We start from the raw sequence: 45,428 nt of genomic DNA on the forward strand, positions 1-45,428 counted from the left end.
GGGCTCGGAGATGTGTATAAGAGACAGGGTCGATCGGGGCCGGGACCGGGGCGATGGCGGGCGGGCTGGCCGGGGGCATCGGGACGGCCAGCGTCGTCCTCCCCGACGGCACCACGGTGGCCGCCCTGGCCGTGGTCAACCCCGTGGGCTCCGTCCTTGACCCCGCCGACGGCACCCTGGCCGGCGCCAGATACGGCCTCCCCGGCGAGTTCGGCCGTCTTCACCCCCCAACCCCCCACGAGGTCAAAGCCTGGAACCCGCAGAAGGCACCCTCCTTCAACACCACCATCGGCGTGGTCGCGACCGACCGCACCCTCACCAAGGCCCAGTGCGGCAAGCTGGCCGCGGTGGCCCACGACGGCCTGGCCAGGGCGATCAGACCGGCCCACACCATGACCGACGGCGACACGATCTTCGCCCTGGCCACCTGCGCCACCGCCGCCCCCGCCCACGACGCGTTCCAGGACGTCCTGGCGGCAGGGGCGGACGTGTTCAGCCGCGCCATCGCGCACGCCGTCCTCGCCGCGACCGGCCGGGAGGGCGCGCCCGCGTACCTCGACGTGTTCCCGAGCGCCACAGGGGGAGATACATGACCATCGACACCGCATGGCCGGCCGGCCTGCCCATCGGGAACGGCTGGGTGGAAACCGATCAGACCTCGGACATCACCTTCCCGTACGACGGCTCCCTCGTCGCCACGGCCCCCCTGGGAACGCCCGCCCACGCCGCGCGAGCCGTCGACGCGGCGCTCGCCGCCGCCCCCGCCATGGCCGCGCTGCCCTCGCACGCCCGCCGCGCCGCCCTCATGAAGGCCTGCGACGCCCTCGCCGCGAACCGCGACGAGTTCGAGCGCCTGCTCGTCCTGGAGACCGGCAAGCCACTGGTGGACTGCAAGGTGGAGGTGGCCAGGACGCTCATCACGCTTGCCACGGCCGCCGAGGAGGTGGCCAGGCTGCACGGCGAGACCGTGCCGCTCGACCTGCTGCCCTCGGGGGAGGGCCTGATCGGGTTCTGGACCCGACGCCCCATCGGCGTCGTCGTCGGCATCACGGGCTTCAACTACCCGCTGCTCCTCGCCGCCCACAAGATCGCGCCCGCCGTGGCGGCCGGCTGCCCCGTGATCGTCAAGCCCGCCCCCGCCACCCCGCTGGCCACGCTCTGGCTGGTACACCTCCTCCGCTCCGCCGGCGTCCTTCCCGGCGCGGCCGTGCAGCTCGTCACCGGAGACGTCGAGGTCGGCCGGACCCTGGTGGAGGACCGGCGGATCGGCGCGGTCTCGTTCACCGGCTCGGCCGCCGCCGGCCACGCCATCGCCCGCGGCGCCGCCCCCACCAAGGTGCTGCTGGAGCTCGGGTCGAACGCCGCGCTCATCGTGGCGGCCGACGCCGACCTGGAGGCCGCCGCGGACGCGGTCGTGCGCGGCGGCTACTACGCCTCGGGCCAGGCGTGCATCTCGGTGCAGCGGGTCCTGGTCGAGGAGCCGGTACGCGAGCAGTTCCTGTCCCTGCTGGCCGACCGCGTCAAGACCGTCGCCGTCGGCGACCCCCGCCTGCCGGCCACCCGCGTGGCCCCGCTGATCGACGCGGCCGCCACGGACCGCGTACTGGAGTGGATCGCCGCCTCCGGGGCCGAGCCGGTCACGGGCGGGCACCGCGACGGCCGGGCCATCGCGCCGACCGTGCTCGCCGGCGTCCCCGACGGGGCCGCCGCCTGGGACGAGGAGATCTTCGGCCCTGTCGTGTGCGTGCGCCCGGTGCCCGACCTGGACGCCGCCTTCGCCGCGGTCAACGAGTCCCGGTACGGCCTGCACGCGGCGGTGTTCACCCGGTCGCTGGCCACGGCGTTCGCGGCGATCGAGCGGATCGAGGCCGGGGGTGTGGTGGTCAACGACGTGCCGGGGTTCCGGGCGGACAACATGCCGTACGGCGGCGTCAAGGATTCCGGGATCGGGCGCGAAGGGCCGCGCTTCGCGATCGAGGAGCTGACGGTCACCAAGATGGCGATCATCCGCCCGTAAGGCTCACAGGTTTTCGAAGGCATCCCTAGTGTTACGTAGGTATACTTCTGTGCATGGAGTTGCTGCGGTTGTCCAAGGCGGCGAAGCGTCTGGGGGTGCGCCCGATGACGTTTCGCCAGTGGGCGATCGACGGCAAGATACCGTTCTGCTGGGTGGGGCGTGAACGCCGGTTCTCCTCGGTCGATGTGGAGAACTTCAAGCGCGGTGATGCGGCTTCGCGGTCCCGGCGGGAGGTGCTGTACGTGCGGGTGTCCGGCTCGTCGGGGCAGGGGCGGCTGCTGGCCGAGACCGGACGGTGTCCGCAGGACCGCGCCGCATGAGCCGCAAGGTCGCGCTGGCCGACGGCCAGAGCGCCCGCACCGCGACCGCCCGCGCGCTGCTGCGCGGCGGGGTGGAGGAGAAGACCGGCGAGGCGCTGTCAGCGCGGGCCGTGGCCGAGCGGGTGGGCTGGGGTGCGGACCTGGCCGCTGGGATGGTTGCCGATCTGCTCGCCGGGCATTGGACTGCCGCAGATGTGGCGGTGCTGGCCGCGGGGGTGGACGGTGTGGGCCGCCGGTTGCCGTCGAAGGCGTGGATGGCGCTGCGCAGGCTGGGCTGGGACGTGTCCGCCCCGGCGGGGGTGAAGGTCAATGACCGGGTCGTGCGGATGGTTCAGGAGCAGGCCGGGCGGTTGTTGCGGTCGGCGCAGCACCGTGCCGAGCTGACCGCCGGGGTCCTCAAAACCTGGCCCGCCGACCCAGCCAAGCGCACGGCGGCCGAGTGGGACGCGGTGCGTGAGGCGATCCCCGACGGCCGGTCCCTGCCTGGCAGCGTGATCAAGGCGCGGACCCGGCACATCACCGCCTTCGTGTCCACGCATGGGCGGCTGCCGGTGGATGTGTTCGAGTTGGAGGACGCGCCGCGGGCGGCGCGGATGCTGGTGCTGGCCGCGGTGGATCGGCAGCAGGCGACCCTGGAACGCGCCGAGGACAACCCCGCCAGGGTGTTGCTCCGGCTGCAGTTGCCCACCCGCCCGGATCCGCGCTCGTATGCCGACTGGCAGTGGGTGGCCTGCCCGCTCGCCCTGCCGTCCACCGTGCCCGCCGATGCGGTGCTGCACCTGCCCACGCTGCGCCCGAAGGACGGGAAGGTGTACGCCGACCTGTCGTTCTCCCACGCCGTCCCCCAAGCCGAGCGGACCGGGCACACTGTGGCGCTGGGGGTGGACTGGGGGCTGAACACCCTGCTCAGTGCGGGCGCCGTGCGCCGTCACGGCGACCAGAGCATCACCGCGCTGGGGGCCGGTGCCCAGTTCCGGGCCGCCGGGGTGATGGCCCGCCAGCACCGGCTGCGTCGCCAGGGCGAACGCCTGCACGCCAAGACCGACGCCTACGAGCACCTCGTCGGTGAGGACGAGGATCACCGCCTGGTCGCCAAGCACGCCGTGCTGAAGGCTGAGCGTCAGTGTGTGGCCGATCGGCGCACGGGCCTGAACGACGCGCTGGCCTGGTCGGCCGCCCGGTGGGCCGTGGATCAGGCCATCGCCGCTCGCTCGACGGTGATCTATGTGGAGGATCTGCGGTCGATGGAGGCCAAGGGCATGGGCCGCACCCTGGGTACCCGCCTGTCCCAGGCCGTGCGCGGACAGATCGTCGACAACATGCGGCACCTGGCCGCCGAGGTCGGTATCGCGGTGGTCACCGTCCCCGCGCGCAACACCTCCAAGCACTGCCCGCAATGCCTGGTCCCGTTGCGGCACTGCAAGGCCCCTGACCGGCCCACCACACCCGGGTGGAAGTGGGCGATCTGCCCCAACCCCGGCTGCGGCTGGCAGGGCGATCGCGACCACGGCGCCTGGCGCCGCATCGCCGCCCGCGGCCTCACCCACCAGGACAAGACCATCGTTGCCGACCGCGCCAGCGGCCACATGGCCATCCCCCGCGTCATCGATAAGCTCGAAGCCGACGCGGTCGTCAGGCCGGCCACACTCACGACCACACCCGAGGCTCGCCGGGCCGACCGGTCCAAGACCGGCCCCACCCGGCATCGCACGACCTCACGCTCCGTGCCTAGGCGACGCGGAGCACCCTCCACCCCCGGCCCCCACAGGCCGGCGGGTCAGCGTCCGGAGGGACACGCTCACACGGACCGCAGGCTGCCCCGCGCGGCCCGCCGGTACCAGGGCGTGCGCACAACCAATGTGCACACGATCAGCTCAAGCACACCCACCACCCGCCGGCACCGGCCGCGAGGGGCGGCACTGGGCGCGGGCTTCCACATGCATGCCCACGCCACCCCACCACGGTGGGAAACACATCCCCAGTCCGAAACCATAACCGGACTAAGGATCGCTTAGCTGATCAGAGACGCTCCTGACAGGTCCTTGCCTTTCGGCGGCGCATCCAGCAGACCGCGGCGGAAAGCTCTTTCCCGAAGGGCTTTCCGCCGCGGTCGTTCAGTATTGATGGATCGCTACTTCTTGAAGGCGTCCTTCACCTTCTCCTTTGCTTGCCTGAGATTGGCTTTGGCCTTCTCTGCCTTCCCCTTGGCCTGCAGAGACTCATCATCGGTGACGTCCCCGACACGCTCCTTGGCCATGCCTTTGATCTCCTCGGCCTTTCCCTTGGCCTTGTCCTTCCGAGCCATATCGGCCTCCCCCCTTGCGGCGCATTGTCCGAGATCCAGGAATCGAGAAATTCCACTGCCCGAACAACAGGGGATTACGCGCTTCTCCTTCACAGGGCGTTTCGGCCGCGGGGAACCCGCCGCCCGCACGCCGTGAGGCGCACGTCCACCAGTGCGAGGCGGTCGTGGAGAGGATTTGGTCCGACCTTTTTGTCAATTATGTGTTTGTTTGAACAGTTTGGGGGGTAGTGCGACCACTTCTCCTCGCACGGCACCCGCTCACGGCGGGCGGTCGAGGCGAGGTGGGAGAGCGAGGAGCACTGATCATGAAAGACAGCACCCGCGTGGCACTGGCCGTCGCCGACACGAGCAGGCAGGAGGAGTACGCGGAAGAGCCGCACCTGGCCGGAAGGGACCGGAGGTGAGGACACCGTCATGGGAGCCGTCAGCGTCGAATCGATCGACATCGGGGCACCGGCGCGCGTCGTCTACGACGAGTGGACTTTCCGGGCTTCATGAAGAAGGTCGAGACCGTGGAGCAGGTGCCCGGCCACCGGATCATCTGGCGGTCCGCGGGCGGCAAGGTCCGCGTCGACGGCGCCGCGACGTTTCACGAGCTCGCGCCCGATCTCGGCTGAGCGGCCGTGACGGACAGCGGCGGAAGCCCACTCTTGAAGGGCTTCCGCCGCTGTCATCGGCGTTGACCGAGTTTCTACTTCTTGAAAACGCCCTTCACCTTCTCCGTTGCCTGCTTGAGGTTGGCCTTGACCTTTTCTACCTTCCCCTTGGCCTGCAGAGACTTGTCGCCGGTGATGTCCCCGACACGCTCCTTGGCCTTGCCCGTGGCCTTGTCCTTCCGGGTCATATCGCCCTCCCACCGCGCGACACATGGTCTGTATGAACACTCTGGTTCGATGCCCGCAGTTGCGCCTTCTTGTGCGGACACGTGCGCACGGTTTTCCGTTATCCAGGAATCGATAAATTCCCACTGCCCGAATAGCCAGCGGATACACGCCTCTCGTTCACGGGGCACCTCGGCCGCCGGGACCCGCCACCAATGCGCCGTGATGTGCGCGGCCAGCGGCAGCTTGCGCCAGATGTCCCCGACGGTGACCAGGTCGTCCAGGCCGGTGTGCGCCACGAAGATCACGTCGGCTGCGAGCGGTTCGACCTGTCTCCGTCCGATCTCAACATCGACCTGGGACCGCTCGGCCCGCTCCTTCCCCGGGAGTGACCGCCTGTCCCTGCTCGTGACTGCCCTTTCTCGACCGGCGGCCGCGACCCGTGCCGGGCCGCGGCCGCCGGGGGCACGCCGCTACTGCTCGTCGCGGAACCTGCCCGCTGCGATCTCGGCGAGGTGTCCGCGATGCGCCTGCCGCAGGTAAGCCCTGTCCTGCCTGGAGGCGTGCAGCAGCGTGCCGGACTCCGCGATGGAGGCCGTCACGGGGGCGGCCACCGTCTGGGCCTGCGCCTGCGCTGCCGGGGCTATGGTCAATGCCAGCACGGCCGCGAGACTCGCGGGTGCTAATTTCCGTGCTGTACCCATGGTTGGGTCCCTCCTTCCGTGGATGGACCCGTGCCTGCTGCCCTATTCCGGCAGGGATATTCACCTCAATTGGGCGGGTCGAAACGGCCGTCCACGGCGGTCCAGCCGCCGTCCACGTACAGCACGGACCCGGTCACGAAGCTCGCCGCGTCGCTGGCCAGGTAGACCACCGCCCCGGCCATCTCCTCGGCCGCCGCCCACCGGCCGAGGGCGCTCTTGGTGGCGTACGCGGCGTACCAGTCCGGATGATCTTTGATCTGCTGGGTCAGCGGTGTCTCCACCACGCCGGGCGCGATGGCGTTCACCCGCACCCCGTGCGGTCCGAACTCGGCCGCGGCCGTCCGCAGCAACTGCACCAGCCCGGCCTTGGTGGCCGAGTAGACGCTCTGCCCCGGCTCGGTGACGGACGCCCGGATCGACGCGAACCCGATGATCGACCCGCGCCCCCGCGCCACCATCCCCGCTCCGAACGCTCGTACCATGTCGAACGAGGCCCGCAGGTTCAGCCGGACCACCCGGTCGAACTCCTCGCCGGAGTAGTCGAGCAGCCGCTTGCGCACATTCGTGGCGGCGGTGAACACCAGCACGTCGGCCGGCTCCTCGTCGGCGACCTCGCGCACGGCCTCGGCATCGAGCACGTCGAGCAGCCGTGCGGTGCCGCCGCACCCGGCGGCGGTCTTCTTCGCCGAGGCCAGGTCCAGGTCGGCGCACACCACTGAGGCCCCGTGAGCGGCCATGGCCAGCGCCGCCTCTCTGCCTATCCCGCTCCCGGCCCCGATCACCACGGCCCGTCGCCCGTCCAGGCGGAACAGCGCGTCATATCCCATGTGAGGCAGACTAGCGACTGGTCTGACCAGTGCACCAGGTGCCCCTCGCCGGAATGTCGGTGGCCGCTGGCAGGATGGCCCGCATGCCGAACATCGCCGCACACTGGGACGCCGCCGCCGACTCCTTCGACGAGGAGCCCGATCATGGGCTACGCGACCCCGGGGTCCGGGCCGCCTGGGCCGGCCGGCTGGCCGCGTGGCTGCCGGAGGGACCGCTCGACGTGCTCGACCTGGGGTGCGGCACGGGGTCGCTGTCGCTGCTGCTGGCCGAGCGCGGGCATCGGGTCGCGGGGGTGGATCTGGCGCCCCGGATGGTGGCACGGGCGCGGGCCAAGCTGGCGGGCACGGGCGCGGTCGTGCTGGTCGGAGATGCCGCGCGGCCGCCCGTCGGTGCGCGGCGGTTCGATGTGGTGCTGGCCCGGCACCTGCTGTGGACCATTTCCGAGCCGGAGGCGGCGCTGGCCCACTGGGCGGCGCTGCTGCGGCCAGGTGGGCGGCTCGTCCTCGTGGAGGGGCGCTGGGACGCGTCCACCGAGGGGAGCGGGGACCTGCCGTGGGACGGCGGCGTGCGCGCGGACGACCTGGTGGCGGCGCTGCGGCCGATCGTCGCGGACCTGCGCGTCGACCCGCTCACCGACCCGGCGCTGTGGGGCAGGGAGATCGACGACGAACGCTACGCCGTGGTGGCGCTCACGTAGCCCGCCGTGACCGTGACGCGGGGGCCGTCACGGTGGTGCGGGCTCACGTGCGGCGGGCGGCCTCCCAGCCGGCCCGCAGCAGCTCGTACTCCACGTCGCCCTGGTCGGAGCCCTCGATGGGGTGGGGCCAGTCCTCGAAGAAGGTCCGTACGAACCTTAGCCCGCACTTCTCCATGACCCGCCGCGAGCCGGCGTTCACCGTCATCGTCCGGGCGAACACCGCGAATCGAGACCGTTCAGGGAGCGGGGTTCGAGACCGGGTCGGCGGCCGGGCCGGGCAATCCGTGGCCGCCTTCCCCCGAGGGGTCTGGCCGGTGCAATGTGGGGGAGGAACCTCAAAGTTGCCCAAGCCCAGCGGAGAGGAGCACATCATGCACGCGAACGTCGGTGACACCTTGCTCGTACACGGTCACGTCGTCGGCCAGAGCGACCGCAAGGCCGTGATCGTCGAGGTCCGGGGCGCGGACGGCGCGCCGCCCTTCCTCGTCCGGTACGACGACGAGCATGAGCAGCTCGTCTTCCCCGGTCCCGACGCGGTGGTCGTGCCGGCCGGCGACGAGCCCGGATGACGCGCGGACGGGTCGGCGAGGCGGCGCAGGGCCTCGCCGGCGCCGCGCCCCGACCCGGCCGCGACCTGGTTGCCGTCCCGGTCGCGGGCGATGGCGACGACGAGCCCTCCGGCGGGGTCGCGCCGGCTCACGGGTGTTGACGCTGGCGGGCATCGTTTCTTAAACTCATCATGTAATGAATTCTGTGGTGAGGGGCGATCCCATGCGCAAGACACCCGCAGCCGTCGCCAGCGCCGTCTTCTTCGCCGTCGCGCCGGGCACCGTCGCCGTCCTCCTGCCGTATTTGATCAGCGGCTGGCGGATGCGCGACCCCTTCCCGGACCCGGTCATGATCCCGCTCAAGGCGCTGGGCGCGATCCTGGTGCTCGGCGGGCTCGCCGTGCTGGTCAACGCGTTCGTCAGGTTCGTCGTCGAGGGGCTCGGCACGCCGATGCCGGTCGCGCCGCCCGACCGGCTGGTGGTCGGCGGCTTCTACCGGTACGTCCGCAACCCCATGTACGTCGCGATCTTCGCCGCCGTCATCGGGCAGGCCATGATCTTCGGGGATCCGTGGCTGCTGGTCTACGTCGCCGTCATGGCGATCCCCGTCTACTCGTTCGTGCACTGGTACGAGGAGCCGCACCTGCACAAGAGGTTCGGCGCCGACTACGACGACTACCGCGCCCACGTGCCGGGCTGGTGGCCGCGCCTGCGCCCGTACCACCCGTGAGGGCCACCATCACCCCGGAGGTTGGAGTTCCACGTCCGGAGCGGTTTGACTATCAGTGAGGAACTATGGTCGTCTCGTGACCATTGTTTCTGATGGGATGAATTAGACCGGTCCGGGGGAGAACGTTTCATGCCGCACGCCCTCTTGCGCGTGCTCGCTTCGATGTCCATCGCAAGCACCGTCCTGGTGGCCGCGCCGTCCGTCGCGCAAGCCCAGGTCCAGGTGCGGGCACAGGCGGAGACCGCGGCGGCCGTCAAGGTCCGGCCCGTGCCCGCCGTCGAGGAGCCGCCGGCCGCCGTGGTGACCGTCCCCACGCAGCCGTCGCTCGCGCTACGGCCCGCCGGCGACGAGCGGGTCGGTCCAGGTGAGCCCGAGGTGACCACGCCCGCCGGACCCGGGCTGGTCAACGAGATCATCGCCGATGCCGCCCGCGTCCAGGAGGAGCAGGGCCTGGGCAGGCAGGTGCCCGACGCCAGGAAAGTCCTGCCGGACACGAGCCAGGCCGAGCCGCTGACGCTGACGAAGCCGCTGGCCGCGGTCGGCAAGGTGTTCGACGAGCTCGGGAAGGCCGTGCCGGGGATCATGTACCGGCTGTGCGTGGAGAGCGCCGAGATGTCGGTGTCCTGCTCGATCCGGCAGCCCGTCGGCGTGCCCGTGGCCGCCGACGTCACCGGCGACGGCTCCCCCGACCTGGCCGCCGACCTGGTGCCCGCCGCCATGCCCGGGGAGGGCGCGGCCGGGCTCCGCTTCGCCGTCAAGCGCCTGGCGAAGGAGAACGTCAAGGCGCAGGTCTGGGCCGAGTACGACAACAAGGTGGCGGTCGGGTTCGACGGGTTGCGGCGCGGCTCTTCGCTGTCGGCCTACGACGAGGGAACGTTCACCGTGGACCTGGCGGGCAAGCAGGTCAAGGCCGAGATCGAGCGCACGGAGCCGGGCGCGTCGGTGGCCATGGTGGCGGGGCTGATCGGGCGCAGCGCGGTGAGCCTGCGCCAGACACCGGCCACCGAGAAGCTCACCGTGAACGCCTCCCTCGACCTCGACTCTCCCGCGCTCGACGTCACCGCCTCGGCCCCCGCCAAGCTGGAGGCGCTGGCCGTGACCGGACGCCAGTTCACCCAGGCCGTGCTCGACCGGATGCCCACCCGCGCCAAGGTGCGGCTGTCGGGCGGCGACATCCGCTTCGCCAGCCCGTCCTCCATCGCCCGCGCCGAGGTGCACCACTACACCTACCGCGACGGGCGGCTGGCCAGGGTGCTGAGCGCCGAGCTGCGGAAGGTGCCGCCGACCCTCACCGCCGAGTACGGCGCCGCGAACGGCAAGCAGACCCTGGAGATCAACGCGGGCCGCCCCCGCGCCGGCGCCGCCGAACTGGTCTTCTTCGACCGCGCCGCGGCCAAGACGGTGCTGCGGGCCGAGCTGAGCGACCTGCCCGCCCAGGTACGCCTGGTCAACGACCTGGCCGAGCACCGCGTCACGCACAAGACCAGCTCGCCCATCGGCAGGTTCGCGGTGGTGCTCCAGCGCAACGAGGGCGCCATCTCGAGCCCGCGCGGCGGCCACGTCACCATGATCAAGGATGGCGCCGCGGTCGGGGTGTCGGGGCTGCTGACGGGGCTGTCCGGGTTCGACGTCACGTACGGGGCCGTGCCGCGGGCACACCTGGAGGTGGACTCCAGCGGCCGGTCGTTCCTGGGCGCGGCCAGCATCGACGGCACCCACGTGGCCAGGCTGGAGATCTCGAACACGCCCTCCACCGTGGACGTCACGCTCGACCCGGCCGCGAGGAAGGCCACCTACCAGGCCAGCGGGGTGATCGACAAGCTGCGGGCCGCGTACGCGAACGTCAAGTCGGGACCCACGATCGACGGGACCGTCCTCGGCGTGCGCGACGACGTCAAGGCGTCGTGGGAGCTGGGCGAGCGTACGACCGTCAAGGTCGACACGTCCTCCAAGATCAAGCAAATCCAGATTTATGCCAATAAAGCGCACGTGACCTCCACCGGGGCCGGCACCCCTGGACCCGCGGGCGCCGCCGGTGGACCCGCCGGAACCGCGGCCACCGGAGCCGGCCCTACAGGGACTCCGGGAACGGGGAGTGCCGGCACCGGGGCTGGGAGCGCTGGGACGGCGGGGACCGCCGTGGCATCCGGTGACGACGTGCGGGCGACCGTCGAAGGGGTGCGCAAGCGCGTCGAGCTGGTCGCCGACACCAAGGCCCAGACGCTCACTTGGACCGCGGACACCCCGGTCGCCAAGGTCTCGGCGCTGGCCAGGGCCAGGATCGGCAACCGGTACGCCAGGGCCGCCGCCGAGGTGACCGGGGTGCCGGCCCGCTTCGACGCCTCGTGGACCCCCGCGTCGTACCGCTTCCGCGGCCTGTCCGGCCCCGTCGGCTCGGCCGCGCTCGCGTTCACCAACCACGACGGTGCCAAGTCGCCCACGAGACCTCACCTGGCGGCGCACTACGACCAGGCGTCGGGCGACCTGGACGCCAGCGTGCTGGTCAAGGGGCTGTCGCAGGTCGAGTTCAGCCCGGCGGCGCAGGGGTTCACCGCCGACTTCCGCTCGGCCAGGCAGACCCTCGCCGTCGACGCCGACGTCACCCAGGGAGACCTGCGCTTCGGCCTGATCGGCACCCTCGGCCCCGTGCCCGGCCGCCTCGCGGTCTCCGCCGCCGACGGCAAGCTCACGTACTCGGGCTCGCGCCTGGACGTGCGCGCCCGCGCCTGGCTCGGCAAGACGGCGGCGCTGAAGCAGATGCGCGCCGCCCCCGCCGTGCCGGGCGGCGTGTCGCTGGTGGACGGCGGGTGCGCGGCCGGATCGCCGGGCTGCGCCCAAGGGCCCTTCTGCACGCCCGATCGCGGCTGCTTCGGCCTGCAGGGCTATCTCGACGTGACCGGGCTGCCCGATCAAGTGTCGGTGGACCTGGCGGGCAAGACGTTCGCGTTCTCGGGGTTCAGCCCGCGTCGCCGCAGCCTCGGCGTGTACCTCGCCAGCAGCGTCCTCTCACCGGTGCCCATCAAGGCCAGGGCCACCCTGACCGGCCTCCCGTCCAAGATCACCAGCATGTCGCTGGGGCCGTTCGGCGTCGGGCAGGGGAACGCCGTCCAGGCCGGATACCGCATCGAGCCCGCCGCCACGCTCGGCGCGCTCGACGTGCGGGTCGAGGCCGGGGGCCTGCGCGGCCACGTGGCGATCAATCCGGTGCCCGCCGCGGTGTCCGTCCAGGGCACGTACGGCGCCCAGACCCGCATCCGCGTGTCGAACTCCGCCGCCGTCAAACGCCTCACCGCCAAGGTGACGCTGGCCGGCAAGGGCACGGGCGAGCTGCTGTTCGGGGACGTGCCCGCCGTGTTCGGGGTGGACGCCGACGCCTCGGCCGCCGGGCTCGGCGTGCCCGCCGTCACGTACAAGGCGGAGGGCGGCGCCAGCACCCTCGACGGATACCTCGGCGTGGAGCGCGGCCTGGTGGATCCGCAGAGCCGGCTCGGCGACGTGGCGTTCTCGGTCAAGGATCTCGCGGCCGACACCACCATCCGGCTCAACCCCGACCAGTCGCTCGACCTCGTCTCCAAGCCGGTCCCCACGGGCCGCATCGCGCTGCGCGGCGGGTTCAAGGTGGACCCCATGGCGCGGCAGAGCCTCGCCGTGAGCAAGGAGGTCCCGTACACGACCGGGTTCCTCACCTACCATCTCGGCGGGAGCTTCGGGCTCGGGGCCAGCTCGGTCGAGGACGTCGCGCTGTCCGTGCGGCGCGTGTCGTGGCTGCGCGTCCGCCCGGGCAAGGTCCCCTTCGGGCTGAAGGCGCCCCCGGCGCTCGGGTTCGTCGCGCCCGGCTTCGAGGGGAACTACGACCGCCTGAACATCGCCGCCAAAGGCGTGGACCTGCGGCCCGACGTCTCCCTGGACGTCAAGCTGAGCAGGGAGGTCGGCGACGACCTCTTCCACGAGTCGGTACGGCTCGGCCCCACCACCTCGCTCGCGCTGCGCCGCTACGACCAGCGGATGCGGCGGATCGGGGCCAAACAGGAGGTCAAGGCGGCCGGGATCAGCCTGGCCTGCGTGACCGTCGACGCCAAGCCGGGGTTCGCGGCGGGCGGCACCAACGCGATCACGTTGCGCGGCGCCGACGGGCCGCAGATGATCTCCCTGCTGGATCCGGGCGGGCAAGTGCCCGACTACGCGGTGGACCTGCTGACGCAGTTCATGAGCCCGTTCCCTGGGGCGGACTGGAAGGTGGCGAGCACCAAGGCCGGCTCCTGCACCACCGCCCGCCCGTCCCCGCACCCGCAGGCCAAGTCCTGAGGGGTTAGTGCCGCCCTGGGGCGGTGCGCCCGCCTCTGAGGCGGTACGTGCCGCTCCCTGCGCGGGGGTGCCCGCGTCCGGGGCGGTGTGTCCTGGCGTGGGCGGCTCAGGGAAGCGATCGGCCCAGGCGCAGCCGGACGCGGTCGCCGTGCCTGGCGGCCTCGCGTACGGTCCATACGCGCTCATCGATGACCGTGCCGCGGGCCGTCATGTACCCGCCCAGCCGGAGCACCGGCCTGCCCGTGTCGTCGCTCAGCAGCTTCGCCCGCGACTCCGAGTCGTCGCCGAAGAGCACGAGGAAGTCGTCGGTGTCCGCCGGGGCGTCCAGGACCAGGCCGGGATGGAGATGGGAGTAGGGCACCTCGATGACGTAGTGGCTCACGTGATCATCCCTACCCAGGCGAGGCGCCTTCACCGGTCGAGGCGGAAGGCGGGACGGGATAGCGCTTTCCGACATGATGGGGTGAAATATCACCATCCCACTGCTACAGGTTGGAGAATCCGTGCCACTGTTCGACTTGCCGCTCGAGAAACTGCGCAGCTACCTCCCCGACCGCGACGAGCCCGCCGACTTCGACGGCTTCTGGTCCCGCACCCTGGCCGAGGCCAGGGAGTTCGACCTGGCCGCCGAGTACGTCCCGTACGACCTGCCCTTCGCCACCGTGGACGTGTACGACGTCTCCTTCGCCGGCTGGGGCGGGCACCGGATCAACGGCTGGTTCCTGGTGCCGCGCGGCGTGGAGGGGCCGGTGCCGTGCGTGATGCACTACATCGGCTACAGCGGCGGGCGCGGGTTCCCCAAGGACCACCTGATGTGGCCGGCGGCCGGTTACGCGGTGTTCGTGATGGAGACGCGCGGCCACGGCGGCGTCAACGCCCACAGCCCCGGCACCACGGGCGACCCGCACGGCAGCGCCAATCCGCAGGCGCCGGGCATGATGACGCGCGGCATCCTGGACCCGGAGGACTACTACTACCGGCGCGTCTTCACCGACGCCGTCAGGGCCGTGGACGCCGCGATCGAGCACCCGGCGGTCGACGCGAGCCGTATCGTCGTCTCCGGCGGCAGCCAGGGCGGCGGCATCGCCCAGGCCACGGCCGCCCTGCACCCGTCGGTCAAGGCGGCGCTCGTCGACGTGCCGTTCCTGACGCACTTCCGGCGCGCGGTCGAGATCACCGGGCGCGACCCGTATCAGGAGCTGGTCCGTTTCCTGGCCACCCGCAGGGACAGCGCCGACCAGGTGTTCCGCACGCTGTCGTACTTCGACGGCATGAACTTCGCGGCCCGCGGCCGGGTGCCCGCGTTGTACTCGGTCGCGCTGATGGACGACGTGTGCCCGCCGTCCACGGTGTTCGCCGCCTACAACCACTGGCAGGGCCCCAAGGAGATCACGGTGTGGCCCTGGAACAACCACGAGGGCGGCGGCGGCTTCCAGTCCGAGGAGCAGCTGCGCTACCTGCACAAGCAGCTCGCGGACGGCTGAAGGACGGCCCCCGCCGCGACCTGGCCGGTCGCGGCGGGGCGCCCGTCAGGCCGTCTGCTCGGTGACCAGGAACGACACGCTTCCCTGATCATCGGCTCCGGCGTCGAGAGACTTGTCTTCAAGGACGGTGGCAGCCACCGGATCAAGGTAGACCCGCGCCCCCTCGGCCTCCACGATCGCATCGGCCGGCTCTGGTGCGGTGGCCAGCGAAAGGGTGAGCGAAGACGCGCCCTCGCCCTGAGACGAGATGCGAATCCCGCTCTGGGCAGGCTCGGGCGCGGACGCGGTCAGATCGCGAATCGCCTGGGCTGCGTTGGCGGTCAGGGTGAGCACTACGGCTCCTCCTCACGTTCGACGTTCAGGAGTTGCCTGCCCTTCCCCCTGATTACCCGCTCAACCCTTCTTGGGTGTTTCTTTACCAAGAATTCCCGGGACACGCCGTACCGGGCCCGCGTGTTCCGTATGCCGTGGACAATGGGGGTCATGGACTTCGCGACGCAGAGGGAAGCCATGGTGGCGCTGCTCCGGGAGCGCCAGGAAGTCAGCGAGCCCGTGGCGGCGGCGCTGCGGGCGGTTCCGCGTCACCTGTTCCTGCCCGGCATCGATCCCGGGGACGCCTATCGCGACGAGCCCATCGTGACCAAACGCGATGAGGCCGGCCGGCCGATCAGCTCGTCGTCGCAGCCCGCCATCATGGCCACCATGCTCGACCAGCTCGGCGTGGCGCCGGGGCACCGGGTGCTGGAGATCGGCGCGGGCACCGGCTACAACGCGGCGCTGCTCGCCCGCCTCGCCGGTCCGGACGGGCTCGTGGTGAGCGTCGACATCGACGACGAGCTCGTCGCCCGGGCCAGGGAGCACCTGGCGGCGGCGGGGGAGTCCGGGGCGGAGGTGGTGTGCGCTGACGGGGCGCAGGGCTACCCCGCGCGGGCCCCCTATGATCGCCTGATCGCCACGGTCGGCGTATGGGACCTGGCTCCCGCCTGGCTGGCGCAGCTGCGGCCGGACGGACGGCTGGTGGTGCCGCTCGACCTGCGCGGCGTACAGGTGTCCGTGGCCATGGAGCGCGACGGCGAGCACTGGGCCAGCCGGTCCGTGGCGCCGTGCGGGTTCATGCGGATGCGGGGGCCGTTCGCCGGGCCCGAGGTGCTCATGGTGCTGCGGCGGGACCCCGAGCTGATGCTGGCGCTGCCCGCGCCGCGCAAGCTCGGCGACGTCGCCCCCGCGCTCGACGCCGTGCCCACCGAGATCACCACCAAGGTGGAGGAGCCGGCGCCGGGGCCCGTGATCGGCATGGGCATGTCGCTGTGGCTGGCCCTGCACGAGCCGCGCTGGTGCGCGCTCAGCGGGCAGACGGCCGCCGGGCACTCCTTCACCGCGGGCATCGTCGAGGGCGACAGCATCGCCGTGCTCGCGGCCGAGGACTACCTGATCGCCCGCGGCCACGGAGCCGACGGCGCCCGGCTGGCGGCCGAGCTGGCCGGTCATGTCGCGGCGTGGGACCAGGCGGGCCGCCCGGAGGCGGGCGGCCTGCGCGTGGAGGCACACCATGGCCCCGTCGACGCCGAGGGCATCCACATCGAGAAACGCCACACGACCCTGGTGCTGGCCTTCCGGTAGCGGCTACGGCACCGTCCACTTGCCGTCGATCATCCGCAGGGCGTGCACGTGCCCGACGCGGTGGCCGACCGGTCCGGCGAGCCAGGGCCCGGGCACGAGGCGCCGGCGGCGGACGGTCGCACGCGCCGACGCTGATCGGTCAGGGACGCGCGGGTAGATCGGGAATGCAAGGGGGCTTCGCAGAGATCGATTACTCTTCGTAGTGGATCTGTGCCGCCATGTCATAGGAATGCCCATGCGTACTCATCTGACCATCATGCTGGCCGCCGCCGCCCTCGCGGGATGCGGCACCACCGCCCAGACGAACACCGCGGCCCTGGCACCGAAGACCGACGAGGGGCCGTCGGAGCAGGACAGAGCCTGGATGAGCACCATCCACGGGGGCAACCTGGCCGAGATCCAGGCGGGGCGGCTGGCGGAGGGCAAGGGCACCACGAAGCGGATCAAGTCGATCGGCAAGATGCTCGTCGAGGACCACACCAAGCTGGACGTCAAGGTCACCCAGGCGGCCTCGCAGCTCGGCGTCCAGCTCCCCACCTCCCCGTCTCCCGAGCAGCAGGCCGAGCTCACCCGGATGAGGGATGCCACGGGCAAGGATTTCGACGCGGACTTCCTCGCCGCCATGACGAAGGAGCACACGGCCGCGATGGCCGCCACCAGGACGGAGCTCTCGGAGGGGTCGTCGAACGCGGTGAAGGCCCTGGCCAAGACAGCGGTGCCCGCGCTCCAGCAGCACCTGACCGCGCTGCGGAAGGCCCATGGTGAGTGACGCGCTCCCGCCTGTGCATATGTGGTGATATGGATATTCGCGGTGGCCGCCCGCCTGGGCCGCGAGGGGCGCTGAGCCTCGGCGCGGCCATTGACGCCTCCGGCTGCTGACCGTCCGGCCGCCGTCCACGCTCGCGTACGCCTCGGCCTGGCATGCCCCGTGTCCCGGTGGCCGGCGTACACCGTGAGTTGCCATCGGCACCCGCGCGGAGGCTGCCGATGGCGACGAATCCGGTCTAGTGACGAATCACTATCGATCAGGTAAGGCGCGGACTGGTGGGAGTGATCTGGTAGCAGCCAGTAACCGCCTCCGGCCTGCGCCGAGCCGGGCGACGCCGGCGGCCCTGGGGCGGGCGAAACGGCCGCGACCATGGCCATGAGCACCGGCGCGAGGCTGCTCGCCGCCTTTCCCGCCCGCTTGCCGGGCCGTCTGAGCTCGAGATCATCCACGCTCCGTAACACCGGATTCACCTGCGGGAAGCCGCCCGTTCACGCCGCCGCCTGACCGCGCGGCCAGGGATCAATACCTGTCCGTAAAGTGGCAGTTGACAGAAAACCCCCTTCTGCCGACGATCGGGGCGGCACTATTAAGTGTGAATTTACGCAGAGCGAATACGGCCCACGGGTCAGGAGGTGGCCTCAGATGAGCATCGAGCCAAGGGCGAAAGTGGCCCCAGAGCGAGTGCCGCCCGTCTGGGAAGGCCCGGTGCCCGTGGCACCGGAGACGGCCGCGCAGCAGCGCGTGGTGCAGCGGATCTGTGCCCGGGTCGCGCCCGACGGCGTGGACGTCGGCGTCGGCGACCTGCCCCCGGGGGGCCTGCAGGTGTGGATCGACACCCCGGCGCCGCCCGCCGAGCAGGAGTCCTGGGTGCTCTACCACCGCATGGCCCGCGAGGTGGCCCTGGTCGGCTGGCACTGCGAGGCCGACAAGGACCGCCTGCTGGTGCTCGGCTGGAGCGCCGCCTGCCTGCACAACCGCGTACGCCTGCTGCAGAGCGGCCTGCGCCGGCTGTCCGACTTCGAGCACACCGCCCAGCGGGCCGTGCAGCTCGAGGGCCAGAGCCCCGACGACCGGCCCGCCGCACAGGTCGTGGCCGCCACGTGCGCCTCGATCGAGCGGCGGCTGCGCTGGCCCCAGCGGCTGGCCGAGCTCGACGGGTTCGAGCGCAGCTCGGAACTGCCGCACCTGCAACTGCTCCTCGCCCAGGTCATCGGGCTGGAGTCCAAGGTCGCGACGGCCTGCGGGGAGCACCTGGTCATGGCACGGGTGCTCGCCGGGGCCGTCTGCGAGCAGTACGCGCGGCACTCCGACCTGCGCCGCGCACAGCGAGACGTGCTGGCCGAATCACGCCGATGGGTGCACGCCAGCTCCATGATCCGTGGCTCGGCCGCCCGGCCGAGCTCCACCGGCGGCGGCCGCCCGCACATGGGGCTGGCCGAGCGCCGCATCGCCGCGAGCGTCATCAACCACGGCGTGCCGCGGGCCACCCCCGCGGCCGTCACTCCACGGGCCGGACACCCCGGTTACGAGGAGGGCGCGCGCTGACATCGACCCCCGCTCAACGGCGAGCGGTCGCCCGGAAAACCCCATTCACATCCGGTAGGAGAGCTCCCGTCATGCGAACCCCCCCGCACCTGCCCGGCCGAGCCAGGCACGATTCCCGTGACCACGACACCGCCCGCCCCCGGCGTCACCCCTACAGCCTCCACGAGGTTCCCGTGCAGTCCGCGCCCCGCGCGAGCTCCGGCACGCTCGATCTCCCCGACGCCGTCCCCGAGACGGACGTGTACGTCGAGCAGCGCCTGCTCGGCATCAGGGAGATGTCCAACCAGGCCATCGGCTCCATCGACGACCTGCTCCAGCACACCGCCTAGCCGTGTGCGCAGACGAAAGAGCGATACCGCACCCCTTGAGGAGAGCCATGCAGGGACTATCGCGAGTGGAGCTGATGCCGCGTGACGTCGGGGGTCACCAGCCACGCTCCATTGCGGGAATCGAGACGCCGCGCACCCTCGACGAGGTACGCGCCCTCGTACGGCGGTCCATGGGGGCCGGCCGCCGCCTCTACCCGATCAGCACCGGCAAGAACTGGGGAATGGGCTCGGCCATGCCGGTCACCGATGACAACGTCGTCGTCGACCTCAGCGGCATGAACCGCATCCGCGGCCTCGACCTGGACACCGGATACGCGGTCATCGAGCCCGGGGTGACCCAGGCGCAGCTCGCCGAGGTGCTGCGCGACACCCCGTGGATGCTGAACGTCACCAACTCCTGCGCCGACACCTCCGTCGTCGGCAACGCCCTCGACCGCGGCGACGGCACCTTCCGCTCCCGCGTCCACGACGTCGCCGGGCTGGAGGCCGTGCTGGCCGACGGGAGCGTGGTCACCACCGGCGGGCTCGACCCGTCCGGGCGCTACCACGGCCGAGTCGCCGGCCCCGACCTGACGGCCGCGTTCGTCCAGCACAACCTGGGCATCGTCACCGCCATGGCCGTCGCGCTGATGCCTCGCCCGCAGAGCGTCGGCCTCGTGCACGCACGCATCCCGCGCGACCAGGTCGGCGTCGCGCTCGACGCGATCGCCGGATTCCTGCGCCGCGGCAACCCTGCCGACGGGATGCTGCGCGTGCGCGAGCTGGCACTCACCCCGAGCCACGGCGACTGGCTGCTGCCCGCGGGCGTCGACCGGGACCTGTTCACCGTCCTGGGGCCGCTGCTCGGCAGCGACGCCGCGGTCGAGCTGGCCGAGGAGCTGCTGCGCAAGGCGCTGGTCGAGGTCGTGGGAGCGGAGACGCTGCGCGTCATCGACCCCACCGAGGTGCGGCCCGGCGACCCGCTGTACGCCAGGGCGCTCATGGCCCAGGGCATCCCCACCTGCCTGGGCGTGCGCAACGCGCTCCGCGTGACCTCCTGCGACCAGATCGACGAGGGCAAGATCGGCTTCCTGGCGCTGATGCCGCTGATGCCGACCGGCGCGCGCCGGACCGAGCACCTCCTGGCCGCCCTGCAGACGGCCGTGGACGCGCACACCACCGCCCTCATGGTCGAGTGGAACCTCGTCAGCAGGCACATGGCCAACGGCGTCATCCAGATCTTCTTCGAGCGCGGCGCGCCGGACGCCTCCTACCGCGCGCACCAGCTCCGCAACGACGGCAACTGCGTACTGCGCGGCAACGGCTGCGCGATCTACCGATCCGACATCGACCACGCCGCGGCCGACGCCTGGTCCGAGACCAGCACCGCCAGCCTCGGCATGCTGCACCGGCTCAAGACGGCGCTCGACCCGGACGGCCTGCTCTCGCCCGGCCGTTACGGCGCCTGACTACTGGGCCTGACTACTGAGCCTGACCATTGGGCCTGATCATTGGGCCTCACCACAACGTGTCCGCTCCGCGGCCGCACAACCGGAGTGTGCCGGCCGCCGGAGACAACTCATAGCTCTTGGAGGTGACCACGTGCGTTCGTCACCAGCACGGGGGACGAGCACGGCCGGCGTGGACCGCCGCTACGCGGTGATGCTGCGGCTGGTCGGCGCGGGTGTCATGTTGACGGTGATGGCCGACACCACGGCCACCACCCTGGCGGTCGGGGTGTTGCGGTACACGCCGGCGGGCACCGGCATGCCCCTCGGCGACCTGGTCTGGCTGACCAGCGCGGCGTTCATCCCGATCGCGGCGCTGCTGGCCACGGCCGGCCGCTGGGCCGACCTGTTCGGCCGGCGCCGGGTGCTGGCCGTCGGGCTGGTGGTGTTCGTGCTGGGCGGGATCGCCACCGTCACCGTGGAGTCCTGGTCGTACGTGCTGGCGGCGCGTGCCGTCCAGGGCGCGGGCGCCGCCGCGATGATCCCGGCCAGCCTCGGGCTGCTCCTCGGGGAGCTGCCGGAGTCGCAGCGGCGCGGCGCGATCGCACTGTGGAGCTCCGCCTCCGGTCTCGGCTGCCTGCTCATGCAGGCGGGCGGCGGCTGGCTGGCCGCCACCGTCGGCTGGCGGGCCCTGTTCGTCCCCGACGTCGTGATCGGCGTCGCGCTCCTGATCGCCTGCGTCGGGCTTCCGCCGGGTAAGCGCGCCGGCGCCAGGGGCCTGCCCGACGTGCTCGGCGCGTGGCTGCTCGCCGCCGGGATCGCGGTCGTCGTGCTGGCGATCTCCAAGGCCATGGCCTGGGGCATGGACGTGGTATGGCTGGCGCTGGCCGCGCTCCTCCTGATCGGCGGGGCACTCGCCCAGGCCAGGCACCACCGCCTGCCGGCCATCGACCTGGCGCTGTGGCGCCGGCCCAAGTTCGTCTGGGGATGGCTGGCCACGTGGGGCTTCGGCGCGCTGTCGTACGGCCTGCTGACCGTGCAGCCGCTGTACCTGCTCCACCTCGGCTACCCCATGCTGGAGGTGGCCATGTGGCTGACGCCCACGTCGGTGGCCGTCGTCGTGACGAGCTTCCTGGCCGGGCGCATCGTCAAGCGGATCGGCGCCTACGGACTGATCTACGCCGGCTCCCTGCTCTGCGGCGGCGCGTGCGTCCTGGTGCTCATGCAGGCCGGGCCCACCGTGTGGGGCCTGGTCGCCAGCGTCGTGGTCGGGATCGGCGTCGGCGCGCTGGCGCCGGGCACGTCGGTGGCCACCATGGCACGCATGGTCGGCGGGGCCGTCGGCGTCGCCGTCGTGTCGGTCGTCATGGACCACCCGTTCATGACCGGCCCCTTCGCCGGCCTGGCCGGCGCGATCGCGATCTGCGTGGCCATCTCGGTCCTGATCGGCGCGCTGGCCCTCACCAAAATCACCCGGCTGCGGCCCGACCCCGGCGACGTCATGATCAAGGTGCCGCGCCGGATGCTGCTGGAGTTGCGAATGACCCTCGCCACCGTCGCGGCGGAGGCCGACGCATTGCTGCCTGTCGAGACCCGCACACCTCCCATGGACCCTGTCCCGCGGCAGCGAACGGCCGACACCGGCCCGCTCGCCGGCACCCGCGGGCCCACGCACTAGTTCAACCAGCGAAAGGGCTCTCGTCATGGCAACCACATCGTGCGACGTAGCCATCGTCGGCGCCGGGCTCGGCGGCTGCTTCCTGGCGTTACTCCTGGGCCGCCGCGGCCGGCACGTCGTCGTCATCGAGCAGGGACCCTCCATCCCGAGCGCGGGCGCGGACTTCCTCAAGCCCCCAGGGCTGCGGGTGCTCGCCCGGCACGGGCTGGCGGACCTCGTCGAACGCCATGGCCTCAGGCGCGACATCATCCGCTACTACCACGACGGCGACCCCATCCAGGAATGCCGCTTCCCCGACGGCGGCTTCCTCATCCGCCCCTATCGGGAGCTGGTCGAGCTCATCTACGCGAGCTGCGCGATGGAGGGCGTGGAGTTCTGGTTCGACGCCGACATCGACGACATCGCGGCCGACGCCGGCCGGGTCGAGGAGCTGACGCTCTCCGACGGGCGCCGGCTGCGGGCCGGCGTCGTCATCGGCGCCGACGGCACCAAGTCCGTCGTGCGCCGGGCGCTCGACATCGACCAGGTCACGATGCCGTACGAGCGGCTGCTGATGCGGGTGGCCACCGTGCCGCTGAGCGTCAGCGTCGCCGAGCTCAACCGGCTGTACTTCAGCTCGGAGGGCTGGCTCGCCTACCTGTACCCGCTCAACAGGGACCAGGCCAGAGTCTTCGTCGGCCTGCCCCCAGAGGACGACAAGGAGGTCTTCGAGGACGGCATCCCCGCCCTGCTCGACCGGCTCAAGAAGTTCGTCACCGACAGCTCCGACGCCTTCAACGCCCTCCAGCCGGCCACCTGGCAGCGGATCAAGGTCTCGTCACTGCGGGTGTCGGCCTACCACAAGGGCAACGCCGCGCTGCTCGGCTCGGCCGCGTTCGCCTGCCACCCGATGACCGGCATGGGCATGAGCTACACGCTGCACGACGCGGAGATCCTGGCCGATGTCATCTGCGCGGCCGGAGGCGACGGCGAGCTCCTCGACCGGCTCCTGCACGCCCGGTACGAGCCGCGCAGGCACGCGCACCGGGAGCTGATCGACTACGGCGACGCCCTGGCCGCCACCTTCCGCGACCGGGCCGCGTATCTGGCCGCCTTCCGCCCCGACCTGCACGTCTACGGCGAGGCCGCCGCGCCGCCAGCGGAGCTCCCCGCTCTGCGGCTCAGCTGAGCCGGCGCCCCCGCCGCCCGCCATTCCCCAACCGGTGAGGTCGTCCAGTGCCACGCTGAGTGCGGTGGGCCGGCCCATGCCCAGGCGGCGGGGGCGCCCTTCGGTGGTAGGGCCTGCACTACCACAGGGATGGGTGACCGCCGGGGTTCGCATAGACTCCGCCGCAGCGATGCTGATGGGTATTCGCATACGACTCACAGCATCGGAGACAGATGTGACTGTGGTGGAGACTCCCAGCGCCAGGGTAACGGGGGAGCGGGGGAGCGACTTCTCGAAGCTGTCGCGCCGCATCACCCAGGCGGGGCTGCTGCAGAAGCGGCCAGGCTACTACACGGCCAGGATCGGCCTCGTCACGGGGTTGTTCGCCGGGAGTTGGGCGCTGTTCGCCGCAGTCGGGGACTCCTGGTGGCAGATGCCGGTCGCGGTGCTGCTCGCCGTCGCGTTCGCCCAGGTGACACTGCTGGCCCACGATCTGGCGCACGGCCAGATCTTCCGGTCGCGGCGCACGGCCAGGATCGCCGGGCTGGTGGCGGGCAACCTGGCCATCGGACTGAGCTACGGCTGGTGGATGGACAAGCACACACGCCACCACGCCAACCCCAACCACGAGGACCACGACCCCGACGTCTCGCCCGACGCGCTGGTCTGGTCGGAGAACCAGGCCAGGTCCGCCCGCGGGGTGGCCCGGTTCATCGGCCGCTGGCAGGCCTTCCTGTTCTTTCCCCTGATCACCCTGGAAGCGCTGAACCTGAAGGTCGCCAGCTTCCGCGCGCTGCGCCGCGAGTCGCTCAAGGGCCGCAAGGCCGAGGGGCTGCTGCTGACCACGCACCTCTTGACGTACGTGGGCGCGGTGTTCCTCGTGCTCTCGCCCGGCAAGGCGCTGGTGTTCCTCGCCGTGCACCTGGGCTGCTACGGCGTCTACCTGGGGTGCACGTTCGCGCCCAACCACAAGGGCATGCCGGTCCTCACCGCGGAGGACGAGCTGGACTACCTCCGCAAGCAGGTCCTCACCTCCCGGAACGTGCGCGGCGGGCGGGTGGTCAACACCGCGCTCGGCGGGCTGAACTACCAGATCGAGCACCACCTGTTCCCCAGCATGCCCACCGCGAACCTGCGCAAGGCCCAGCCGATCGTCCGCGAGTACTGCGAGTCGCTCGGCGTGGACTACACCGAATGCGGTCTGTTCGAGTCGTGGGCGCAGGCCATGCGCCACCTGCACGAGGCCGGCCGGCCGCTGCGCGAGGTCAAGACGTGATGATCAGCTCCAGGCCGTTGAAGTCCTCCTGGACCTCATGGCCGGCGCGGGCCAGGACCGCGCGCAGCGCGAGCTGAACCGCCGTACGGACGGTTGCGTACTTCACCAGCCGTTCGGCCGACGTGCCCCACGTGACGATCACACCGCGCGTGGGGTCGTGCCAGACGCCGAGCCCGCCGTCGACCGAAATCAGCGAGGATTCGACGGTGAAACCCGCGTCCGTCAACTCCTGGCGCACCAGCCGTTCCAGGGTCGGTCCATCGCTCGAGGCGGTGTCCATCGTGGTCCGCTGCCCCCGTGACGGGGTCGCGAACCACGGGTGACGAACGTGTCCCGTGCGAGGATGTCGGTTGTGTCCTCCGCGTCATCCACGCTGCGTCTGTCGCGAGCCGTCGTGTTCGCGATGGTTTGCGTGCGGTGTCCGCCGGCGGGCTCGTGCCGTTCGAGGTCTACGCGGCCGGCGTGCTGGCGGTGCTGGCGTCGGCGTACCTGATCGACGGGCGCGAGCGCGGCCCCGGCCGGCCTCGCGATCCCGTCGTGGCGCCCGGTGACTCCTCCAGACGTCCCTGCGTACACGGGAAGGACCGTCTTCCGCGCGGTCAGCAGGCGAGGGCCTCCCGGGTGCTTCCGCTGAAGCATGTCCCGGCGCGCCGTTTTCCCGGGCGCGCGTCCTTGCCGGTACCCGGGCGGCGTCACGGGCGCGGTCCGGAAGATCGTTCTGGAGATCGATCATGACGTTTTTCCCGTCGCGCCGCCTTCGAGGGGCTGCGCTGGTGCTCGCCTGCGCCGCCTTCTGCGTTCTGCCCGCCTCGCCCGCGTACGCCCACGACGCGCTCAAGCGGAGCTCGCCCGCCAAGAACGCGGAGGTCTCCGCGCTCGTCGCGCTGGGCGCGTTCGTCCTGATCAGGACTGTGCGCCGGGGGGCCGGACCGGGAGGAAACGGATGCTGATTGAGCAGGCGAGGCGGCTCGCGCGGCAGTGGGTGCTGGAGGAGGGCGTCGCGCTGCCGAAGTTCTGGGGTGCGTTCCTGACCGGGTCCGCGCTGTGGGCGGACGGGGACGAGGAGCTGCACCCCAGCTCCGACGTGGACGTGATCGTGATCGCCGACCCGCCCACCAGGACCGGGAAGTTCCTGTATGGAGGGGTGCTGCTCGAGGTCTCCGCCATTTCCGGGCTCGGGTCCCCGCACGACGTGCTGAGCGACTACCACCTGGCCGGCAGCTTCCACCTTCCCTGCGTGCTGGCCGATCCCACGGGGCGGCTCACCGAACTCCAGCGCATCGTGGCCCGCGACTTCGCCGAGCGGCCGTGGACCCTGGCCCGGTGCACCGACGCCATGGACCGGGTGCGCAGGTGGATCAACGGCGTGGACCCGTCCGCGCCGCTCCACGACCAGGTCACCTCGTGGCTGTTCGGCACCGGGGTGACCACGCACGTGCTGCTGGTGGCCGGGCTGCGCAATCCCACCGTCCGCAAGCGGTACGTCGCGGTACGCGACCTGCTGGCCGGGCACGGGCGGCTGGACTATCACGAGGTGCTGCTCGACCTGCTGGGGTGCGCGGAGCTGAGCCCGGAGCGGGTGGAGCGGCACCTCGTGGCCCTGGAGACGGCGTTCGACGCGGCGGCGGCCGTGCATGCGCCGTCCTACCGGTTCACCTCCGACATCACCGCGGTGGCCCGGCCAGTGGCCATCGACGGCAGCCGGGAGCTCATCCGGCGCGGGCTGCACCGGGAGGCGGTCTTCTGGCTGGTGGCGACGTACGCCCGATGCCTGGCCAAGCGGGCGGCGGCCGGGGCGGCGGGGTACGAGGACGGCTTCCTGGACCTGCTCGGCGACCTGGGCGTGGCGACCGTCGCGGACCGCCGCTGCCGAGGCGACCGCGTCCTGGCCGCCCTGCCCGGACTGTGGCAGACGGCCATGTCCGTCTGCTGACCGCCCACCGCGCTTCGGCACCGCCGATCTGCGGCGCCTTGGGGCGTTCGGCCGGACGGGCGCGGAGGGCGGGGCGAGTGGGGGTCAGCGGCCGTCGAGGAGGTGGACGGCGTCGCCGTAGATGGCCGGGCTGCGGTCGACCTCCTCGACGAAGTCCCGGGGAAAGCCCAGCTCGAACGGCACCGCCGACTCCAGCCGCCGCACCGCCTCCTCCGGCAGCGCCACCCCGGACGCCCCCAGATTGTCCTTGACCTGCTCGGGAGTGCTCGCCCCCACGATCGGATGCACGCCCCGGCGCATCGCCCACGCCAGCGCCACCTGCGACGCCGTGACGCCGAGCTCGCCGGCGACCTCCACCACCGCCCGCCCCGCGGCCAGGTCTCGCTCGGTGAGGGATTCGGGCGTCACCCTCGAGGCCGCCGCCCCGGGCTGGTTGTACCGGCCGGACAGGATGCCGCGCTCGAGCGTTCCCCACGACGCCACGCTCATCCCGTACGCCTCCGCCATCGGCAGCAGCTCCCGCTCCACGTCCCGCCGCAGCAGGCTGTAGGGCACCTGCAGCCCCGCGAACGGCGTCCACCCGCGCCACTCGGCGAGCGTGTTGGCCCGGCTGACCAGCCACGCCGGCGCATCCGATATGCCGACATAAAGCACCTTCCCGGAGCGCACCACGTCGTCCAGCGCCCGCATCGTCTCCTCGATCGGGGTGTGCCGGTCCCAGACGTGCACCCAGAAGAGGTCGATGTAGTCGGTACGCAGCCGCCGCAGGCTCTGCTCCAGCGACGCCACCAGGTTCTTGCGGTGGTTGCCCGCCGCGTTGAGGTCGGTGCGGTCGCGGCTGCCGGTGTACTTGGTGGCCAGCACGAAACGATCCCGGCGGCCCTGGAGCAGCTCGCCGACCACGCTCTCGCTCTCGCCGTACATCGACGCCGTGTCGACGACGTTGCCGCCGGCGTCGGCGTACAGGTCGAGCATGCGCCGCACCTCCGCCGACGGCGACCCGTACGTCATCGCGCCGAGGAACAGCTCCGACACCCGCAGCCCGGTACGGCCGAGCAGTCGGTAACGCATCACGTCGATCTCCTTAGAAAAGATTCAGCTCTGGTAAGGCGTGGCCATGGTGTCCAGCCTGACGCGGTTCGCGGAGCAGAGGGAGACCGGGTGGAGACTGGCCCTGGCGGGGCCACGCTAGGGCCGCGGCGGCCGCCGTAGACTCGGGGTCGTGAGTGGCAACGAGCTGGGGGCGTTCCTGCGCGCCCGCCGAGAGGCCGTCAAGCCCGCCGACGTCGGGCTGCCCGACGGGACGCGGCGGCGCACGCCTGGACTGCGCAGGTCGGAGCTGGCCACGGTGGCCGGGGTGAGCGTCGAATACCTGACCAGACTGGAGCAGGGCCGCGACCGCAACCCGTCCGTCCAGGTGCTCTCCACGCTCGCCGACACGCTGCGCATGACGCCGGAGGAGCGGATCCACCTGCGAAACGTGGCCAAGATCACCAGCGGCGCCATCGCGCTGTGCCCCGCCGGGGATCAGGCGCCGGCCAGCACGGTGCGGCCGACCGTGCGCGCGGTGCTCGACCGGCTGGAGCCCGCGCCCGCCGTGGTGCTCAACCGGCTGGGCGACGTGCTCGCCCGCACCGGCGGCTACGAGCGGCTCTTCGGCCCCGTCGGGCTGCTGGACGGCGAGTGGCCCAACGTGATCAAGTACGTGTTCGCCGACGCGCGGTCCAGGACCGCCTACCCGGAGTGGGACCGGGTGGCCGACGAGCACGCCGCCGCACTGCGGCTGGAGTCAGGTCACGGTGACGCGTTCGCGGCCGAGCTCGTGTCCGAGCTGACGTTCGCGGCGGGCGACGCCTTCACCGAACGGCTGGCGGGGCCGCCCGAGCCGCCCCGGATGGCGCCCGTGGAACGGCTGGCGCACCCGGAGGCCGGCGAGCTGCGGCTGGCCCGCGAGGTGCTCGACATCGACGGCGGCGAGCAGCGGGTCATCGTCTACCTGCCGGCGGACGCCACCACCGCGGCCGCCCTCGACCGCCTCACCGGCCGCCACCCGGGCGCCCTGCGAGCGGTGACGGCCTAGTCATTCGCGGACGTCCAGTCCGAGGGCGGTGGCCACGACCGTCGCCTGGAAGGGATCGATGATCGCGTTCGTCAGCGTGACCGTGTGCGGGTCCAGCGTGCTCAGGTCGCTGCCACGCAGGTCGCACTTGGTGAGGTCGGCATGGTGCAGCCAGGCTCCCGACAGGTCGGCCCGCCGCAGCTCGGCGCCCCCGAGCCGGACTCCCGTCAGGTCGGCCTCGCGCAGCCGGGTGCCGTGGAAGGCGCTGCCGCGCAGGTCCGCGCCGGGCAGGCCGACGTAAGACCAGTCGCCGCCCTCGACCTTCAGCAGTCCGTACGTGCAGCCGTCGAACATGCTGCCCGTCAGCTTGCATCCCTTGAACGTCGCGTCGAAGAACGAGCAGCGCGTGAACGTGCAGTTGACGAACCGGGCGTCCTCGTGCACCGACACGTTGAACCGCACATTCCTGAACGTGCACTCCTCGAACGAGGAGCCGTGGTTGACCAGCTCCGTCATGTCCACGTCCTGGAACAGGACCCGTTGGTGGCTCTCGCCGGAGATCTCGAGGCTGTCCCAGTCAGTGGACATGATCGTTTTCTCGGTGGGCGGCGGCTGGACGCCGTGTTTCCTGTCTGCCATGCGAACAAACTAGCGGATCGGACAAGCTCAGAAGTAGGTGCGGATCAGGTCCACGACGGTGTAGTCCTCCGCGACCACCGGAATCACCTGCCACTTGTCGAACGCGGTGCACGGATGGGAGATGCCGAAGCAGATCAGCTCGCCCGGCGCGACCTCGGCGCCCGCGCTCACCTCGACGTACGCGTGGTGGTCGTTGACCGTCCTGACGCACAGGCCGGCGGCCGGGCGCAGCGTGCCGTCCAGAGCGCGGACCCGTCGCGGCACCGGCAGGCCCTCGTCGTAGGACACCTCGCGCTTGCCCATGCCGACGATGGCCAGACCGTCCTCCGGCGCCGAGATCACCTGTGCCCACATCTCCAGCGCCGCGTCGAGCGAGCCCTCCCCGGGGATCCGCCGGAAGAACGGAGTCCACTCCCGATAGATCCCGTCGTCGTGCGAGATGTAGGCGCCGCTGCGGAGGATCGTCCGCAGCCGATGGCCGGGCAGCCATGATCCGGCCAGCCGATCGGCGACGGCGTCGAAGTACTTGCTGCCGCCCGCGGTGACGATCACCTCCTCGCCCAGCAGGCCCTGTGCCGCCAGCCGGTGGACGGCCGCCCGCACGTCGTCCAGATACCGGCCGGCCGCCGCCACGTCGGGCAGCCCGCCCTCGTACGCGGCCACGCCGGCGAGCTCGATCCTGGAGGCTTCCGCCACCGCCCGGGCCACCTCGGTGAGCTCGGCGACGCTGCGGCAGCCGGTGCGCCCGCCGGGATGGCCCAGCTCGGCGAGCACCCGTAGGGGCCGCTCGCCCGGCACGGACCCGACCGCGTCGGCCATCGCCCGCACGCCGGCCACCGAGTCGGCGAAGCAGAGGAAGTCGAAGCCCTGCTCGACCTGTCCGGCCGCCCAGCGCAGCGGGCCCGGATCGAGCAGCTCGTTGGCGAGCAGCACGCTGGGCACCCCCATGGCGCGGCAGGCGAGCGCCTGGTTGGCCGTGGCCACGCTGATCGCCGTGGCTCCCGCGCGCAGTTGGGCGGCGAAGAGCGAGGGCGCCATGGTGGTCTTGCCGTGCGGGGCGAACTCCAGGCCGTGCCGGGCGCAGAAGCGGGCCAGCGTGTCGATGTTGTGCGCGATGGCGGCCTGGCCGGCGACCATGATCGGCCAGGTGAACGCGCCGCCGAACAGGCTGGGCCGGCGGGCGGCGAACTCGTCCATGGAGATCGCCGGACCGGGCTGCCACATCCCCTTGGTGCGCCAGTCGATGTGCTCCGCCGGGACGATGAGGGTCATGTCGTGCTCTCCGGTAGTAGACCTCGGGCGAGGATGTCGCGTGCTGTGGTCAGGTGCCGGCGGGCCCGGTTCAGCGAGATCTCGTGGTGGCCGGGGAAGAGCGCGTCCACCTCGAGTTCGGCCAGGCGGGCCAGGCTGGCGGCGTACTCGGGGATCCGGCAGTCGTGCAGGTTCTGCAGCGACACCCGGCCGCCGGTGAAGACGCAGTCGCCGGAGAACAGCGCGCGGTGGCCACGGGCCTCCAGCAGATAGCAGGTGTGGCCGTCGGCGTGGCCGGGCGTCGCGATCGCGCGCAGCGTCACCCCGCCCAGGTCGATCCGCGCGCCGTCGTCGATCGGCGCGGCCGACGGGCAGGCGGGGAACACGTAGTCGGGGGGATACGTGCCGCCCGCCCGGGCCCGGTCGAGGCTGATCATCGATTCGTCGCCGGCCGCGATCCACCGGTCCGCCGGCGGGCCGGCGAGCACGCGCAGCCCCGGCACCCGGCGGGCCAGCTCGGCGGCGCCGCCGGCATGGTCGGCATGGCCGTGGGTCAGCAGCAGGTACGCCGGGACGGCGGCGCCCGCGTTGCGCAGGATCGCCTCGACGCCGTACCCGGCCCCGGCGTCGATCAGCGCGCAGGCCCGGGCACCCCGTACGAGGTAGACGTGGCAATCCAGGGGGTCGGTGAGATCGAATCCGGCGGCGCCGCTGCCGATCAGGTCTACGTGATCGGTCAGTCGCACGCGCTCACCTCGGCCCGCCGGGCCAGGTCGGCGATGACCTCGGCCGCGAACCGCACATCGGCGAGGGCGACCGATTCCTCCGCGGAGTGCGCGTCGAGGATCGATCCCGGCCCGAAGACCACCGCGGGGATGCCGGCCCGCGCGAGCTTGCTGGCGTCCGTGCCGAACGGCATGCCGTGCACGCTCGCGTCGCTCCCGCGGCCGGCGAGCGCGCGGCACAGCGCGGCGGCGATCGGGCTGTCCGCCGGGGTGTCCAGCGCGTAGTCCACGTTGAACGGAGGGTCGAGCTCGATCCGGCCGGGCAGCAGCGTCTTGAGCTCTTCCCCGTCGCTGCGCCACACGGCCATCGGGTCCTCCTCGGGCAGCGTGCGCCGGTCGACGTCGATCTCGCAGCGCCCGGGGACGATGTTCGGGCCGGTGCCGCCGTGGATGCGCGTGACGCATCTGGTGGCCGGGCCGAGCAGCGGGTGGGCGGGGAGGTCCGGCGGGGTCGCGTCGAGGTGGCCGAGCACGCGGGCCATCAGCGAGACGGCGTTGACCGCCTCAGCCGGGCGGGAGGTGTGGCCCGCCTCGCCCAGGGTGCGCACGGTGTAGCGGACCACGCCTTTGTGCGCGGTGGCCACCGCCAGGCCGGTCGGCTCGCCGACCACCGCCCCGATGACCTCCGGCACGGGCAACGCGTCGAGCAGGCCCAGCACTCCCCGGTAGCGGTACTCCTCGTCGACGACGCAGGCCAGCAGCACGGTGTACGGCGGGACCGGGCCGGCGGCCAGCTCCGCGGTGGCGAGCATGAAGGCGGCCAGCGGGCCCTTCGCGTCGCAGGCGCCCCGGCCGTAGAGCCGACCGTCGCGGACCTCGCCCGCGTACGGGTCCACGGTCATGCCGTCGACCTCCACGGTGTCCAGATGCGACTCCAGCAGGATGGCGCGGGGGTCACGGCCGGGCACCACGGCCACGACGTTCGGCCGGCCGGGCAGCACCTCGTGCGACTCCGCCGCGATCCCGTGGTCGGTGAGCCACCGCCGGACGACTCCGGCCAGCGCCGCCTCGCCCGGTCCTGATCCGTCGCGCGGGTTGACGCTCGGGGTGCGCACCAGCTCGCGCAGCAGCGTTTCGACGTCGTTCACAGTGCTCACGTCGTCCGCCGTTCGCGGGCGTAGACGAGCAGGAGCCCGATGATCAGCAGTCCCAGGGCGACCTGGCGCAGCCCCTCGCCGAGGTTCCAGGCCACCAGCAGCGCGGTCAGAAGGGTCAGCAGCAACGCGCCGGCGACCGTGCCGAGCAGGTGCCCGCGACCGCCGAGGATGGACGTGCCCCCGAGGACGACCGACGCGATCGACAGCAACTGGTAAGGGTTCCCCATGGTCAGCGAGCTGGTGCCGGTGAAGCCGAGCAGCACCAGCCCGGCGACTCCGGCCAGCAGCGCGCAGGCGGCGTACATGGCGAGCGTGGTGACGGGAACCGGCACACCGGAGGCCCGCGAGGCGGGCTCGCTGGTGCCCAGCGCGAAGGCGTAGCGCCCCAGGCGGGACAGGTGCAGCAGCCACACGGCGACGGCCGCGATGGCCAGCCACAGGATCGTGGCCAGCGGGATCCCCGCCACGCCGCCGTTGGCGAGTGCGTCGAGCAGCGGGATACCGGCCGACTTGGGCGAGCCGTTGGTGTAGATGAGCAGCGCGCCGGAGATCATGGTCCCGGTCGCCAGGGTCATCACCATCGGCGGCAGGCGCAGCCAGATCAGGCCCGCGGCGTTGACCAGCCCGACCAGCGCGCTGACCGCCAGCGCGACCACGATGGCGGCGGTACCGCCCGATCCGGCGGCGACCTGCGCGCATACGACGGCCGACAGGGCCACGACCGCCGAGACCGACAGGTCGATCCCGCTCATCATCACCACGAGCGTCTGCCCCACGGCGACGATGCCGAGGAAGGACGCCGTCTGGACCAGGTAGCGCACGCTCGCGACGCTGCCGAATCCGCCGGCGAAGAGGATCGCCGCCAACCAGGTCACCGCCAGCACGCCGAACGCCCATAGGGCCCGGTTGTCGCGCAGCGCACCCCGGACAACCGATGCCATCACGCCACCCTCTCTCTGGTCGCCAGCGTCTTCACCGCGACGGCGACGACGAGGACGACGCCCTGCAGGATCATCTGGTAGAACGTCGAGATCCCGGTGAACAGCAGCAGGTTGGTCAGCAGGCCGAGCAGGAGCGCGCCGAGCAGCGTGCCGCGCATCTGCCCGACACCGCCGAAGAAGCTGATCCCGCCGAGCACCGCGACCGCGATGGAGTTCAACGTGTACGGCGTGCCGATCGTCGGGTCTCCCGAACCGGTCTGGATCGCCAGGCCGATGCCGGCCAGCCCGGTGAAGAAGCCGGCGAAGCCGTACGCGATGATCTTGACTCGCCGGGTGTTGATGCCGCTGGCGAACGCCCCGTGCTCGTTGCCGCCGACCGCGTAGAGTGCCAGCCCGAACCGGGTCGTCTTGACCAGTTTCCAGACGGCCAGGGCCACCCCGATGGCGATCGCGGGCAGCGCGAGGCCGTACCAGCCCAGGTTGTAGGCCCGCACCAGACCCTCCGGCACGTGCCCGCCCGGCTGGGGCAGCACGATCAGCGTGACCCCGCCCCACAGGAACGACGCGGCGAGCGTGACGATGATCGGCGGCAGCCCGGCGTAGGCGACCAGCGCTCCGTTCGCGGCGCCGGCCAGCACGGTGACGCACAGGGCGATCGCCATGGAGGCCACCACGTTCCCCGCGGGGGCCATCACGAACACCGCCATGCCGAGCGAGAGCACGGCCCCCAGCGACAGGTCGATGCCGCCGGTGAGCATGACGATGGTCTGGCCGATCGCGGCCAGGATCAACGGCAGGAACTGCGCGGACAGGATGGTGATCGTCGACGCTTGGAGCAGCGTGGGGTCGAGCCGCTGGTAGACGACGAGCACCACGACGAGCAGGCCACCCAGCCCGACGAGGTCGAGCTGGCCGCGCGCGGCGCGCGCCCGGAGCCGGTCACGCATGGGACGCCTCCCCGGTCGCGCCCCGGCCCGCCACGGAGGCGTGGACCAGACGTTCCTCGGTCAGTTCCGCCGCCTCCAGCCGATCCACGACCGTGCCCTCGTACATCACGAGGACCTCGTCGCACAGCCCGACCAGCTCCATGGTGTCGCCCGAGGTGACGAGCACCGCCATGCCCTCGGCGGCCAGCTCGCGCAGCAGGTGGTAGATCTCGCGTTTGGTGCCGACGTCGATGCCGCGGGTCGGCTCGGCGAGCAGCAGCACGCGTGGCCGGTTCGGCAGCCACTTGGCCAGGGCCACCTTCTGCTGGTTGCCGCCGGAGAGCCGGCGCGCCTCCTGAGCCGGAGAGGCCGCCTTGATGCGCATCCGCTCGATCAGCTCGCCGACCAGCTCGTTCTCGCGCCGTCGCGAAACGGTGGTCAGGGTACGGGCAGGGGCGAGCGTGCGCAGGCTGGTCAGCGCGAGGTTGGCGCGGACGCTTCGTACCACGTGGAGTCCCTCGGTCTTGCGGTCCTCCGGCACGTACCCGATGCCCCGGCGGATCGCCTCCCGAGGCGACGCGAGCCGGCAGGGTTGTCCGTTCAGCTCGATCCGCCCGCTATGGTGACGCAGGCCGAACAGGGCCCGCAGCACCTCCCGCTGCCCCTGGCCCTGCAGTCCGCCCAGCCCCACGATCCGGCCGGGCGCCAGTTCCAGGTCGACCCCGGCGCAGGCGCCGGGGATGGACAGCCCGGCGACGCGCAGGACGGGGTCCGCCGGCGAGATGTCCGGCTTCGGCGGGAACATGGCTGACAGCTCCCGGCCCACCATCAGCCGCACGAGGTCGTCGTGGCCGGTCTCCTCGCGCATCCTGGTCGCCATCACCTCGCCGTCCTTGAGGACGGTGAGCCGGTCGCTGATCGCGAGCAGCTCGCCCATCCGGTGGCTGACGATCACCACGGAACGGCCCCGCTCCCGCAGGTCGCCGACCACCCGGAAGACGGCGCGGACCTGGTCGTCGTCGAGCGCGGACGTCGCCTCGTCGAGGATCAGCAGGCGCGGATCCGCGGTCAGCGCCTTGGCCAGCTCCACCAGTTGCTGCGCGCCGAGCGGCAACCGGCCGGCGGGCGTGCGCGGGTCGACGTCGAGGCCGACCCGTTCCAGCAGCGGGCGGGCGCGAGCCACCAGATCGCGGTGGCGCACCAGGCCCCGGCGGCCGGGCCAGGCGCCGAGGAACACGTTCTCCGCCACGCTCTGGTAGGGGTTGAGGCTGAGCTCCTGGTGCACCGAGGCGATCCCGGCGGCCCGGGCGCGGTGCGGAGACCACGCGCGGACCGGCTCACCGTCGTACCTGATCGCCCCGGAATCCGGCGCGAGCAGGCCGTTGATCAGTGAGAGGACGGTGCTCTTGCCGGCGCCGTTCTCTCCCACCAGGGCGAGCACCTCTCCGGAGCGGATGTCGAAACTGACCTCGCGCAGGACGGTGACCCCGGCGAAGGACTTCGACACCCGCTCGACGTTCAGCAGGGTCATGCGCGATTCCTCCGCTACTTGCCGACGAGCTTGTCGATCTCGCTCTGCGGGAGAGGCTGGATCGGGTACGAGTCGTCGGGCTGGTCGGCCTTGACGAACTGGTCGAGGTTGTCGTCGGTGATCTCCGGGAGCGGGACCGTGATGTTCATCGGGACGGCCGCGCCGCCGACCTTGGCCACCGCGGCCTGGAGCGCGATCACCGAGAGATAGTTGGGCTGCGCCGTGGCCACCGATGAGAACCCCTCCGAGCGCTTGTCCGCCCACATCTTGAGGAAGCCGTTGTAGTTCTCGCCGGTGATCGGGACGAGCTTCTTGTCCTGCTTCACCAGGGTCTGCAGGGCCGCCGCGGACAGCGCGCCGCCCTGGGAGAAGACCCCGGTGATGTCCGGGTTCGCGGAGTAGGCCGAGGCGAACGCCTGAGCCGCAGGTGCCAGGTTGTACTCGCTGTGCACGTTCGCCGCGATCTTGATGTCCGGGTACTTCTTGAACACCTCATCGGCCCCCTTCCAGCGCTCCTCGCTGACCGACACGCCGGCCGGGCCGTTCATCGCGATGATCTCGCCCTTGCCCCCGAGCTTGTCGGCCAGCCACTGGGCGGTCATCCTGCCCCACTCGACCTGGTCGGTGCCGACCCTGATGACCTTCTCGCTGGTCACCAGGCTGTCGAAGTTCGCCACGACGATGCCCGCCGCCACGGCCTGCTCCATCACCGGGTTGAGCGCCGTGGAGGAGCCGGCGTCGACGAGGATGACGTCGTACTTCTGCGTGATCATCGCCTGGATCTGGGCGATCTGCTGGGAGGAGTCGCCGTTGGCGTTGAAGGTCTCGTAGCTGGCGATCTTGCCTTCGCCCTTCAGCCGCGCCACGTCCTCTTCGAGCATCTTCAGGGTCTGCTGCATCCACGACGGCGCCAGGTAGATCGTGGACCAGCCGACCTTGAGCGCCTTGGGGGCGGCGCTGGTCGTCCCGGCAGCGGGGGCGGCGGTCGTGCCGGCGCCTCCGGAGTCGACGTTGCACGCTCCGGTGGCGAGCAGCGCGCCGGCCGCCGCCGCGGCGATCAGAGCGCGCCGTGTCATTCCTGTCATCTTGGCTCCTTAACGGACCATGTTCGTAAGTAGTTCGTAGTATGGTGGGATCAGGATGCTCCTTCGGGGAACCTGCGGTCAACAGTGCAGGTCGTAAAAAGGATGTGTCCTGGGCAAGTGCGAACTACTTCCGGACATAGGTCGTATAGGGGGGTCATGGCGATCGTGATCGGACTCGTCATCCACGCGAGTCACCGCACCGTCTTCGAGGAGGCGGCCCGCACCCTCTCCGGGGTGCGCCTGGAGTGGGTCGTCTACGAGCACGAGGACGAGATCCGGCCGCGGGTCCAGGAGCTTCTGGGCCGCGAGCAACTGAGCGGGCTGCTGCTCGGGCAGGTCCCCTTCGCCAAGTCCCGCGACCTGCTCCCGGCCGACCTGTCGGTCACGGTCACCAAATCCGCCGGCTTCGACCTGTCCATCGCGTTCTTCCGCGCGCTGGCTCGCGGGTGGCGGGCGACCCCGGTCAGCATCGACACGTTCGACCCGGAGACGGTCGACGAGGTCGCCCAGGCGCTCCAGCTCGACCGCGGGCAGGTGGCCTGCCTGCCGTACAACCCGGAGCGGAGCGTCGAGGAGGTCGTGGACTTCCACCGCGCCTTCCAGGAACGGACGGGCGCCGACTACGCCATCAGCCTGCGCACGGCGGTCACCGCGCGGCTGGCCGGCTCGGTTCCCGTGCTGAACGCGCTCTACGGCCCGGCCACGATCCGGGCGAACCTGCACGAGCTCGCGCTGCGCATCCAGTCCCGGCAGGCCAGCGCGTCACGATTCGCCGCCGGCGTCTTCCTCGTGGTCACCCAGGACGCGCAGGCCGACCTGGACCGGGCCCGGATCGGGCTGATGAACCTGCTGGTCAACACGCCCGAGTTCAGCGACGCCTGGATCGAGAACCGCGACCGTCGCGGCGTCGTCGTCTTCGCCCACAAGGCGCTGTTCGAGCACGTCACCCACAACTGGGTCTCCCTTCCGATCCTCGGCCAGGCCCAGGAGGCGCTCGGCATCCGCCTGGCCGCCGGGTTCGGCGTGGGCGCGTCGGCCCGCACTTGCGTGCAGCTCGCCGAATGGGCGGCGTCGCGAGCCGAGCAGGAGAGCGCGCCCTCGGCGTACCTGGTCGAGGACAGCGGGGTCATCATCGGCCCGATGAGCGGCGTGGCGTCGCCTCTCGCCTTCACCTACCGCGACCACGGCGGGGACGTCGAGGGGCTCGCCCGCCGCGCCGGTCTGAGCGCGGCGACCCTGTCCCGGCTGGCCGCGCTCGAACGCAGCCTCGAAGGGCGGCTCATCTCACCCAGCGATCTCGCCGCCTCCCTCGGAATCACCGACCCCAGCGGCCGCCGGCTGATCCGCAAACTCAGCGAGTCCGGCCTGGTCACCGAGGAAGGCAGCGAGCAGATGCACCGCAAGGGCCGTCCGACGAGGCTCTACCGCCTAGGCATCGGCAGCGCCCTCACGGGCGAGACCTCGCCGTCCTGACCGCCCAACGCGCATAGGAGGATCATGTCCTACGATCTGCTGCTGGCCGGCGGCGAGGTCATCGACGTCGGCGGCGGGCACGTCGGCCGGTTCGACGTCGCGGTCCGCGGCGGCCGGATCGCCGCGGTCGCGCCTGACCTGCCCCGGCACGCCGCCCGCGAAGTGATCGACGCCGGCGGCAAGCTGATCACGCCCGGCCTGGTCGACCTGCACACGCACGTGCATCCAGGCGCCACCTATTGGGGGATCGATCCCGACTCCATCGCCTGGTACACCGGGGTCACCACCTGGATCGACGCCGGCTCGGCCGGCGCGTACGCCATCGAGTCCCTGCGCGCCGCGATCAGCGGCTCCCAGGTGCGCGTCGCCGCGCTGCTCAACATCTCCGCCGTCGGCCTGACCGCGCCGGACGGGGAGAGCAGGGAACTGGCCAACTGCGACGTCGACCTGGCCGCCGCGACCCTCGCGACCAACCGGGACCTGATCTTCGGAGTGAAGGTCCGCATGGACCGCAAGACGGTGGGCGAGCACGGGCTGGAGCCGCTGCGCCGGGCGATCGAGGTGGCCGGGACGGGCGGTGTGCCGGTGATGGTGCACATCGGCGTCGGCCCGCCTGCCGTGGACGAGGTGCTCGCGCTGCTGCGCCCCGGTGACATCGTCACGCACTGCGCCAGCGGGCTGGCCGCCGGCATGTTCGACGGCCACGACATAGCCTCCGCGGTGGTCGAGGCGCACGCGGCGGGCGTCCTGTTCGACATCGGGCACGGGTCCGGCGGCTTCGCGTTCGACGTGGTCGAAGCGCAGCTGAAGGCCGGCGTGGCACCGCACACGATCTCCTCGGACCTGCACGCGCGCTGCCTGTACGGGCCCGCGTTCGACCTGCCCACGACGATGACGAAGCTGCTCGCCGTCGGCATGCCCCTCGAGGAGGTGGTCGCGGCGGCCACGGTGCGTCCGGCCCGGGCGCTGAACCTGCCCGGCGGGGCGGGCACGCTCGCCGTCGGCGCTCGCGCCGATCTCGCCGTGTTCACGCTGGAGGAAGGCGAGTTCGAGCTGGTGGACGCTCACCGGCGATGCCGCATCTCCGACCGGCGGCTGGCCAACGAGATCACCTACGTCGCCGGGCGGCCGCTGCCGCCCCGGCTCCCGCCGCGGCCGAAGCCGTGGATCCCGCTCACCGGCGCGCAGCGCCAGGCGTTGCGCCTGCGCGACCGCCGAGTCCGCGAGCTGCTTTCCGCCCCGCTCGTCGGGATCGAAGGGCTGGCCGAGCAGTTCCCCCGCTCCTCCGCCGACCCCGCTTGACCGGAACCTACGCGGGAACCTGCCGGCCGCGAGTGCGACACTTGGCGTGAGACAGGCCACACGAAAGCGCACTCAAGGACATCGCCCCCATGCCGTCATCCCCCCTGATCCGGCTGATCCTCGTGGAAGATCACGCCATGGTCGCGGAGGCCATCGGCCTGGCGCTCGGCAGCGCGCCCGGCATCGACGTGGTCGCGCGCGCCGGCACGATCGCCGAAGCCCTGGCCGAGACGGGCAGGTGCCGGCCCGACGTGGTGGTGCTCGACCGACGCCTGCCCGACGGCGACGGCATCTCGGCCATCGGCCGGCTGACCGCCGCCGCGCCCAAGGCGCGGGTGCTGGTGCTGACCGGCGAGGCCACCGCGTCCATGGCGGCCCGGGTCGTGCAGTCGGGCGGCGCCGGCCTGCTGGTGAAGTCGTCACGGCTGGGCGAGCTGGAGTCGGCGGTGCGGGAGGTGGCGACCGGCGGGGTGGTGTTCGCGCCCGGCCTGCTGCCCGGCGTGTTCGACCGGCTGACCGGGCGGGCCGGGCATCTGGGCGCGCAGCTGACCGCGCGCGAGCGTGAGACGCTGCTGCTCCTGGCCGAGGGCGCGAGCACGTACGAGATCAGCGAGCGGCTGGGCGTGGCCAGGAACACCGCCCGCAACCACGTCCAGCACGTGCTGGAGAAGCTGGGCGCGCGGTCCAAGCTGGAGGCGGTCGCGGTCGCCCGCAGAGAGGGGCTGCTGGACTGACGCAAATGCATCAGTCCTCGTCCCATAGGCGTATCAGCAGGCCTGGTGCGGTTGCGTCTCGTGATCGGCCGCCGCACTACCCGAGAGTAGATGGGTGAGCAGCAAGGAGGCCGGATCGTGCCAGGTGGACACCCATCTGCCGGAGGAGATGGGCAGCATCACGGAGGCTCGCCGGATCGCCCGCGGCGTCCTCGCCGAGTGCGGCTACCGAGGCCACCACGAAGACGTCCTGCTGATCGTGTCGGAGCTGGTGACGAACGCGCTCATGCACGGCGACGGCCCGCCGGCGCTCCGCATGACAGGCGGGCCCGACCGCGTGCGGGTCGAGGTCGGCGACGCCGGACCGGACCTGCCCGAGCTCCGTGAGCCGGGCCCGGTCAGCGGCTGGGGGCTGCACGTCATCCGGCTGCTGTCCACCGGCTGGGGCGTCGCGGACCGCGACGGCGGGAAGGTCGTGTGGTGCGAGGTGGCCGCCGGCGTCGCCCCGCTCCAGGCCCGCGGCCCTGGAGCCTGATCGGTTCCGGTTTTCACCAGGGCGTGAAAGGCTGCGGTATGCCCGAGCGTGACCAGCCCGCGGAGGAAATGGCGTTGCTCGTCCAGAGCATCCGTGACTATGCGATTTTCATGCTCGACCCGCGCGGCCGCATCGTCAGCTGGAACTCCGGCGCCCAGCGCATCAAGGGGTACACCGCCGAGGAGATCATCGGCACCCACTTCTCCGTGTTCTACCCGCCCGAGGACGTGGCGGCCGGCAAGCCGGCCATGGAGCTGGAGGTCGCCGCCGCAGAAGGCCGGTGGGAGGAGGAGGGCTGGCGGGTGCGCAAGGACGGCACCAGGTTCTGGGCGAGTGTGGTCATCACCCCGCTGCACGACGAGCGCGGCGGCCTGCACGGCTTCGGCAAGGTGACCCGTGACCTGACCGAGCGGCGCAGCCTGGCCCGCGCGCTGGACGAGCGCGGCACCCTCCTCGCGCACCTGATCGAGGCCCAGGAGCGGGAGCGCCGGCGCATCGCCAACGACGTGCACGGCGACACCATCCAGTCCATGGTCGCCGTCGGGATGCGGCTGCGCCTGCTGGAGTCGCGGCTGCCCGAGGAGCACGCCGCCGCCGTCCGCGGGATCGACGACGCCGTCAACGCCGCCGTCGCCCGCCTGCGTGGCCTCACCTTCCGGCTGCGCCCGCCCGGCGACGGGCTGGTGGAGAGCCTGGTGGAGTACATGGAGGTGGCGATGGCGGGGACGGGCGTGGCCTACGAGCTGGCGCATGACCTGGACGGCGAGCCACCCGCCGAGGCCGCGATCACCGTCTTCCGCATCTGCCAGGAGGCCCTGACGAACGTGGCCAAGCACGCCGGGGCGGCCTCGGTGACCGTCTCGCTGGCCTCGCTCGATCGCGGCGTGCACGTACGCGTGCGCGACGACGGCGTCGGCCTGTCCCATCAGGACGAGCACGGGCACTTCGGGCTGGTCGAGATGCGCGAGCGCGCCGAGACGGCGGGCGGCTGGTGGGACATCCGCGGCCCGCGGGGTGTGGGCACGACGGTGGAGTTCTGGGTGCCCGCCGTGCCGCGCGGCCGGTCATGAGAGCTCGGCCGCGTCGCGGTCCAGCTTGATCGACGAGGAGCCGGTGCTCAGGACGAGACGGTGGCCGGCCAGGTCCACGAGCTTATTTCCGCCGGGTCCTCGCCATGCTCGCGCGTGTACGCGCGGGCCCGCAGCCGGGCGTCGCTCATCCGCTGCCGCAGGTGCGCCGCCTTGGAGCCGAGGCCGGGCACCCGGTCGATGACGTCCATGACCAGGTGATAGCGGTCGATGTCGTTGAGCATGGCCATGTCGAACGGCGTCGTGGTGGTGCCCTCCTCCTTGTAGCCGCGCACGTGCAGGTTGGCGTGGCCGTGCCGGCGGTAGGTGAGCTGGTGGACGAGCGACGGGTAGCCGTGGAAGTCGAAGATGATCGGCCGGTCGACGGTGAACAGCGTGTCGAACTCGGCGTCGGACATGCCGTGCGGGTGCTCCGACGACGGCTGCAGCCGCATCAGGTCCACCACGTTGACGACCCGCACCCTCAGCTCGGGCAGATGCTCGCGGAGGAGGGCGGCCGCGGCCAGCGTCTCCATCGTGGGCACGTCACCGGCGCAGGCCAGCACCACGTCGGGTTCGGCGCCCTCGTCGGTGGAGGCCCAGGGCAGGATGCCGAGCCCGCGCGTGTTGTGCGCGATGGCCTCGTCCATGGTGAACAGGTCGAGCACCGGCTGCTTGCCCGCCACGATCACGTTGACGTAGTCGCGCGAGCGCAGGCAGTGGTCGCCGACCGAGAGCAGCGTGTTGGCGTCCGGCGGCAGGTAGACCCGCACCACGGACGCCTTCTTGTTCACGACCACGTCCAGGAAGCCCGGGTCCTGGTGGCTGAACCCGTTGTGGTCCTGCCGCCACACGTGCGATGACAGCAGGTACGTCAGCGACGCCACCGGCCGCCGCCACGTGATCTTCCGCGCCGACTCCAGCCACTTGGCATGCTGGTTGAACATGGAGTCCACGATGTGGATGAACGCCTCGTAGCAGTTGAACAGCCCGTGCCTGCCGGTCAGCAGATAGCCCTCCAGCCAGCCCTGGCACAGATGCTCGCTCAGCACCTCCATCACCCGTCCGCCGGTTCCCAGGTGCTCGTCGGTGGGCAGCAGTTCGGCGTCCCACGCCCGGTCCGTGGCCTCGAACACCGCCTGCAGCCGGTTGGAGGCCGTCTCGTCCGGCCCCATCAGCCGGAACGTGCGCGGGTTCGCCGCGATCACGTCACGCAGGAACTCGCCCAGCACGCGGGTGGGCTCGCACGACTGCGCGGCGGGCGACTTGACCTCCACGGCGTGCCTGCGGAAGTCCGGCAGCCGCAGCGGCTGCAGCAGCTCGCCGCCGTTGGCGTGCGGGTTCGCGCTCATCCTGCGCGTCCCCTGCGGCACGGTACGCAGGATGTCCGCCATGGGCCGCCCGGTGGCGTCGAAGAGTTCCTCCGGACGGTACGACCGCATCCACTCCTCGAGCATGGCCAAGTGGGCCGGGTTGTCGCGGACCTTGGCCAGCGGCACCTGGTGTGCCCGCCACGTCCCCTCGACGGGCTTGCCGTCCACCTCGCGCGGCCCGGTCCAGCCCTTCGGCGTGCGCAAGATGATCATCGGCAGCCGGTCGGCGTCGCCGCTCTTGTAGGCGGCCATCTCGTCGAACGCGGTGTCCAGGGTGGCCGCCATCTCCTGGTGGTCGGGGCCCACCAGGTGGGGACGGTAGCCGTACCCCTCCATGAGCTTGGTCAGCTCGTCGAAGGGGATGCGGGCGAGCACGGTCGGGCCGGCGATCTTGTAGCCGTTCAGGTGCAGGATGGGCAGCACCATGCCATCGCGGCGGCGGTCGAGGAACTTGTTCGAGTGCCAGCTCGCCGCGAGCGGGCCGGTCTCGGCCTCGCCGTCCCCGATGACGCAGGCCACCACCAGGCCGGGGTTGTCGAACGCGGCGCCGTAGGCGTGGGCGAGCGCGTAGCCCAGCTCGCCGCCCTCGTGGATCGACCCCGGCGTCTCGGGCGCGACATGGCTCGGCACGCCGCCGGGGAAGGAGAACTGCCGGAACAGCCGCCGCATCCCCTCCACGTCCTGCGAGACGTCCGGATAGCGCTCCGAGTACGACCCCTCCAGCCACGCGTGGGCGACGGCCGCCGGACCGCCGTGCCCCGGCCCGACGATGTAGATCATGTCCTGGTCCCGCTCGGCGATCACTCGGTTGAGGTGGGCGAAGCAGAAGTTCAGCCCCGGCGTGGTGCCCCAGTGGCCGAGCAGGCGCGGCTTGACGTGCTCCGGCCGCAGCGGCTCCCCCAGCAGCGGATTGTCCAGCAGGTAGATCTGCCCGACGGACAGGTAGTTCGCCGCCCGCCAGTACGCGTCTATATGGTCCATGCCTCTGGTGCTTCCTCCACAGCACGTGCTGAATCCCCTGGACGCCCGATATGGTGCCGAACAGGAAGTTCGGGTGTCGCAGGCTCGATCCTTGTCCGGTGGACTTTCGGGAGCGCACCCGCACGCTGTCCGTCCGGCAGACTCGCACCGATCACCTGGCCACCCCGCCGCGCAGATGAAGCTGTCGGTGTTCGCGTGTTGTTGTCGGTGTTCAGGTTGAGTTGTCGGAATCCGCCTTCGATCCCGATCTTGGTGCTGCAGAATGTCTGCATGGTCTCGGTTGTGCAGAACGTGGCGATCGATTGTGTGGACGCCTACGAACTCGCCCGGTTCTGGAGCGAGGTAACCGGCTGTCCCCTGCATCCCGCGGACAGGCCCGGGGACGAGGAGACGCAGGTTCTGCTACCACAGGGACCGCTGCTGCACTTCAACCAAGTGCCGGAGCCCAAGACGGTCAAGAACCGACTCCACCTCTGCCTGCGTCCGGAGACCTCACGTGAAGAGGAGGTCGACCGCCTGCTGGGGCTGGGCGCTTCCTTCGTCGCCGACCACCGCAACCCTGATGGCACGGGCTGGGCCATTCTCGCCGACCCCGAGGGCAACGAGTTCTGTGTCCTCCGCAGCGAGTCCGAGCGGGCCGCGACAACCCCGTGAGGCTGCGCTCTTCAGGGATACGTCCTCACCGACAGGAAGACCTGAACGACTCCACGCGAAGGCGGCTGCCATCTCTCTGCGTCCGGGTCAAGCCGGGTCTCTAAAAGCAACCCCCTTCTTGAAGATCATGAACCAGGAGTCGATCTCTCTCGTATCGCGATTGTCGGTGCGGTACTGCCTCGTCTGTGGGGTGATCCCCACAAGCTCCCACCCCTTGCTGCCGAGTTCGTTGCACTGGGCCTCTAACTCCCAGGGCAACCCCTTTCCTGTCACGACCTTGTACCGCCACGTCGGACCGCTGCCGCTACCTGCCATGCCGACAGCAAACCTCACGCCCCTGTATCACGCCACGTTCGGCATGACTCGTGCCAGGTGACGCGGTATATGGCCGCGTGCCAGCCAATGTGGGACTGTACGGTTTTCGGTGTAACTCCTGATCAAGGAGAACGCACCTGATGAGTACTGTGATCCAGGCATCGACGGAGATCGACCTGGAGGACACCGCGGTGGCACGCACGGAGCCCAAGGACGCA

47 protein-coding genes are annotated in these 45,428 nt (G+C 71.4%); 28 read left to right on the forward strand and 19 right to left on the reverse strand.

The features are described from left to right. Positions 1-32: 32 nt before the first annotated feature. The 4 genes from EJK15_RS36850 to EJK15_RS36865 are packed head-to-tail and all read left to right on the forward strand — an operon-like array spanning position 33 to position 4,352. Positions 33-593, forward strand: coding sequence for a P1 family peptidase (locus tag EJK15_RS36850; RefSeq protein ID WP_276615466.1), 561 nt, complete (start codon positions 33-35; stop codon positions 591-593). Further along, entirely contained in the window at positions 590-2,017 is a 1,428-nt protein-coding gene (locus tag EJK15_RS36855) for an aldehyde dehydrogenase family protein (RefSeq protein WP_138715108.1), read from the forward strand. The genes EJK15_RS36850 and EJK15_RS36855 overlap by 4 nt, the downstream gene beginning before the upstream one ends. A 53-nt stretch (positions 2,018-2,070) precedes the next feature. Then, on the forward strand, positions 2,071-2,337 hold the full coding sequence (locus EJK15_RS36860) for an excisionase family DNA-binding protein (protein WP_138715109.1): 267 nt from the start codon (positions 2,071-2,073) through the stop codon (positions 2,335-2,337). Next, positions 2,334-4,352: a zinc ribbon domain-containing protein gene (locus tag EJK15_RS36865; RefSeq protein ID WP_138715110.1), complete on the forward strand. Its 2,019-nt coding sequence runs from the start codon at positions 2,334-2,336 to the stop codon at positions 4,350-4,352. The genes EJK15_RS36860 and EJK15_RS36865 overlap by 4 nt, the downstream gene beginning before the upstream one ends. Positions 4,353-4,468: 116 nt before the next feature. Here the strand turns inward: EJK15_RS36865 and EJK15_RS36870 are convergent, their stop codons facing one another. Further along, positions 4,469-4,642: a CsbD family protein gene (locus EJK15_RS36870; RefSeq protein WP_138715111.1), complete on the reverse strand. Its 174-nt coding sequence runs from the start codon at positions 4,640-4,642 to the stop codon at positions 4,469-4,471. Positions 4,643-5,136: 494 nt separating this feature from the next. Here EJK15_RS36870 and EJK15_RS76570 point away from each other — a divergent pair, with 494 nt between their 5' ends. Then, positions 5,137-5,259, forward strand: coding sequence for an SRPBCC family protein (locus EJK15_RS76570; RefSeq protein ID WP_276615465.1), 123 nt, complete (start codon positions 5,137-5,139; stop codon positions 5,257-5,259). 74 nt (positions 5,260-5,333) lie between these two features. Here EJK15_RS76570 and EJK15_RS75065 read toward each other — a convergent pair whose 3' ends face one another. From EJK15_RS75065 to EJK15_RS36900, 3 genes are all read right to left on the reverse strand, one after another. Beyond that, positions 5,334-5,771, reverse strand: coding sequence for a CsbD family protein (locus EJK15_RS75065; RefSeq protein ID WP_240777451.1), 438 nt, complete (start codon positions 5,769-5,771; stop codon positions 5,334-5,336). A 165-nt stretch (positions 5,772-5,936) separates the two neighbouring features. After that, positions 5,937-6,167: a hypothetical protein gene (locus EJK15_RS36895; RefSeq protein WP_138715112.1), complete on the reverse strand. Its 231-nt coding sequence runs from the start codon at positions 6,165-6,167 to the stop codon at positions 5,937-5,939. A 65-nt stretch (positions 6,168-6,232) separates the two neighbouring features. After that, positions 6,233-6,994, reverse strand: a complete 762-nt coding sequence (locus EJK15_RS36900) for an SDR family NAD(P)-dependent oxidoreductase (protein ID WP_138715113.1) — start codon at positions 6,992-6,994, stop codon at positions 6,233-6,235. An 83-nt stretch (positions 6,995-7,077) separates the two neighbouring features. On the opposite strand from EJK15_RS36900, the gene EJK15_RS36905 reads away from it, so the two are divergent. Continuing rightward, on the forward strand, positions 7,078-7,692 hold the full coding sequence (locus EJK15_RS36905) for a class I SAM-dependent methyltransferase (RefSeq protein WP_240777452.1): 615 nt from the start codon (positions 7,078-7,080) through the stop codon (positions 7,690-7,692). A gap of 43 nt (positions 7,693-7,735) precedes the next feature. Here the strand turns inward: EJK15_RS36905 and EJK15_RS36910 are convergent, their stop codons facing one another. After that, the gene (locus EJK15_RS36910; protein ID WP_206061324.1) at positions 7,736-7,912 is read right to left on the reverse strand and encodes a GNAT family N-acetyltransferase; all 177 of its coding nucleotides are present in this window, start codon (positions 7,910-7,912) and stop codon (positions 7,736-7,738) included. 151 nt (positions 7,913-8,063) lie between these two features. Here EJK15_RS36910 and EJK15_RS36915 point away from each other — a divergent pair, with 151 nt between their 5' ends. The 4 genes from EJK15_RS36915 (at position 8,064) to EJK15_RS36925 (ending at position 13,275) form a co-directional block, all read left to right on the forward strand. Next, positions 8,064-8,261 carry a DUF1918 domain-containing protein gene (locus EJK15_RS36915; protein ID WP_138715114.1) on the forward strand — a complete coding sequence of 66 codons (198 nt, stop codon included), beginning with the start codon at positions 8,064-8,066 and terminating at the stop codon, positions 8,259-8,261. Beyond that, complete coding sequence (locus EJK15_RS71120; RefSeq protein ID WP_171074727.1) at positions 8,258-8,401, forward strand: hypothetical protein; 144 nt, start codon at positions 8,258-8,260, stop codon at positions 8,399-8,401. The genes EJK15_RS36915 and EJK15_RS71120 overlap by 4 nt, the downstream gene beginning before the upstream one ends. 62 nt (positions 8,402-8,463) lie before the next feature. After that, on the forward strand, positions 8,464-8,970 hold the full coding sequence (locus EJK15_RS36920) for a methyltransferase family protein (protein WP_138715115.1): 507 nt from the start codon (positions 8,464-8,466) through the stop codon (positions 8,968-8,970). A gap of 162 nt (positions 8,971-9,132) precedes the next feature. Beyond that, positions 9,133-13,275, forward strand: a complete 4,143-nt coding sequence (locus EJK15_RS36925; protein ID WP_138715116.1) for a hypothetical protein — start codon at positions 9,133-9,135, stop codon at positions 13,273-13,275. A 106-nt stretch (positions 13,276-13,381) separates the two neighbouring features. On the opposite strand, the gene EJK15_RS36930 is transcribed toward EJK15_RS36925, so the two are convergent. After that, a complete protein-coding gene (locus EJK15_RS36930) occupies positions 13,382-13,657 on the reverse strand; it encodes a hypothetical protein (RefSeq protein ID WP_138715117.1) in 276 nt (91 codons plus the stop codon). A 121-nt stretch (positions 13,658-13,778) separates the two neighbouring features. Here EJK15_RS36930 and EJK15_RS36935 point away from each other — a divergent pair, with 121 nt between their 5' ends. Then, the gene (locus tag EJK15_RS36935; RefSeq protein ID WP_138715118.1) at positions 13,779-14,759 is read left to right on the forward strand and encodes an acetylxylan esterase; all 981 of its coding nucleotides are present in this window, start codon (positions 13,779-13,781) and stop codon (positions 14,757-14,759) included. A 45-nt stretch (positions 14,760-14,804) separates the two neighbouring features. Here EJK15_RS36935 and EJK15_RS36940 read toward each other — a convergent pair whose 3' ends face one another. Continuing rightward, on the reverse strand, positions 14,805-15,092 hold the full coding sequence (locus tag EJK15_RS36940) for a HesB/IscA family protein (RefSeq protein WP_138715119.1): 288 nt from the start codon (positions 15,090-15,092) through the stop codon (positions 14,805-14,807). 150 nt (positions 15,093-15,242) lie between these two features. On the opposite strand from EJK15_RS36940, the gene fxlM reads away from it, so the two are divergent. The 8 genes from fxlM to EJK15_RS36980 all read left to right on the forward strand — a co-directional run bounded on the left by fxlM (position 15,243) and on the right by EJK15_RS36980 (position 24,550). Beyond that, positions 15,243-16,379, forward strand: coding sequence for a methyltransferase, FxLD system (gene fxlM / locus EJK15_RS36945; protein WP_171074728.1), 1,137 nt, complete (start codon positions 15,243-15,245; stop codon positions 16,377-16,379). 235 nt (positions 16,380-16,614) lie between these two features. Further along, positions 16,615-17,148 (forward strand): DUF4142 domain-containing protein, encoded by a 534-nt coding sequence (locus tag EJK15_RS36950; protein WP_171074729.1) that lies wholly within the window; start codon positions 16,615-16,617, stop codon positions 17,146-17,148. A gap of 642 nt (positions 17,149-17,790) precedes the next feature. Then, entirely contained in the window at positions 17,791-18,693 is a 903-nt protein-coding gene (locus EJK15_RS36955; RefSeq protein ID WP_138715122.1) for a hypothetical protein, read from the forward strand. Positions 18,694-18,764: 71 nt separating this feature from the next. After that, positions 18,765-19,022 (forward strand): hypothetical protein, encoded by a 258-nt coding sequence (locus EJK15_RS36960; RefSeq protein WP_138715123.1) that lies wholly within the window; start codon positions 18,765-18,767, stop codon positions 19,020-19,022. Positions 19,023-19,069: 47 nt separating this feature from the next. Next, entirely contained in the window at positions 19,070-20,470 is a 1,401-nt protein-coding gene (locus EJK15_RS36965; protein ID WP_138715124.1) for an FAD-binding oxidoreductase, read from the forward strand. A gap of 133 nt (positions 20,471-20,603) precedes the next feature. After that, the gene (locus EJK15_RS36970; RefSeq protein ID WP_138715125.1) at positions 20,604-22,127 is read left to right on the forward strand and encodes an MFS transporter; all 1,524 of its coding nucleotides are present in this window, start codon (positions 20,604-20,606) and stop codon (positions 22,125-22,127) included. 25 nt (positions 22,128-22,152) lie between these two features. Next, a complete protein-coding gene (locus EJK15_RS36975) occupies positions 22,153-23,295 on the forward strand; it encodes an FAD-dependent monooxygenase (protein ID WP_138715126.1) in 1,143 nt (380 codons plus the stop codon). Between the two features lie 214 nt (positions 23,296-23,509). Next, positions 23,510-24,550: a fatty acid desaturase family protein gene (locus EJK15_RS36980; RefSeq protein ID WP_240777453.1), complete on the forward strand. Its 1,041-nt coding sequence runs from the start codon at positions 23,510-23,512 to the stop codon at positions 24,548-24,550. On the opposite strand, the gene EJK15_RS36985 is transcribed toward EJK15_RS36980, so the two are convergent. After that, complete coding sequence (locus EJK15_RS36985) at positions 24,540-24,830, reverse strand: hypothetical protein (protein WP_138715128.1); 291 nt, start codon at positions 24,828-24,830, stop codon at positions 24,540-24,542. The two genes, EJK15_RS36980 and EJK15_RS36985, sit on opposite strands and share 11 nt — an antisense overlap. Before the next feature lie 451 nt (positions 24,831-25,281). Here EJK15_RS36985 and EJK15_RS36990 point away from each other — a divergent pair, with 451 nt between their 5' ends. Continuing rightward, the gene (locus tag EJK15_RS36990) at positions 25,282-25,500 is read left to right on the forward strand and encodes a hypothetical protein (RefSeq protein WP_138715129.1); all 219 of its coding nucleotides are present in this window, start codon (positions 25,282-25,284) and stop codon (positions 25,498-25,500) included. Then, a complete protein-coding gene (locus EJK15_RS36995) occupies positions 25,494-26,483 on the forward strand; it encodes a hypothetical protein (RefSeq protein WP_138715130.1) in 990 nt (329 codons plus the stop codon). Before EJK15_RS36990 ends, EJK15_RS36995 begins: the two co-directional genes overlap by 7 nt. Positions 26,484-26,567: 84 nt before the next feature. On the opposite strand, the gene EJK15_RS37000 is transcribed toward EJK15_RS36995, so the two are convergent. Then, on the reverse strand, positions 26,568-27,554 hold the full coding sequence (locus EJK15_RS37000) for an aldo/keto reductase (RefSeq protein WP_138715149.1): 987 nt from the start codon (positions 27,552-27,554) through the stop codon (positions 26,568-26,570). Positions 27,555-27,705: 151 nt separating this feature from the next. On the opposite strand from EJK15_RS37000, the gene EJK15_RS37005 reads away from it, so the two are divergent. Then, the gene (locus EJK15_RS37005; protein WP_138715131.1) at positions 27,706-28,563 is read left to right on the forward strand and encodes a helix-turn-helix domain-containing protein; all 858 of its coding nucleotides are present in this window, start codon (positions 27,706-27,708) and stop codon (positions 28,561-28,563) included. On the opposite strand, the gene EJK15_RS37010 is transcribed toward EJK15_RS37005, so the two are convergent. From EJK15_RS37010 to EJK15_RS37045, 8 genes are read right to left on the reverse strand one after another with little or no spacing between them, the layout of a single operon-like run. Further along, entirely contained in the window at positions 28,564-29,181 is a 618-nt protein-coding gene (locus tag EJK15_RS37010) for a pentapeptide repeat-containing protein (protein WP_138715132.1), read from the reverse strand. A 27-nt stretch (positions 29,182-29,208) separates the two neighbouring features. Further along, positions 29,209-30,453, reverse strand: coding sequence for an alanine racemase (locus EJK15_RS37015; RefSeq protein ID WP_138715133.1), 1,245 nt, complete (start codon positions 30,451-30,453; stop codon positions 29,209-29,211). After that, positions 30,450-31,178 (reverse strand): MBL fold metallo-hydrolase, encoded by a 729-nt coding sequence (locus EJK15_RS37020; RefSeq protein WP_171074730.1) that lies wholly within the window; start codon positions 31,176-31,178, stop codon positions 30,450-30,452. The genes EJK15_RS37015 and EJK15_RS37020 overlap by 4 nt, the downstream gene beginning before the upstream one ends. Next, positions 31,169-32,314 carry a M20 family metallopeptidase gene (locus tag EJK15_RS37025; protein ID WP_138715135.1) on the reverse strand — a complete coding sequence of 382 codons (1,146 nt, stop codon included), beginning with the start codon at positions 32,312-32,314 and terminating at the stop codon, positions 31,169-31,171. The genes EJK15_RS37020 and EJK15_RS37025 overlap by 10 nt, the downstream gene beginning before the upstream one ends. Next, a complete protein-coding gene (locus EJK15_RS37030; RefSeq protein ID WP_138715136.1) occupies positions 32,311-33,255 on the reverse strand; it encodes an ABC transporter permease in 945 nt (314 codons plus the stop codon). Before EJK15_RS37030 ends, EJK15_RS37025 begins: the two co-directional genes overlap by 4 nt. Then, on the reverse strand, positions 33,255-34,202 hold the full coding sequence (locus EJK15_RS37035) for an ABC transporter permease (protein WP_138715137.1): 948 nt from the start codon (positions 34,200-34,202) through the stop codon (positions 33,255-33,257). The genes EJK15_RS37030 and EJK15_RS37035 overlap by 1 nt, the downstream gene beginning before the upstream one ends. Further along, on the reverse strand, positions 34,195-35,712 hold the full coding sequence (locus EJK15_RS37040; RefSeq protein WP_138715138.1) for a sugar ABC transporter ATP-binding protein: 1,518 nt from the start codon (positions 35,710-35,712) through the stop codon (positions 34,195-34,197). Before EJK15_RS37040 ends, EJK15_RS37035 begins: the two co-directional genes overlap by 8 nt. Before the next feature lie 14 nt (positions 35,713-35,726). Continuing rightward, positions 35,727-36,797, reverse strand: a complete 1,071-nt coding sequence (locus EJK15_RS37045; protein WP_138715139.1) for an ABC transporter substrate-binding protein — start codon at positions 36,795-36,797, stop codon at positions 35,727-35,729. 156 nt (positions 36,798-36,953) lie between these two features. Here EJK15_RS37045 and EJK15_RS37050 point away from each other — a divergent pair, with 156 nt between their 5' ends. From EJK15_RS37050 to EJK15_RS37070, 5 genes are all read left to right on the forward strand, one after another. Beyond that, complete coding sequence (locus EJK15_RS37050; RefSeq protein WP_206061325.1) at positions 36,954-38,270, forward strand: MarR family transcriptional regulator; 1,317 nt, start codon at positions 36,954-36,956, stop codon at positions 38,268-38,270. Between the two features lie 24 nt (positions 38,271-38,294). After that, positions 38,295-39,572, forward strand: coding sequence for an amidohydrolase/deacetylase family metallohydrolase (locus EJK15_RS37055; RefSeq protein ID WP_138715140.1), 1,278 nt, complete (start codon positions 38,295-38,297; stop codon positions 39,570-39,572). Between the two features lie 89 nt (positions 39,573-39,661). After that, entirely contained in the window at positions 39,662-40,306 is a 645-nt protein-coding gene (locus EJK15_RS37060; protein ID WP_138715141.1) for a response regulator transcription factor, read from the forward strand. A 94-nt stretch (positions 40,307-40,400) separates the two neighbouring features. Further along, positions 40,401-40,820 (forward strand): ATP-binding protein, encoded by a 420-nt coding sequence (locus tag EJK15_RS37065; protein ID WP_138715142.1) that lies wholly within the window; start codon positions 40,401-40,403, stop codon positions 40,818-40,820. A 38-nt stretch (positions 40,821-40,858) separates the two neighbouring features. Further along, positions 40,859-41,890 (forward strand): PAS domain-containing sensor histidine kinase, encoded by a 1,032-nt coding sequence (locus tag EJK15_RS37070; protein WP_138715143.1) that lies wholly within the window; start codon positions 40,859-40,861, stop codon positions 41,888-41,890. Positions 41,891-41,937: 47 nt separating this feature from the next. Here EJK15_RS37070 and EJK15_RS37075 read toward each other — a convergent pair whose 3' ends face one another. Further along, entirely contained in the window at positions 41,938-44,241 is a 2,304-nt protein-coding gene (locus EJK15_RS37075) for a phosphoketolase family protein (RefSeq protein ID WP_138715144.1), read from the reverse strand. Between the two features lie 270 nt (positions 44,242-44,511). Here EJK15_RS37075 and EJK15_RS37080 point away from each other — a divergent pair, with 270 nt between their 5' ends. Next, positions 44,512-44,895, forward strand: a complete 384-nt coding sequence (locus EJK15_RS37080) for a VOC family protein (RefSeq protein WP_138715145.1) — start codon at positions 44,512-44,514, stop codon at positions 44,893-44,895. Between the two features lie 87 nt (positions 44,896-44,982). Here the strand turns inward: EJK15_RS37080 and EJK15_RS37085 are convergent, their stop codons facing one another. Continuing rightward, positions 44,983-45,228, reverse strand: a complete 246-nt coding sequence (locus EJK15_RS37085; RefSeq protein WP_138715146.1) for a DUF4177 domain-containing protein — start codon at positions 45,226-45,228, stop codon at positions 44,983-44,985. Between the last annotated feature and the right edge of the window lie 200 nt (positions 45,229-45,428).

The organism is Nonomuraea basaltis (genome assembly GCF_005893125.1).
Classification (GTDB): Bacteria; Actinomycetota; Actinomycetes; order Streptosporangiales; family Streptosporangiaceae; genus Nonomuraea; species Nonomuraea basaltis.

Coding starts and splice junctions, on each gene's coding strand:
- EJK15_RS36855 (WP_138715108.1), top strand. CDS start 590: ATGACCATCGACACCGCATGGCCGGCCGGCCTGCCCATCGGGAACGGC.
- EJK15_RS36860 (WP_138715109.1), top strand. CDS start 2,071: ATGGAGTTGCTGCGGTTGTCCAAGGCGGCGAAGCGTCTGGGGGTGCGC.
- EJK15_RS36865 (WP_138715110.1), top strand. CDS start 2,334: ATGAGCCGCAAGGTCGCGCTGGCCGACGGCCAGAGCGCCCGCACCGCG.
- EJK15_RS36870 (WP_138715111.1), bottom strand. CDS start 4,642: ATGGCTCGGAAGGACAAGGCCAAGGGAAAGGCCGAGGAGATCAAAGGC.
- EJK15_RS76570 (WP_276615465.1), top strand. CDS start 5,137: ATGAAGAAGGTCGAGACCGTGGAGCAGGTGCCCGGCCACCGGATCATC.
- EJK15_RS36895 (WP_138715112.1), bottom strand. CDS start 6,167: ATGGGTACAGCACGGAAATTAGCACCCGCGAGTCTCGCGGCCGTGCTG.
- EJK15_RS36900 (WP_138715113.1), bottom strand. CDS start 6,994: ATGGGATATGACGCGCTGTTCCGCCTGGACGGGCGACGGGCCGTGGTG.
- EJK15_RS36905 (WP_240777452.1), top strand. CDS start 7,078: ATGCCGAACATCGCCGCACACTGGGACGCCGCCGCCGACTCCTTCGAC.
- EJK15_RS36915 (WP_138715114.1), top strand. CDS start 8,064: ATGCACGCGAACGTCGGTGACACCTTGCTCGTACACGGTCACGTCGTC.
- EJK15_RS71120 (WP_171074727.1), top strand. CDS start 8,258: ATGACGCGCGGACGGGTCGGCGAGGCGGCGCAGGGCCTCGCCGGCGCC.
- EJK15_RS36920 (WP_138715115.1), top strand. CDS start 8,464: ATGCGCAAGACACCCGCAGCCGTCGCCAGCGCCGTCTTCTTCGCCGTC.
- EJK15_RS36925 (WP_138715116.1), top strand. CDS start 9,133: ATGTCCATCGCAAGCACCGTCCTGGTGGCCGCGCCGTCCGTCGCGCAA.
- fxlM (WP_171074728.1), top strand. CDS start 15,243: ATGGACTTCGCGACGCAGAGGGAAGCCATGGTGGCGCTGCTCCGGGAG.
- EJK15_RS36950 (WP_171074729.1), top strand. CDS start 16,615: ATGCGTACTCATCTGACCATCATGCTGGCCGCCGCCGCCCTCGCGGGA.
- EJK15_RS36955 (WP_138715122.1), top strand. CDS start 17,791: ATGAGCATCGAGCCAAGGGCGAAAGTGGCCCCAGAGCGAGTGCCGCCC.
- EJK15_RS36960 (WP_138715123.1), top strand. CDS start 18,765: ATGCGAACCCCCCCGCACCTGCCCGGCCGAGCCAGGCACGATTCCCGT.
- EJK15_RS36965 (WP_138715124.1), top strand. CDS start 19,070: ATGCAGGGACTATCGCGAGTGGAGCTGATGCCGCGTGACGTCGGGGGT.
- EJK15_RS36975 (WP_138715126.1), top strand. CDS start 22,153: ATGGCAACCACATCGTGCGACGTAGCCATCGTCGGCGCCGGGCTCGGC.
- EJK15_RS36985 (WP_138715128.1), bottom strand. CDS start 24,830: ATGGACACCGCCTCGAGCGATGGACCGACCCTGGAACGGCTGGTGCGC.
- EJK15_RS36990 (WP_138715129.1), top strand. CDS start 25,282: ATGACGTTTTTCCCGTCGCGCCGCCTTCGAGGGGCTGCGCTGGTGCTC.
- EJK15_RS36995 (WP_138715130.1), top strand. CDS start 25,494: ATGCTGATTGAGCAGGCGAGGCGGCTCGCGCGGCAGTGGGTGCTGGAG.
- EJK15_RS37000 (WP_138715149.1), bottom strand. CDS start 27,554: ATGCGTTACCGACTGCTCGGCCGTACCGGGCTGCGGGTGTCGGAGCTG.
- EJK15_RS37010 (WP_138715132.1), bottom strand. CDS start 29,181: ATGGCAGACAGGAAACACGGCGTCCAGCCGCCGCCCACCGAGAAAACG.
- EJK15_RS37015 (WP_138715133.1), bottom strand. CDS start 30,453: ATGACCCTCATCGTCCCGGCGGAGCACATCGACTGGCGCACCAAGGGG.
- EJK15_RS37030 (WP_138715136.1), bottom strand. CDS start 33,255: ATGGCATCGGTTGTCCGGGGTGCGCTGCGCGACAACCGGGCCCTATGG.
- EJK15_RS37035 (WP_138715137.1), bottom strand. CDS start 34,202: ATGCGTGACCGGCTCCGGGCGCGCGCCGCGCGCGGCCAGCTCGACCTC.
- EJK15_RS37040 (WP_138715138.1), bottom strand. CDS start 35,712: ATGACCCTGCTGAACGTCGAGCGGGTGTCGAAGTCCTTCGCCGGGGTC.
- EJK15_RS37045 (WP_138715139.1), bottom strand. CDS start 36,797: ATGACAGGAATGACACGGCGCGCTCTGATCGCCGCGGCGGCGGCCGGC.
- EJK15_RS37050 (WP_206061325.1), top strand. CDS start 36,954: ATGGCGATCGTGATCGGACTCGTCATCCACGCGAGTCACCGCACCGTC.
- EJK15_RS37055 (WP_138715140.1), top strand. CDS start 38,295: ATGTCCTACGATCTGCTGCTGGCCGGCGGCGAGGTCATCGACGTCGGC.
- EJK15_RS37060 (WP_138715141.1), top strand. CDS start 39,662: ATGCCGTCATCCCCCCTGATCCGGCTGATCCTCGTGGAAGATCACGCC.
- EJK15_RS37070 (WP_138715143.1), top strand. CDS start 40,859: ATGCCCGAGCGTGACCAGCCCGCGGAGGAAATGGCGTTGCTCGTCCAG.
- EJK15_RS37075 (WP_138715144.1), bottom strand. CDS start 44,241: ATGGACCATATAGACGCGTACTGGCGGGCGGCGAACTACCTGTCCGTC.
- EJK15_RS37080 (WP_138715145.1), top strand. CDS start 44,512: ATGGTCTCGGTTGTGCAGAACGTGGCGATCGATTGTGTGGACGCCTAC.